This window comes from Marmoricola sp. Leaf446, assembly GCF_001424755.1.
Taxonomy (GTDB): Bacteria; Actinomycetota; Actinomycetes; order Propionibacteriales; family Nocardioidaceae; genus Marmoricola.
The window spans coordinates 1-56,587 of the sequence record NZ_LMRF01000006.1 but is presented as its reverse complement, the minus strand read 5'-3'; the positions used below and the strand labels follow the sequence as shown (position 1 = coordinate 56,587).

56 protein-coding genes and 1 riboswitch (1 of these 57 cut by a window edge) are annotated in these 56,587 nt (G+C 74.0%); of the genes, 43 read left to right on the top strand and 13 right to left on the bottom strand.

Annotated features, from left to right (window positions below):
• Positions 1–1,022, top strand: the 3' portion of a protein-coding gene (locus ASG49_RS14910; protein WP_056543277.1) for an RsmB/NOP family class I SAM-dependent RNA methyltransferase. 334 nt of this gene lie to the left of the window's left edge; 1,022 of the gene's 1,356 nt are visible here — the last part of the coding sequence; the start codon falls outside the window, past its left edge; its stop codon occupies positions 1,020–1,022.
• A 4-nt stretch (positions 1,023–1,026) separates the two neighbouring features.
• Here ASG49_RS14910 and ASG49_RS14905 read toward each other — a convergent pair whose 3' ends face one another.
• Complete coding sequence (locus ASG49_RS14905; RefSeq protein WP_056543275.1) at positions 1,027–2,289, bottom strand: YeeE/YedE family protein; 1,263 nt, start codon at positions 2,287–2,289, stop codon at positions 1,027–1,029.
• Positions 2,290–2,315: 26 nt separating this feature from the next.
• On the opposite strand from ASG49_RS14905, the gene rpe reads away from it, so the two are divergent.
• Positions 2,316–2,984 carry a ribulose-phosphate 3-epimerase gene (rpe, locus tag ASG49_RS14900; RefSeq protein WP_056543273.1) on the top strand — a complete coding sequence of 223 codons (669 nt, stop codon included), beginning with the start codon at positions 2,316–2,318 and terminating at the stop codon, positions 2,982–2,984.
• Between the two features lie 63 nt (positions 2,985–3,047).
• On the top strand, positions 3,048–4,511 hold the full coding sequence (locus tag ASG49_RS14895) for a S8 family serine peptidase (RefSeq protein WP_056543272.1): 1,464 nt from the start codon (positions 3,048–3,050) through the stop codon (positions 4,509–4,511).
• A 4-nt stretch (positions 4,512–4,515) separates the two neighbouring features.
• Here ASG49_RS14895 and ASG49_RS19420 read toward each other — a convergent pair whose 3' ends face one another.
• Complete coding sequence (locus tag ASG49_RS19420; protein WP_235562112.1) at positions 4,516–6,030, bottom strand: LLM class flavin-dependent oxidoreductase; 1,515 nt, start codon at positions 6,028–6,030, stop codon at positions 4,516–4,518.
• A 243-nt stretch (positions 6,031–6,273) separates the two neighbouring features.
• Positions 6,274–6,404, top strand: a riboswitch (FMN riboswitch).
• Positions 6,405–6,474: 70 nt separating this feature from the next.
• Here ASG49_RS19420 and ribD point away from each other — a divergent pair.
• From ribD to ASG49_RS14830, 12 genes are all read left to right on the top strand, one after another.
• Positions 6,475–7,542: a bifunctional diaminohydroxyphosphoribosylaminopyrimidine deaminase/5-amino-6-(5-phosphoribosylamino)uracil reductase RibD gene (gene ribD / locus ASG49_RS14885; RefSeq protein WP_369814235.1), complete on the top strand. Its 1,068-nt coding sequence runs from the start codon at positions 6,475–6,477 to the stop codon at positions 7,540–7,542.
• Complete coding sequence (locus ASG49_RS14880) at positions 7,543–8,130, top strand: riboflavin synthase (RefSeq protein WP_056543270.1); 588 nt, start codon at positions 7,543–7,545, stop codon at positions 8,128–8,130.
• Positions 8,131–8,141: 11 nt separating this feature from the next.
• A complete protein-coding gene (locus ASG49_RS14875) occupies positions 8,142–9,410 on the top strand; it encodes a bifunctional 3,4-dihydroxy-2-butanone-4-phosphate synthase/GTP cyclohydrolase II (RefSeq protein WP_056544824.1) in 1,269 nt (422 codons plus the stop codon).
• Positions 9,407–9,883 (top strand): 6,7-dimethyl-8-ribityllumazine synthase, encoded by a 477-nt coding sequence (gene ribH / locus ASG49_RS14870; protein ID WP_056543269.1) that lies wholly within the window; start codon positions 9,407–9,409, stop codon positions 9,881–9,883. Before ASG49_RS14875 ends, ribH begins: the two co-directional genes overlap by 4 nt.
• 94 nt (positions 9,884–9,977) lie before the next feature.
• Positions 9,978–10,349 (top strand): hypothetical protein, encoded by a 372-nt coding sequence (locus ASG49_RS14865; RefSeq protein ID WP_056543267.1) that lies wholly within the window; start codon positions 9,978–9,980, stop codon positions 10,347–10,349.
• 89 nt (positions 10,350–10,438) lie between these two features.
• Complete coding sequence (locus ASG49_RS14860; RefSeq protein WP_156384370.1) at positions 10,439–11,059, top strand: hypothetical protein; 621 nt, start codon at positions 10,439–10,441, stop codon at positions 11,057–11,059.
• Entirely contained in the window at positions 11,056–11,793 is a 738-nt protein-coding gene (locus ASG49_RS14855) for a hypothetical protein (RefSeq protein ID WP_056543263.1), read from the top strand. Before ASG49_RS14860 ends, ASG49_RS14855 begins: the two co-directional genes overlap by 4 nt.
• Positions 11,790–12,185, top strand: coding sequence for a hypothetical protein (locus ASG49_RS18705; protein ID WP_056543261.1), 396 nt, complete (start codon positions 11,790–11,792; stop codon positions 12,183–12,185). The genes ASG49_RS14855 and ASG49_RS18705 overlap by 4 nt, the downstream gene beginning before the upstream one ends.
• Before the next feature lie 48 nt (positions 12,186–12,233).
• Positions 12,234–12,497 carry a phosphoribosyl-ATP diphosphatase gene (locus tag ASG49_RS14845; RefSeq protein WP_056543260.1) on the top strand — a complete coding sequence of 88 codons (264 nt, stop codon included), beginning with the start codon at positions 12,234–12,236 and terminating at the stop codon, positions 12,495–12,497.
• Positions 12,494–13,381: an ATP phosphoribosyltransferase gene (hisG, locus tag ASG49_RS14840; RefSeq protein ID WP_255355141.1), complete on the top strand. Its 888-nt coding sequence runs from the start codon at positions 12,494–12,496 to the stop codon at positions 13,379–13,381. The genes ASG49_RS14845 and hisG overlap by 4 nt, the downstream gene beginning before the upstream one ends.
• Positions 13,365–13,823, top strand: a complete 459-nt coding sequence (locus ASG49_RS14835; RefSeq protein WP_056543259.1) for a PH domain-containing protein — start codon at positions 13,365–13,367, stop codon at positions 13,821–13,823. Before hisG ends, ASG49_RS14835 begins: the two co-directional genes overlap by 17 nt.
• Before the next feature lie 13 nt (positions 13,824–13,836).
• Positions 13,837–14,790 (top strand): GNAT family N-acetyltransferase, encoded by a 954-nt coding sequence (locus tag ASG49_RS14830; protein WP_056543258.1) that lies wholly within the window; start codon positions 13,837–13,839, stop codon positions 14,788–14,790.
• A 13-nt stretch (positions 14,791–14,803) separates the two neighbouring features.
• On the opposite strand, the gene ASG49_RS14825 is transcribed toward ASG49_RS14830, so the two are convergent.
• The 4 genes from ASG49_RS14825 to ASG49_RS14810 are packed head-to-tail and all read right to left on the bottom strand — an operon-like array spanning position 14,804 to position 17,946.
• Entirely contained in the window at positions 14,804–15,568 is a 765-nt protein-coding gene (locus ASG49_RS14825) for a GTPase domain-containing protein (protein WP_056543256.1), read from the bottom strand.
• The gene (locus ASG49_RS14820) at positions 15,561–16,160 is read right to left on the bottom strand and encodes a 4-amino-4-deoxy-L-arabinose transferase (protein ID WP_200936348.1); all 600 of its coding nucleotides are present in this window, start codon (positions 16,158–16,160) and stop codon (positions 15,561–15,563) included. The genes ASG49_RS14825 and ASG49_RS14820 overlap by 8 nt, the downstream gene beginning before the upstream one ends.
• Positions 16,157–17,410, bottom strand: a complete 1,254-nt coding sequence (locus tag ASG49_RS14815) for an alanine racemase (RefSeq protein ID WP_156384369.1) — start codon at positions 17,408–17,410, stop codon at positions 16,157–16,159. Before ASG49_RS14815 ends, ASG49_RS14820 begins: the two co-directional genes overlap by 4 nt.
• Before the next feature lie 2 nt (positions 17,411–17,412).
• Positions 17,413–17,946 (bottom strand): hypothetical protein, encoded by a 534-nt coding sequence (locus ASG49_RS14810; protein ID WP_082534181.1) that lies wholly within the window; start codon positions 17,944–17,946, stop codon positions 17,413–17,415.
• A gap of 47 nt (positions 17,947–17,993) precedes the next feature.
• Here ASG49_RS14810 and ASG49_RS14805 point away from each other — a divergent pair, with 47 nt between their 5' ends.
• From ASG49_RS14805 to ASG49_RS14750, 12 genes are all read left to right on the top strand, one after another.
• Entirely contained in the window at positions 17,994–18,497 is a 504-nt protein-coding gene (locus tag ASG49_RS14805; protein WP_056543254.1) for an SseB family protein, read from the top strand.
• Positions 18,498–18,800: 303 nt separating this feature from the next.
• Positions 18,801–19,478 carry a translation initiation factor IF-3 gene (gene infC, locus ASG49_RS14800; RefSeq protein ID WP_255355149.1) on the top strand — a complete coding sequence of 226 codons (678 nt, stop codon included), beginning with the start codon at positions 18,801–18,803 and terminating at the stop codon, positions 19,476–19,478.
• A gap of 57 nt (positions 19,479–19,535) precedes the next feature.
• Positions 19,536–19,730, top strand: a complete 195-nt coding sequence (rpmI, locus tag ASG49_RS14795; protein ID WP_056543250.1) for a 50S ribosomal protein L35 — start codon at positions 19,536–19,538, stop codon at positions 19,728–19,730.
• Between the two features lie 89 nt (positions 19,731–19,819).
• Positions 19,820–20,203, top strand: a complete 384-nt coding sequence (gene rplT / locus ASG49_RS14790; protein WP_056543248.1) for a 50S ribosomal protein L20 — start codon at positions 19,820–19,822, stop codon at positions 20,201–20,203.
• Positions 20,204–20,232: 29 nt separating this feature from the next.
• The gene (locus tag ASG49_RS14785) at positions 20,233–21,057 is read left to right on the top strand and encodes an RNA methyltransferase (RefSeq protein WP_056543247.1); all 825 of its coding nucleotides are present in this window, start codon (positions 20,233–20,235) and stop codon (positions 21,055–21,057) included.
• 120 nt (positions 21,058–21,177) lie between these two features.
• A complete protein-coding gene (locus ASG49_RS14780) occupies positions 21,178–21,870 on the top strand; it encodes a response regulator transcription factor (RefSeq protein WP_056543245.1) in 693 nt (230 codons plus the stop codon).
• Complete coding sequence (locus ASG49_RS14775) at positions 21,867–24,533, top strand: DUF4153 domain-containing protein (protein ID WP_056543243.1); 2,667 nt, start codon at positions 21,867–21,869, stop codon at positions 24,531–24,533. Before ASG49_RS14780 ends, ASG49_RS14775 begins: the two co-directional genes overlap by 4 nt.
• A gap of 10 nt (positions 24,534–24,543) precedes the next feature.
• Positions 24,544–25,569: a PAS domain-containing sensor histidine kinase gene (locus ASG49_RS14770; RefSeq protein ID WP_056543240.1), complete on the top strand. Its 1,026-nt coding sequence runs from the start codon at positions 24,544–24,546 to the stop codon at positions 25,567–25,569.
• A gap of 65 nt (positions 25,570–25,634) precedes the next feature.
• On the top strand, positions 25,635–26,738 hold the full coding sequence (pheS, locus tag ASG49_RS14765) for a phenylalanine--tRNA ligase subunit alpha (protein ID WP_056543238.1): 1,104 nt from the start codon (positions 25,635–25,637) through the stop codon (positions 26,736–26,738).
• Entirely contained in the window at positions 26,739–29,216 is a 2,478-nt protein-coding gene (pheT, locus tag ASG49_RS14760; RefSeq protein ID WP_056543235.1) for a phenylalanine--tRNA ligase subunit beta, read from the top strand. It begins immediately after the preceding gene.
• Between the two features lie 36 nt (positions 29,217–29,252).
• The gene (locus ASG49_RS14755) at positions 29,253–29,573 is read left to right on the top strand and encodes an antibiotic biosynthesis monooxygenase (RefSeq protein WP_056543233.1); all 321 of its coding nucleotides are present in this window, start codon (positions 29,253–29,255) and stop codon (positions 29,571–29,573) included.
• A 51-nt stretch (positions 29,574–29,624) separates the two neighbouring features.
• A complete protein-coding gene (locus ASG49_RS14750) occupies positions 29,625–30,062 on the top strand; it encodes a hypothetical protein (RefSeq protein WP_056543231.1) in 438 nt (145 codons plus the stop codon).
• A 13-nt stretch (positions 30,063–30,075) separates the two neighbouring features.
• Here ASG49_RS14750 and ASG49_RS14745 read toward each other — a convergent pair whose 3' ends face one another.
• From ASG49_RS14745 to ASG49_RS14735, 3 genes are all read right to left on the bottom strand, one after another.
• Positions 30,076–32,739, bottom strand: a complete 2,664-nt coding sequence (locus ASG49_RS14745) for an FAD-binding and (Fe-S)-binding domain-containing protein (protein WP_235562109.1) — start codon at positions 32,737–32,739, stop codon at positions 30,076–30,078.
• Positions 32,740–32,858: 119 nt separating this feature from the next.
• The gene (locus tag ASG49_RS14740) at positions 32,859–34,448 is read right to left on the bottom strand and encodes a GMC family oxidoreductase (RefSeq protein ID WP_056543227.1); all 1,590 of its coding nucleotides are present in this window, start codon (positions 34,446–34,448) and stop codon (positions 32,859–32,861) included.
• Positions 34,448–34,960, bottom strand: coding sequence for a gluconate 2-dehydrogenase subunit 3 family protein (locus tag ASG49_RS14735; protein ID WP_056543225.1), 513 nt, complete (start codon positions 34,958–34,960; stop codon positions 34,448–34,450). Before ASG49_RS14735 ends, ASG49_RS14740 begins: the two co-directional genes overlap by 1 nt.
• Positions 34,961–35,102: 142 nt before the next feature.
• On the opposite strand from ASG49_RS14735, the gene ASG49_RS14730 reads away from it, so the two are divergent.
• The gene (locus tag ASG49_RS14730; protein ID WP_056543223.1) at positions 35,103–36,125 is read left to right on the top strand and encodes a DUF1731 domain-containing protein; all 1,023 of its coding nucleotides are present in this window, start codon (positions 35,103–35,105) and stop codon (positions 36,123–36,125) included.
• On the opposite strand, the gene ASG49_RS14725 is transcribed toward ASG49_RS14730, so the two are convergent.
• Positions 36,122–36,964 (bottom strand): IclR family transcriptional regulator, encoded by an 843-nt coding sequence (locus ASG49_RS14725; protein WP_082534247.1) that lies wholly within the window; start codon positions 36,962–36,964, stop codon positions 36,122–36,124. The two genes, ASG49_RS14730 and ASG49_RS14725, sit on opposite strands and share 4 nt — an antisense overlap.
• A 126-nt stretch (positions 36,965–37,090) precedes the next feature.
• Here ASG49_RS14725 and ASG49_RS14720 point away from each other — a divergent pair, with 126 nt between their 5' ends.
• From ASG49_RS14720 to argG, 9 genes are all read left to right on the top strand, one after another.
• A complete protein-coding gene (locus ASG49_RS14720) occupies positions 37,091–37,411 on the top strand; it encodes a putative quinol monooxygenase (RefSeq protein WP_056543219.1) in 321 nt (106 codons plus the stop codon).
• A gap of 417 nt (positions 37,412–37,828) precedes the next feature.
• Positions 37,829–38,869 (top strand): N-acetyl-gamma-glutamyl-phosphate reductase, encoded by a 1,041-nt coding sequence (argC, locus tag ASG49_RS14715; protein ID WP_056544814.1) that lies wholly within the window; start codon positions 37,829–37,831, stop codon positions 38,867–38,869.
• The gene (locus ASG49_RS14710) at positions 38,866–39,345 is read left to right on the top strand and encodes an ACT domain-containing protein (protein ID WP_056543216.1); all 480 of its coding nucleotides are present in this window, start codon (positions 38,866–38,868) and stop codon (positions 39,343–39,345) included. Before argC ends, ASG49_RS14710 begins: the two co-directional genes overlap by 4 nt.
• Positions 39,342–40,505, top strand: a complete 1,164-nt coding sequence (gene argJ, locus ASG49_RS14705) for a bifunctional glutamate N-acetyltransferase/amino-acid acetyltransferase ArgJ (protein ID WP_056543214.1) — start codon at positions 39,342–39,344, stop codon at positions 40,503–40,505. Before ASG49_RS14710 ends, argJ begins: the two co-directional genes overlap by 4 nt.
• Positions 40,502–41,452: an acetylglutamate kinase gene (gene argB / locus ASG49_RS14700; RefSeq protein WP_056543212.1), complete on the top strand. Its 951-nt coding sequence runs from the start codon at positions 40,502–40,504 to the stop codon at positions 41,450–41,452. Before argJ ends, argB begins: the two co-directional genes overlap by 4 nt.
• Positions 41,449–42,642: an acetylornithine transaminase gene (locus tag ASG49_RS14695; protein WP_056543210.1), complete on the top strand. Its 1,194-nt coding sequence runs from the start codon at positions 41,449–41,451 to the stop codon at positions 42,640–42,642. Before argB ends, ASG49_RS14695 begins: the two co-directional genes overlap by 4 nt.
• Positions 42,639–43,574: an ornithine carbamoyltransferase gene (gene argF / locus ASG49_RS14690; protein ID WP_056543207.1), complete on the top strand. Its 936-nt coding sequence runs from the start codon at positions 42,639–42,641 to the stop codon at positions 43,572–43,574. Before ASG49_RS14695 ends, argF begins: the two co-directional genes overlap by 4 nt.
• Positions 43,571–44,140, top strand: coding sequence for an arginine repressor (locus ASG49_RS14685; RefSeq protein ID WP_056544812.1), 570 nt, complete (start codon positions 43,571–43,573; stop codon positions 44,138–44,140). Before argF ends, ASG49_RS14685 begins: the two co-directional genes overlap by 4 nt.
• The gene (gene argG, locus ASG49_RS14680) at positions 44,137–45,570 is read left to right on the top strand and encodes an argininosuccinate synthase (RefSeq protein WP_056543206.1); all 1,434 of its coding nucleotides are present in this window, start codon (positions 44,137–44,139) and stop codon (positions 45,568–45,570) included. Before ASG49_RS14685 ends, argG begins: the two co-directional genes overlap by 4 nt.
• Positions 45,571–45,701: 131 nt before the next feature.
• Here the strand turns inward: argG and glpK are convergent, their stop codons facing one another.
• Both glpK and ASG49_RS14670 read right to left on the bottom strand, forming a co-directional pair.
• Complete coding sequence (glpK, locus tag ASG49_RS14675; RefSeq protein ID WP_056543204.1) at positions 45,702–47,222, bottom strand: glycerol kinase GlpK; 1,521 nt, start codon at positions 47,220–47,222, stop codon at positions 45,702–45,704.
• A gap of 101 nt (positions 47,223–47,323) precedes the next feature.
• Entirely contained in the window at positions 47,324–48,040 is a 717-nt protein-coding gene (locus ASG49_RS14670; RefSeq protein WP_255355140.1) for an MIP/aquaporin family protein, read from the bottom strand.
• A 170-nt stretch (positions 48,041–48,210) separates the two neighbouring features.
• Here ASG49_RS14670 and ASG49_RS14665 point away from each other — a divergent pair, with 170 nt between their 5' ends.
• From ASG49_RS14665 to ASG49_RS14655, 3 genes are read left to right on the top strand one after another with little or no spacing between them, the layout of a single operon-like run.
• Complete coding sequence (locus tag ASG49_RS14665) at positions 48,211–49,932, top strand: glycerol-3-phosphate dehydrogenase/oxidase (RefSeq protein WP_056543201.1); 1,722 nt, start codon at positions 48,211–48,213, stop codon at positions 49,930–49,932.
• A gap of 22 nt (positions 49,933–49,954) precedes the next feature.
• Entirely contained in the window at positions 49,955–51,409 is a 1,455-nt protein-coding gene (gene argH, locus ASG49_RS14660; protein WP_200936347.1) for an argininosuccinate lyase, read from the top strand.
• The gene (locus ASG49_RS14655; protein WP_056543200.1) at positions 51,397–51,978 is read left to right on the top strand and encodes a DNA-3-methyladenine glycosylase; all 582 of its coding nucleotides are present in this window, start codon (positions 51,397–51,399) and stop codon (positions 51,976–51,978) included. Before argH ends, ASG49_RS14655 begins: the two co-directional genes overlap by 13 nt.
• Here the strand turns inward: ASG49_RS14655 and ASG49_RS14650 are convergent.
• Positions 51,964–53,022 carry a glycerophosphodiester phosphodiesterase family protein gene (locus ASG49_RS14650; RefSeq protein ID WP_056543198.1) on the bottom strand — a complete coding sequence of 353 codons (1,059 nt, stop codon included), beginning with the start codon at positions 53,020–53,022 and terminating at the stop codon, positions 51,964–51,966. The genes ASG49_RS14655 and ASG49_RS14650 overlap by 15 nt on opposite strands.
• Before the next feature lie 136 nt (positions 53,023–53,158).
• Here ASG49_RS14650 and ASG49_RS14645 point away from each other — a divergent pair, with 136 nt between their 5' ends.
• Genes ASG49_RS14645 through ASG49_RS14635 form a run of 3 tightly spaced genes read left to right on the top strand, consistent with a single transcriptional unit; the run spans position 53,159 to position 56,126 of the window.
• Complete coding sequence (locus ASG49_RS14645) at positions 53,159–53,731, top strand: TIGR03086 family metal-binding protein (protein ID WP_056543196.1); 573 nt, start codon at positions 53,159–53,161, stop codon at positions 53,729–53,731.
• A 52-nt stretch (positions 53,732–53,783) separates the two neighbouring features.
• Positions 53,784–55,046 carry a tyrosine--tRNA ligase gene (gene tyrS, locus ASG49_RS14640; RefSeq protein ID WP_056543194.1) on the top strand — a complete coding sequence of 421 codons (1,263 nt, stop codon included), beginning with the start codon at positions 53,784–53,786 and terminating at the stop codon, positions 55,044–55,046.
• 3 nt (positions 55,047–55,049) lie between these two features.
• Positions 55,050–56,126 (top strand): alpha-hydroxy acid oxidase, encoded by a 1,077-nt coding sequence (locus ASG49_RS14635; protein WP_056543193.1) that lies wholly within the window; start codon positions 55,050–55,052, stop codon positions 56,124–56,126.
• Positions 56,127–56,587: the final 461 nt, after the last annotated feature.

Below are 56,587 nucleotides of genomic sequence, written 5' to 3'. Positions count from 1 at the left end.
GCACCCGGGTCGGCCACAAGCCGGCCGGCTTCACCAACGCGGTGCTGCGGCGGCTCTCGACGCGCTCCCTGGAGGCGTGGCTCGACGAGCTCGACGCCCCGCTGGACGTGCGCACCTCCCACCCCTCGTGGATGGTCGTCGAGCTCTCCCGGTCGCTGGGCCGCCCCGAGGAGGTCGAGGCGCTGCTGGCCGCCGACAACGAGCGCCCCGCGGTGACGCTGGTGGCGCGTCCCGGTCTCACCTCCGTCGAGGAGCTGGTGCGGACGGTGGCGGGCGGCACCCCGCTCGCCACCTCGCCGCTCGCCGTCGCCATGGACGGCGGCGACCCCGGCGAGGTGCCGGCCGTGCGCGAGGGGCGCGCCGGCGTGCAGGACGCCGGCTCCCAGCTGGTCGGCCTCGCACTGGCCCGGGCCGAGGTCGAGGGCCGCGACGAGCGCTGGCTCGACCTCTGCGCCGGCCCCGGCGGCAAGGCCGCGCTGCTCGCGGCGCTCGCCGACCAGCGCGGCGCCCGGCTGCTGGCCCACGAGCGTCTCCCGCACCGCGCCGTCCTCGTGCGGCAGGCGCTGCGGGCCACGGCCGGCGACGTGGTCGTCGGCGACGGCACCCGGCCCGCGTGGGCCGACGGGTCGTTCGACCGGGTGCTCGTCGACGCGCCGTGCTCCGGGCTCGGGGCGCTGCGACGGCGCCCGGAGAGCCGGTGGCGTCGGCAGCGCTCCGACCTCGACGCCCTGGTGCCGCTCCAGCGGGCGCTGCTCGGTGCGGCGGTCGACTCGGTGCGTCCGGGCGGCGTGGTCGTCTACGCGACCTGCTCGCCCGTGGTCGAGGAGACGGCGGGGGTCGTCTCGCGGCTGCTGGCCGACCGGACCGACGTACGGCTGGAGGAGGCGGCGCCGCTGCTGCCCGAGGTCTCCGACGCCGTGAGCGCCCACCTGCCCGGCGCGGTCCAGCTCTGGCCCCACCGCCACGGCACCGACGCGATGTTCCTCGCGGTGCTGCGGCGGCAGGAGCCCGAGCCGACGTGAGCCGCTAGCAGACCGAGTCGGTCGGCTTGGGGTTGGCCAGCCCCAGCAGCGGACGCAGCCGCAGCCCGGCCACGGTGCCGAGCAGCGCCATCGCGCCCCACAGCCACCCGTGCAGGCTGAAGGAGGCGATGCCGCCGAAGTAGGCGCCGATGTTGCAGCCGAAGGCGATCCGGGCGCCGTACCCCATCATGATCCCGCCGACGACCGCGCCCAGCGCGAGCCTGCCGGGGATGCGGCGGTGCACCACGAAGGCACCGGCCAGGGCGGAGGCGACCAGGGCGCCCAGGATGATGCCGAGGTCCATCACGGAGGTCTTCTCGGCCAGGAAGCCGGCCTGGTACTTCGCGGCGTTGACCGGGTCCTGCCAGAACGTCCAGGAGGTCACGTCGACCCCGAGGGCGTCGAGCAGCTTGGAGCCCCAGAGGCTGAAGGCGAAGGTCACGCCCCACGCGCCGCCGGAGACCCACAGCGTCAGCGCGTTGAGGCCCGCGAGCAGCAGCGCGCCCACCCACAGCGGCCAGGAGCCGCGCACGGCCCGGGCCGCGCCGCGGGCGACGGGGGCGCGGTCGACCGGGGGCACCGGCCGGCCGGCCCGGCCGCGGGCCAGGGCGTAGGTCAGCCCGACGATCGCGCCGACGACGGCCATCGTGAGGACCCAGGCGCCGAGGTAGCCGAACGGCTGCACCGTGGTGAGCGAGACGGGTGGGTGGCTGGGCAGGTCGTTGGTCCAGAAGGGGAAGTGCAGCGCCCCCAGCGTGGAGCCGGCGACGAAGCCGCCCAGGGTGATCAGGATCGCGGTCTGCCCGCTGCCCACGGCGAACAGCGTGCCCGAGGCGCACGAGCCGCCGAGCTGCATGCCGACGCCGAACAGGAACGCGCCGACCACGACGCCGAAGCCGAGCGGGGCCAGCGTCGGTGCGGCCGGCGCGTCGTACCAGGCGACGCCGTTGGCCAGGACGGGGGCGAACAGCGTCGCCGCGACCGCGATCATCAGCATGTGGGCGCGCAGCCCGGCGCCCTGGCGCACCGAGACCAGCTGCCGCCAGGCCGAGGTGAAGCCGAAGCGGCTGTGGAACAGCACGAAGCCGAGCGCGGTGCCGATCGCGAAGAGCACGGCCGGCACCTGGCCCGAGCGCTGCCAGATCAGGGTGCCGAGGGCGAGCGCCCCGACGAGGCCGGCCAGCGCGATGCCGAGCTGGGGCGGGTTCGCGGTGGGTGCCTGGGACGCAGGACGGACCTGCGGCGTGCGGTCGAGGAGGGAGGCCACCCCTGCAGCCTAGGATCGGCCGCACCATGGGCATCCAGATCACCCCGAGCGTCCTGAACGCCGACCTGTCCCGGCTCGCCGACGAGGTGGCGCGCATCCCGAGCGCCGACTGGGTGCACGTGGACGTGATGGACAACCACTTCGTGCCCAACCTGACCCTCGGGCTACCGGTCGTCGAGGCGCTGGCGCGGCACAGCACGCTGCCGATCGACGTGCACCTGATGATCGAGGACCCCGACCGCTGGGCGCCGGCGTACGCCGAGGCGGGCGTCGGCTCGGTCACCTTCCACCTCGAGGCGGCCGCGGCCCCGGTGCGGCTGGCCCGCGAGCTGCGGGCCCAGGGCGCGCGTGCCTCGATGGCGCTCAAGCCCGCCACCCCGCTGGAGGCCGCCGAGGGGATGCTCGGCGAGCTCGACATGCTGCTGCTGATGACCGTCGAGCCCGGCTTCGGCGGCCAGAAGTTCCTCGACCTGGTGCTGCCCAAGATCCGACGTGCCCGCGAGCTGGTCTCCGCCGCGGGGCTGGAGCTGTGGCTGCAGGTCGACGGCGGGGTGTCCGCCGAGACCGTCGAGCGCGCGGCCGAGGCCGGGGCGGACGTCTTCGTGGCGGGGTCGGCCGTCTACTCCGCCGAGGACCCCGACACGGTCGTGCGCGAGCTGCGTGACCTGGCGCACGCTGCCTCGTTGGTGGAGTAAGCCACCCGGGCCTCCGACCGTTCGGGGATCGAGCTCGACGGTGGCCGACCCGAGGGAGAAACCGTGCGTCGTCGTTCCACCACGACTCTCGCCGGTGCCGCAGCAGCGGTGCTCGCGTTCGGCCTGTCCGCCCCCACCGCCGCCTCGGCGGACGACCCCGCGTCGCCGGCCGACGTCTCGCCGTACCTCGCGAAGACGCTGCCGGGCCTGACCGGCGCGAGCACGGTCCTCGTGCACGGCACCGACCTCGCCGCCGCCCGGTCCGCGGTCGCCGACGCCGGCCTGCGCCGCGTCGGCTCGTTCGACACGATCGGCGTCGTCGCCGCGCGCGGCAGCAAGGCCCAGATCGAGGACGTCCGCAGCCAGCCCGGCGTCGAGTACGTCGAGGCCGGCGAGCAGCCGATCGAGTTCTTCAACGAGACCTCCCACACCGCCACCCGTGGCATCGAGGCGCAGTCGACCCTCACCGGCGCCGACGGCACCCCGCTCACCGGCAAGGGCGTCTCGGTCGGCGTCATCGACTCCGGTGTCGACCCCAACCACCCCTACTTCGAGGAGGCCGACGGCTCCAGCGCCGTCGTGGCCAACCTCAAGACGCTCTGCGACCCGACCGAGTCGCTGTGCACCGTCCAGCGCGTGCCCGGCATCGTCGACACCGACACCCTCTCGGTCGGCGGCCACGGCACCCACGTCAACGGCATCGTCGCCGGTCGTCCCACAACCCTGTCCTCGGGCGAGAAGCTCCAGGGCGCGGCCAAGGACGCCAAGCTGGTCTCGATCTCGACCGGCGCGGCCCTGGTCATCCTCGGGGCCGACGCGGCTCTCAACTGGGTGCTGGAGAACCACGAGGCGCCCTGCGGTGCCGGTGTCTCCGCGGCGACCTGCCCGCCCATCAAGGTCACCAACAACTCCTACGGCCCCACCGGCGGCGGCGAGTTCGACCCGCAGTCGGCGACCGTGAAGCTGCAGCGCGCGCTCGCGGCCGAGGGCGTCCTCACCGTGTGGGCCAACGGCAACGACGGTGGCGACGGCTCGGCGAACCTCTCCAACCCGCCCGGCCAGGACCCGACCCCCGGCGTCCTCTCGGTCGCGTCGTACTTCGACCTCGACAACGGCACCCGCGACGGCAAGGTCTCGGAGTACTCCTCGCGCGGGCGCTCCGGTGACCAGGCGACCTACCCCGACATCTCCGCCCCCGGCGAGAACATCACCTCCTCGTGCCGCCCCTACCTGCCGATCTGCTCCACGGGTCTGGACTTCAAGAACGGCCCGGGCGTGACCGACATCGGCACCTTCAACACGATCAGCGGCACCTCGATGGCCGCCCCGCACATCGCCGGCATCGTGGCCCAGCTGTTCCAGGCCAACCCGCAGGCCACGCCGGCCCAGGTCGAGGAGGCGCTCAAGACCACGGCGTACAAGTACACCGACGGCGCCCCCTACGAGAACGGTGCGCTCGGCACCACGAGCGTCGACAAGGGCTACGGCCTGGTCGACGTCGTCGCCGCCGCGCAGGCGGTGGGCTAGGGAGTCACCGCAGTCCGGCGAGCCGGGAGGCCACCTGCTCCAAGGTGGCCTCCCGGCCTGCGTACGGCGCCTCGGCCCGCGGCCAGTGCGTGATCACGTCGGTGAACCCGAGCTCGGCCGCGCGCCCGGTCATCTCCTCGAACAGGTCCGCGCTCTCCAGCGAGAACCGGGGTGAGGAGTCGAGGTTGAGGTAGCGCGGGTACGCCGACCCGTCACCTGCGTCCCGGCCCACCCGTTCCAGCTCGGCCTCGAGCGTCGTGCGGGCTTGCGCCAGCCCCGCGAACCACTCGTCCAGCGTCTCGGCGCGACCCCCGGTCGTGATCCAGCCGTCGCCGGTGCGGGCGGCGTACCGCAGCGACCGGGGACCGTTGGCCGCCACCAGGAGCGGCACGTCACGCAGCGGGGGCAGCGTGCGGGCATCCCGCGCGCTGAACCAGCGCCCGTCGGCGTCGACGTGGTCCTCGGTGCGCAGCCGCACCAGCAGGTCGGTGAACTCCTGGAACCGGTCGACCCGCTCCTTCACGCTCAGGTCCTCGGCCCCCAGGATCCGGGAGTCCAGGTCGCCCCCGGTGCCCACGCCCAGTAGGAAGCGCCCGCCCGACACGTCGTCGAGCGACTGCACGTCGCGGTGCAGCGCCACCGGGTGCCGGAAGTTGGGCGAGGCCACGAACGTCCCCAACCGGATCCGGCTGGTCACCAGCGCGGCAGCGGTCAGTGTGGGGGTGGTCCCGAACCACGGCGACTCCGGCAGCCCGCCCCACACCAGGTGGTCGTAGGTCCAGGCGTGGTCGAACCCCAGCTCCTCGGCCGCCCGCCACCGCGGCGCGGCCTCGGCCCAGGGGAGGTCCGGCAGGATCGTCAGCCCGAATCGCATGACCCCGAGCCTAGGAGTCCACGAAGTACGGCGACACCCGGCGCGGCCGGGCACGTAGGGGAACGCCCAGTCCTCCCGGGCCACCCACGGTCGACCCGGCTCGACGACCGACCCGGTCAGCTCGCCGAGGCGGTCGGCCAGGCACGCCTGCGCCTCGTCGGTGATGAGCGTGCTGCCGGGCAGGCACAGCGAGACGCGCAGCCCGTCGACCAGCGCCTCCACCGCGGCCAGCGCACCCCCCGGCACCCGGTGGTCGAGCGACCGCGCGAGCACCGCGAGCTGCTGCCGCCGCGGACGCTGCAACCAGCTCCCGATGGAGGGATCGGTGCGGCCCACCTCCAGCCATCCCAGCCAGGTGCGGGTGGCGGGCAGGTCGTGGTGGTCGCGGGGGAGCACGGCCAGCGGTCCGTGCTCGATGACCGCGGCCGTCAGCGCCGTCGTGCGTGCCGTGGCCGAGACGTGCGCGCAGACCCGGAGCAGGCGCTGGTGGTCCTGCAGGTGGTGCCGCATCGACGACGTGCTGATCTCACTGACCCGCGAGATCGCCCGCCACGTGAGCCCGGCCGGGCCCTGCTGCTCCAGGATGCGGTCGCACGCCGCGGCGAGGACGGCAGCGCGCGCATGGCCGTCGATGTGGTGAGGCATGCCCCGCACCCTGGCACGCGGTACCGACACCACCGTCGCGGTAGGAGGACGAGAGGGGCGTCCCGGACGGTCGATCCCGTTGGTGACTCGATCGGATCACCAAGACGCCTTGCTGACTCGATCGAGTCACCAACGAGATCGCTGCCCCGGGAGCGGCCGACGGCCGCCCGACGACCGGGGTGGTGAGCCTCACGACGACGCGTGGCGGGCCCTGTGGCAGGCTGGTGACCGAGCGATCAACGCTCGCGTGCTCTGGGGGCGGTGAAAATCCGCACCGGCGGTGAAAGTCCGCGACCCGGCCGCCTCCAGCGGCCGGTTGACCAGGTGGAACTCCTGGACCGACGGTCACAGTCCGGATGAGAAGCAGCACGCGGCGCCGTCCCCTCGGGGTCCGGTGCCGGGTTCCCCACGGCCGCGGGCACGACCCCCGGAGGACCGTCCGCCGTGCGACCCGACCAGCAGGCCAGCGCCGAGCAGCGCGCGATGCGTCGCGCGCTCGACCTCGCGCAGTCGCCGGGCGTCCCGCTCGGGCCGAACCCGCGCGTGGGGTGCGTGCTGCTCGACGACGAGGGCCGGGTCGTGGCCGAGGGGCACCACCGTGGCGCGGGCACCCCGCACGCAGAGGCCGCGGCGCTCACCGAGGCCGGCGTCGACGCGGCCGGGACGACCGCGGTCGTGACGCTGGAGCCGTGCAACCACACCGGCCGGACGGGGCCCTGCACCGAGGCGCTGATCGCGGCCGGGGTGCGTCGGGTGGTCTTTGCGCAGCCCGACCCCAACCCCGTCGCGGCCGGCGGGGAGCGGCGGCTGCGCGAGGCGGGGATCGAGGTCGACCTGGGCCTGATGGAGCGGGAGGCGCGCACGGTCAACCGGGCGTGGACCTTCGCGCTCGAGCACCACCGGCCCTTCGTGACCTGGAAGCTGGCCAGCACGCTCGACGGCCGGAGCGCCGCGACCGACGGCACCTCGCGGTGGATCACCTCGACCGCGTCGCGGGTGGACACGCACCGGTTGCGTGCCCGCTGCGACGTGGTGCTGGTCGGGACGAGCACGGTCGAGGTGGACGACCCTCGGCTGACCGTCCGCGACGAGTACGACGAACCGTTGGCCCACCAGCCGCTGCGTGCCGTGATGGGCCTGCGCGAGGTCGCGACCGATGCGAGGGTGCTCGACGACGCGGCCGAGACCGTGCTGCTGCGCACCCGCGACCCGCTCGAGGCGCTGACGGAGCTCTACGCCCGCGACCGGCGGCACGTCTTCCTCGAGGGCGGGCCGACCCTGGCGGCGGCGTTCCTGGCCGCGGGCCTGGTGGACGAGGTCGTGGCCTACGTCGCGCCGAGCTTCCTGGGCGCCGGCCGCAGCGCGGTGGGCGACCTGGGCATCACCACGATCGCCGATGCGTTGCACCTGCGGGTCGAGGACGTCGCCGTCCTCGGCTCGGGGGAGCAGACCGACGTGCGGCTCACCCTGACCCCCGCCCACCGAGGCGGACCAACGGAGAAGAGGGACTAGATGTTCACCGGCATCGTCGAGGAGCTCGGCTCCGTCGTGGCCCTGGAGGACCAGGGCGACGCCGTGCGCCTGACCGTCCGCGGACCTGTCGTCACCGGCGACGCGGGGCTGGGGGACTCCATCTCCGTCAACGGCTGCTGCCTGACGGTGGTGAGCAACGAGGACGGCGCCTTCACCGCCGACGTGATGCGCGAGACGCTCGACAAGACCTCGCTCGGGGCGTTGGAGCCCGGCGCGCGCGTCAACCTCGAGCGCGCGGTCACGCCGGCCACGCGGCTCGGCGGGCACATCGTGCAGGGCCACGTCGACGGCACCGGCACCGTCATGTCCCGCACGCCCAGCGAGCACTGGGAGGTCGTCGAGGTCTCGCTGCCGGCCGACCTCGAGCGCTACCTCGTGCCCAAGGGGTCGATCACCGTCGACGGCATCTCGCTGACCGTGGTCGAGGTGCGTGCGGAGTCGTTCACCGTCAGCCTGATCCCCGAGACCCTGGCCCGCACCACCCTCGGTGCGCGGCAGCCCGGCGAGACCGTCAACCTCGAGGTCGACGTCATCGCGAAGTACGTCGAGAAGATGGTGAGGCAGTGACCGAGAAGGCCGTGGGCAACACGATCAGGCTCGACAGAGTCGAGGAGGCGGTCGCCGACATCGCCGCCGGCAAGGCGGTCGTGGTCGTCGACGACGAGGACCGCGAGAACGAGGGCGACATCATCTTCGCGGCGTCCAAGGCGACGCCCGAGCTGATGGCCTTCACCATCCGCCACTCCAGCGGCGTGATCTGCGTGCCGATGCCGGCCGAGATGCTCGACCGGCTGGAGATCCCGCTGATGACGCCGCACAACAAGGACAAGCTCCGCACGGCGTACACGATCAGCGTGGACGCCCGCGACGGCGTCTCGACCGGCATCTCCGCGGCCGACCGGGCGCACACGGCCCGGGTGCTGGCCGACTCCGCGACCGAGCCGTGGGAGCTGACCCGACCGGGGCACGTCTTCCCGCTGCGCTACCGCGAGGGAGGCGTGCTCAACCGGCGCGGCCACACCGAGGCGGCCGTCGACCTGGCACGGATGGCCGGGCTGACGCCGGCCGGCGTGCTGGTGGAGGTGGTCAACGACGACGGCACCATGAAGCGCGGGCCGGAGCTGCGGGCCTTCGCCGACGAGCACGGCCTGAAGATGATCTCCATCGACCAGATGGTCCACCACCGCCGGCGCACCGAGTCCCACGTCGTGCGCGAAGCGGTCACCCGGCTGCCCACCAGTCACGGCGACTTCACCGCGTTCGGCTACCGCATCACCGTCGACGGCAGCGAGCACGTCGCCCTGGTGCACGGCGACCCCGCGAACCTCGCGGACGGGCCGGTGCTGACCCGGGTGCACAGCGAGTGCCTCACCGGCGACGTCTTCGGCTCCGAGCGCTGCGACTGCGGGCCCCAGCTGGCCGAGGCGATGGACCTCATCGTCGCCGAGGGGCGGGGCGTCGTGGTCTACCTGCGCGGCCACGAGGGCCGGGGGATCGGTCTGCTGGCCAAGCTGCAGGCCTACCAGCTCCAGGACGGCGGCCGCGACACGGTGGACGCCAACCTCGACCTCGGGCTGCCCGCCGACGCCCGTCACTACGGCGCGGCGACGCAGATCCTGCGCGACCTCGGGGTCCGCGAGGTGCGGCTGCTGACGAACAACCCCGACAAGACCTCGGGCCTGGAGTCCTACGGGGTCCACGTCGCCGAGCGGGTGGCGCTGACGCCCCACCCCAACGACCACAACCTGGCCTACCTGATGACCAAGCGCGACCGGATGGGCCACCAGCTCGACGGCCTCGACCTCGGTCCGGCCCCCCTCCCCGCCGACGAAGGAGCCCACCTGTGAGCGGACACGGCAGCCCCACCGACCAGCCCGTCGACTGCAGCGACCTCCGGGTCGCGGTGGTCGCGAGCAGCTGGCACGACCAGGTCATGGGCGGCCTCGTCGCCGGCGCCGAGCGCGCGCTGGCGGCGTACTCGGTCACCGACCACCGCCTCGTCCACGTGCCCGGCTCCTTCGAGCTCCCGGTGGTCGCCCAGGCCCTCGCGAGCAGCGGGTACGACGCCGTCGTCGCGCTCGGCGTGGTGATCCGCGGCGGCACCCCCCACTTCGACTTCGTGTGCACCGCCGCGACCGACGGTCTCAACCGCGTGGCGCTGGACACCGGCGTCCCGGTCGGCTTCGGCCTGCTGACCTGCGACACCGAGCAGCAGGCGCTGGACCGTGCCGGGCTCGAGGGCAGCGTGGAGGACAAGGGCTACGAGGCCACCGCCGCCGCCCTGCACACCGCCCGCACGCTCGGCTCGCTCCGGGGCTGACCGAGGCCGGCGTACCCGCCTCACGCGCTCGCGTCCGCGGCTATCCTCCGGGCAGCAGCGCGTGCCGGGCCCGCTGCGACACGGGAGGTGCGCGATGAGCCAGATCGACGACGACGAAGCCCGGCGCAGCGCCGCGCGCGTCTCAGCGGGGGTCGAGCGCTACTTCCTCATCTTCCGCGCGGGCCCGCTGGTGGTCTTCCCCATCGGCGGCAGCGTGCTGTTCGTCGCGATCGCCCTGATGCTGCAGACCTGGTGGCTGCTGTGGGGGATCCCGGTGATGCTCGCGGGTCTGTTCTGCTTCGGTCTCGCCTTCCGCACCAGGCTGCCCGCCACACGCCAGGTGCTCGACGAGGGAGCCACGGACAGCGGCCACGGCCGGAGCTACGTGGTGTGGGGATGGCTGCTCTCGCTCGGAGGGTTCGTCGGGCCCATCATCGGCGGACCGTCGGTCTTCGGCCTGTTCTGAGCCCGTCGGCTTCCCGCCGTCGTCGTCGAAAACGCCCACGCCGCACGTGCGCGGTCCCTACCCTCGTGCCATCGACACGGGGGGTGGAGATGGGTGACTCGCTCGAGGTCCATCACGGTGGGCTGACCCAGGCGCAGGAGGCGCTGGACGGACAGTCCGACGAGGCACAGGTGGTCCTGGACCACGTCCGGAGCGTCTGCGCGGACAACGGTGCCTTCGGGCGGGGTTTCCTCGCCCTGTTCCAGGGCACGTACGCCGACGCGTTCGCCGACATGACCGACACCATCGCCACCGGCGTCGAGGGCGCCCGGGCCCGTGCCGGCGCCATGGCCGCCACGCTGCAGGCCTACGTCGAGAACGACGACGCGGTCCGGGCCGTCTTCGGGACCCTCGAGCCCTCCGTCGGCCCCGCCGGCCCGCTGGCGGGCGACGGCCCTCCCAACCTGCCCGGGGAGGTGAAGCTGCCCGGCCGGGCGGCCGACCTCGGCTTCCGCGTCCCCGACCTCGTCACGGACCCCATGAACACGCCTGACCGCATCCTGCGGGGCTTCGGCGACCAGTTCACCGTGCCGGGCCACGGGACCCCGCTGTCCCCGCTGGACCTCGTCGACCAGGGCCTGACCACCCACGAGCGGCTCGACGGCGTCGGCGAGGCACGCGACGACATCGCCGACATGTCCGACTTCGTCGACGAGGGGGAGGACAGGTGACCGCCATGACGGGCGAGTTCGCCTACAGCCCGGTCGCGCCCACCCTGGCCAGCGCCCAGGGCGGGGGAGGCGACGCCTACGGGGCGATGATCGACGGGGTCCGCGACGACTGCGGGCTCGTCGTCGGGGCGATCGACTGGGTGCTGCGCAAGGTCGGGTTCGACCTGATCGGCGCGATCATGGACCCCATCGCCGGCGACTTCAACGGTGTCTCCGACATCCGCTCGGGGTGGGCCAACGCCTCCGGGGCCCTGACCGACATCTCGGGCAACTACGCCGCCATGGAGGCGGCCCTGCCCGGGGTCTGGCTCGGCGACGCGGCCGAGGCGTGCCGGGCCGACCTCACGAGGGTCGCCGAGGCCTACGGACGTCAGGGCGAGGCGGCGGCCCTGATCGCCACGGCCATCGAGAACATGCTCGACGCCACGGAGACCACGGTGCAGCTGGTCGCGGAGTGCCTGAGCTTCATCGACGAGATCGTCATCTCGCTGACCCCGGCCAAGGTCCTCAAGGAGATCGCGACGGGGGGTGGCGGGATCCGCAAGTGCATCAGCCTCGCGGAGAAGGCCATCGACTACATCCGCAAGCTGGACAAGCTCATCCCGGCGCTGCTGCAGGCGGTGGCCGCGATGAGCAGCGTCATGAAGGGGATCAACGTGGCTCTCGCGTTCGCCGAGATCGGGACCCAGGCGGGGGCCGGCGGCATGGCCGACGACGTGGCGGGGTCGGCATGAGCGCGGCCGACGACGCGCTGGCCGAGCTGCGGAGCGTGGTCGCGCGGCAGCAGGAGTCGCTGCGGCAGCTCAAGGACCAGGCCGCCGCGGCGCGCGAGCAGGTGGCCGTCGAGCGCGAGGCGTTCCGACGTGAGACGCGCGGGCAGCGCGAGGAGGCCGCCGAGGAGGACCGCAACGGCTCGAACGGCAGGGCACGTCAGGAGCTGCAACGCCGCATCGACGCGGGCCAGACCTCGATGCACCAGGTGATGCGCGGCGTCGACACCCACTGGAGCGCGGTCCAGGTCCGGGCCGAGGTCGAGCAGGGCGTCGACGCGAAGGTCGCCCGGTTGCGCGCGGAGGACCCGCGGCTGGCCGCCGAGATGGACCAGCGTGCCGCGCGGCGGCCCTGAGCGGCCCTGAGGCGCGGCGGCCCCCGCCACCTCGTAGGCTGGAGGGCGATGAAGACGTTCGAGGAGCTCTGGACCGAGCTCAGTGACAAGGCAGCCCAGCGACCCGAGGGGTCCGGCACCGTCGCCGCCCTCGACGCCGGCGTCCACACCATCGGCAAGAAGCTGGTGGAGGAGGCGGCGGAGTCGTGGATGGCGGCCGAGCACGAGGGCCCGGAGCGGACGGCCGAGGAGCTGAGCCAGCTGCTCTACCACGCCCAGGTGCTGATGCTCGCGAGCGGGATCACCCTCGACGACGTCTACGCCCACCTGTGAGCGCCCCCGTGGTCACCCCCGTGAGCGGCACGCCGCCCCTGCGGATCGCCATCCCCAACAAGGGCTCGCTGTCGCAGTCGGCGACCGAGATGCTGCGCGAGGCCGGCTACCGCCAGCGCAGCGACACCAAGCAGCTCACCGTCCTCGACGCCGAGAACAACGTCGAGTTCTTCTACCTCCGGCCGCGCGACATCGCGCTCTACGTCGGCGAGGGCACCCTCGACGTGGGCATCACCGGCCGGGACCTGCTCCTGGACTCCGGCGCCGACGCCGACCAGGTGCGCGAGCTCGGCTTCGGACGCTCGCGGTTCCGGTTCGCGGCCCGGCCCGGGACGCTCACCTCGGTCCAGGACCTCGGCGGGAAGCGCATCGCCACGTCGTACGTCGGGGTGGTGCGCCGCCACCTCGAGGCCCACGGGCTCGAGGCCGAGGTGATCCGCCTCGACGGCGCGGTGGAGACCAGCATCCAGCTCGGCGTCGCCGACGTCATCGCCGACGTCGTGGAGACCGGCAGCACCCTGCGCGCCGCCGGGCTCGAGGTGTTCGGCGAGGTCATCCTGGAGTCCGAGGCGGTGATGATCACCCAGGCCGGCAAGCCGTCGCTCCCGGTCGGCTTCGAGGTGTTCACCCGCCGCCTCGACGGCGTCCTCGTGGCGCGCGGCTACGTGATGATGGACTACGACATCGACCGCGAGCACCTCGACGACGCGGTCGCGCTCACCCCGGGGCTCGAGGGGCCGACCATCTCCCCGCTGCACCGCGAGGACTGGGTCGCGGTGCGCGCCATGGTCCCGCGCGACGGGGCGCAGCTGCTGATGGACGAGCTCTGGGCGCTGGGCGCCCGGGCGATCCTGCTGACCGACATCCATGCCTGCCGGCTCTAGGGCCCCGGCCCTCCCGCACACCTGGCGCCCGCTCGGCGCGCGGGTGGCGGTCTACGTCTTCGGCGGCCTGCTGCTCGTCGTGCTCGCCGTGACCTGGTTCGCGCTGGGCGAGGAGGTCCGGTCCACCTTCTCGGTGCTGCAGCGCATCACCCTGGTCGTCCTGGGCCTGATGCTGTTCGCCTGCTACCACGCGCTGATCCGCTCGCGCGTCGTCGCGACCGACGTCGGCCTGACCGTGGTCAACGGTTACCGCACCCGGCGCTACGAGTGGTCGCAGATCCTGGCCGTCCAGCTCGGCCGAGGCGCCCCGTGGGGCACGCTCGACCTCTCCGACGGCGAGACCGTGTCGATGATCGGCGTGCAGGGCAGCGACGGCGACCGCGCCCGTCGGGCGGTGCGGGAGATCCGCGCCTGCGTCGACGAGCACACGCCTGCCGCCTGAGTAGGGTCGCCGGATGGGCGACCTGACGACCCGACCGGTCACCGCCGACGACGCCGTCGCGGTGCAGCGCCTGCTGGTGGCGCTCGAGGCCGCGGACCGGACCGAGGAGCACTACTCGGTCGAGGACGTCCTGGAGGAGCTCGCGAACCCGATGACCGGGCCGCAGGACTGGCTCCTGGTCGAGCGGGAGGGCGAGCCGGTGGCGACGTCCCGGCTGCTGCCGCGGGCACCGGCGGGCTACGAGCTGCTGGTCTCGATCGACGGCGGTGTCCACCCCGACCACCGGCGGCAGGGCATCGGCGGTCGGCTGTTCCCGCTGCTCGTACGACGCGCCGAGGACCACGTCGCCGAGCGCGGCTCCTTCGAGCCCGTGCTGAGCGCGACCGCGCCCTCGGACCAGCCCGGGTTCGGCGCGCTGGTGGGCGCCTCGGGGTTCGTGCCCGACCGCTACGAGTTCCTGATGCGCGCCGACCTGGCCGTCGAACCGGCCGCGCCCGTGCTCCCGCCGGGCTACACCGTCTCGACCTGGGAGGGCGTCGACCCCGAGGAGCTGCGCGCCGCCCACAACGTCGCCTTCGTCGGCCACCCCGCGTGGTCGCCGTGGAGCGCCCCGATGTGGGCGCAGTGGGTCAGCGGGAGCCGGTCGCACCGGCCGGACCTCAGCGTGCTGGTCCGCGACGCGTCCGGCGAGGTCGCGGCGTACCTCCAGACCAACGAGTGGGACGCCGTGGCCGAGCGCACCGGTCGACGGGAGACCTACGTCGCCAAGGTCGGCACGCTGCCCGGCCACCGCCGCCGGGGACTGGCCGCGGCGATGCTGCTCACCGCCCTGCGCCGCCACCGCGCGGACGGCGTGGCGACTGTCGGGCTCGACGTCGACAGCCAGAACCCCACGGGGGCGCTGGGCGTCTACGAGGCGGTCGGGTTCGAGGTACGCCGGCGCTGGACCACCTACCGGCGGCCCTGACCCGCGCGGCGGCTCAGACGTGCCCGGAGAGCTGCGCCATCCGCGCCTCGAGGGTGCGCAGGTAGGTGTCGCGCTGCTTGGCCGAGACCGGTGACCCCTTCTCGAGGTGGCTGCACACCGGGAGCACGTCGATCGAGAGCTTGGCGGCGCCGGCCAGGGCCCGCAGCTCGTCGAGCCGGTCGCCGAACGGGGAGCCGCTGCCCGGCGAGTAGGACCGCACCACCTCCTCGACGTCGTCGTGGAACAGGTCGACCTTGGTCACCACGACCACCAGCCAGGTCGGCCGGTCGCGGCGCACCGCCATCGAGGCGATCCGGTGCGCGGTGACGGTCCAGTCCTCGAGCTCGCGCGCGAGTTGCTCGTCGCGGCGGACCGTCGCGGCGCCGGTCGTCCCGGCCGTGCGCCGGCCGGTGGCGTGGCCGTGGGCCACCACGTGCAGCACGCCGTCGACCGGCTCGTCGTGGAAGACCTCGTCGAGGGCGCCGAGCCGGGTGGCGGCGTTCTCGCCCGGGACGACGCGGAACCGGAACCCGGTGAGCCGGCGACCGCGGCGCACCCGGTGCTCCATCACCGCCGAGCCCGACTCGGCCAGCGCCTCGGGCGTGCGCGGCCCGGAGTGACCGGTCAGGGTGTCGACCAGCTCGGTCTTGCCGACGCCGGTCATGCCGGTGACCGCGACGGTGGGGAAGCGGCGCTTGAGCACGCCCGTGACCCGCTCGCGGCCGCGGGAGAGGGCGTGGGGGAGGGCGCGCACGCCGCGGGGTCGTCGCTCAGCCATCGGGCCAGCCTAGGGAGTCGGCCGGCACCCTGCCGTCCCGCCCGTCGACCCGGAGGTCGGCCCGCTCGCGCGTGCGGTCCCGGGCGAAGAGCGCAGCCTCCTGGCGGGCCCAGCGCTCCCAGTGCGGCGCGAAGGCGTCGCCGTCGCGCTCCAGGCCCCGGCGCAGCCGCAGGTCGTACGGCGCCCCGACCCACACCAGCAGCGTCACCAGGTCGGCACAGCGCGGGGTGCCGCTGCCGACGCCCTCGACGACCAGCAGCGGCGACGGCGGCACCTCGACGGTCTCCGCCCAGCGGTCGGCGTGCCAGTCCCAGCGCCGGTGGCGGCCCGGCCCGCCACCGGCCATCGGGCGCAGCAGCGTCTCGAGGTGGTCGGCGACGCGGGCCAGCCCGTCCCAGCCCTCCAGGAGGTCGTCGAGGTGCACGACCGTCGCGCCCGGGGTCGCCCCCGCCACAGCGGCCGCCAGCGTGGTCTTGCCCGACCCGGCGGGCCCGTCGACGCACAGCAGCCGGCCGGAGCCCAGCGTGGGGGCGCGGGCGGTCAGGGCGGCCAGGACCTGCCCGACGGCGTCGCCCGGCTCGGCGGGGCTCACCAGGCCAGCCCGAGCCCGCGGTAGGACGGCGCCGAGTCCTCGACCACCTCGCCGCGCACCAGGTGGACGAGGTCGGTGTGCTCCATCAGCTCCCCGGACTTGGCGTGGCGGAACCACACCCGGTCGCCGATCCGCAGGGCGTCGGCACCGGGCCCGGTCAGCGGGGTCTGGACCTCGCCGGCGCCCTCGGTCGCGGTGAGCGCCAGCCCGGGCGGCGCCCAGGGCAGGGGGGCGCGGTCGCGTCCGGTGGCCCCGCTGGCCACGAAGCCGCCGCCGGCGACGGTCACGGTCCCGGCGGCCGGGCGGCGTACGACGGGGACGGCGAAGAACGCCGCGGGGCGCGGGTCGAAGGACCGGTAGTGGTCGAACAGGGCCGGCACCAGCAGCCCCGACCCGGCGGCCACCTCGGTCACGACGGGGTCGGCGGCCGCCTCGGCCACGTCGCCGGAGCCGCCCGCGTTCCACAGCTCCAGCGGCCCGCCGACCACCTCGCGCAGCGCCTCGGCGAGGGCGGCGCGGCGGGTGGCGAGCTGGGCCAGCGAGACCCACTTGACCCGGCGTACGACCGCCGAGCGGAGCCGTGCGCCGGGCACGTCGTCGGGCAGTCCCGCGACCTGGCCCTCGTAGGTCATCGCCCCGACGACGACGAGCCCGCGCCCGACCGCCTCGCGGGCCAGCGCGACCACGTCGGCGACCTCGCGCAGCGGCGAGCGGCGCGGACCCAGGTGCACGGGGTGCACCCGGTCCAGCCGCGGCGGGTGGTACGCCGCGTCGACGTCGAGCGCGACCCGGACCGGCCGCTCGCGGCCGGCGCCGGCTGCGGCCAGCAGGTCGAGGTGGGCGACGTCGTCGACGACCAGGGTGACGGCCGCGCGGGCCCGGTCATCAGCCACCAGCCGGGTCAGGGCGACCCGGTCCACGGTGGGGTAGGCGAGCAGCACGTCGTCGGTGACGTCCTCGCGGACCAGCCACAGCGCCTCGCGCAGCGTGTAGGCCATCACGCCGGCGAAGCCCGGCCGGGCCAGCACGCGGGTCAGGAGCGCGGGCACGCGGACGCTCTTGGAGGCCACCCGCACCGGCGTGCCGGCGGCACGGCGCACCAGGTCGTCGGCGTTGGCCTCGAGGGCGTCGAGGTCGACGACCACGAGCGGGGAGCGCGGGTCGTCGAGCCCGTCGACCGCCCGGTCGAGCCGCCGGGCCAGCCGGGTCCGTGCCCCGTCGGTGGTGCGGGCCGCGTCGGCCGGGGCCACGCTCAGATGCCGTGCTTCTTCAGGATCGCCTCGATGTCGTCCATGTCGTCGAGGTCGCTCTCGTGCCGAGCCGTGCCGCGCTTCGAGGCCTTTGCGGGCTTCGGGGCCCTCGCGGTCCCGGCGGGTGCGGCCGCCCCGGGGGTCACCGCGGTCGGCGCCGGCTCCGTCGCCGCGGCGGCCCGGCGGCCGCGGGGCGCCCCCACGCGGTCGCGGGTCCCGACAGCGCGCGAGCGCATCGCACCGGAGACCACGAACAGCAGCACGGCGACGCCCGCCACGACGATGCCCGCCCACACGGTGGGGGAGAGCACGAGGCGCGTGGCCCACCGGACGACGTCCTCGACGATCGCCACGGCCAGCCGCAGCGTCCCGGTCAGCCACGCGGCCACGGGGAGCAGCGTCCACGCGAGGCCGCGCAGCCCGGCGGCGGCGCCCCGCCGGCGGAAGGCGACCCACGACAGCACCGCGCCGACGACGGTCAGGGTCAGCGCCAGGGCGGTCCAGGTCGTGGAGTCGAGGGTGCCGGCGGGGTCCATGCGGCCCAGCCTACGAGCCGGTCCGGGCCGGCTGGGAGGATCGGGGCGTGCGAGAGATCCCCGATCCCGGCTTCGCGGGCGACGACGGCGCGGTCGACGTCGCGGTGGCGGCGGCCCTGACGTCGTACGACGCGGCGCCGGGCGACCGCGCCCGGGCGCTGACAGCGACGGCCGCACTCCAGGACTCCCGGGTGCTGGTGCCCGTCGTGGCGGTGCTGGGCGAGGTCGAGCACGACGAGCAGGGCCTGGCGCACGACAAGAGCAGCGACATGGCCGCGGTGCTGATGACCGGACGCGACGGCCGCACCGCCCTGCTGGCCTTCACCGGCAGCGCCCCGATGGCCCGCTGGGACCCCACCGCGCGTCCGGTCCCGGTGAGCCTGGCCGACGCCGCGGCGTCGGCCGTCCAGGACGGTGCCTCGGCCCTGCTGGTCGACGTGGCCGGTCCGGTGCTGTTCGCCGTCGAGGGCGACGACCTCGCGCGCCTGGCCGCCGGGGAGCGGCTGCTGCGGCTCGCCGATGGCGGATGGGGCTGGGCCGGCACGGCCTGATGTGCATCTGCGGCGCGGGGACGGTATCCTCGTGCCCGACCGACCACGCCTGCCTGTCGTGAGGGGTGGTCCGACAAGCGGAGGCCTCCTCCCACCCGCACCGACCGTGCACCACCCAGTTCCACCAGGTCGTCGGGTCCCGGTCACGAGCAGGACCGATCCGTCGCCGACGGCACGGCTCCTGGGCGTTCCCGATCGAGGCTTCCGCGTGTCACGCGGGAGCCTCTCGTCGTCCCGGGCAGATTTCGCCCGGCCAGCGCGTTCTCCTCAGGTCACACCACCAGACCGTCCCCAGGAGGACCTATCAGCACCGAGCTGCGCATCAACGACCGGATCCGCGTACCCGAGGTCCGGCTCGTGGGACCCAACGGCGAGACCGTGGGCATCGTCTCCACCGGCGACGCCCTGCGACTGGCCCAGGAGGCCGACCTCGACCTGGTCGAGATCGCGCCGATGGGCCGTCCCCCGGTCTGCAAGCTCATGGACTACGGCAAGTTCAAGTACGAGAACGCGCAGAAGGCCCGTGAAGCCCGCCGCAACCAGACCAACACCGTGATCAAGGAGATGAAGCTCCGGCCGAAGATCGACTCGCACGACTACGAGACCAAGAAGGGTCACGTCGTGCGGTTCCTCCGCCAGGGCGACAAGGTCAAGATCACGATCATGTTCCGCGGTCGCGAGCAGCACCGCCCCGAGCTCGGGTTCCGGCTGCTGCAGAAGCTGGCCGAGGACGTCACCGACCTCGGGTTCGTGGAGTCCTCGCCCAAGCAGGACGGCCGCAACATGACCATGGTCATCGGGCCCCACAAGAAGAAGTCCGAGGCCAAGGCCGAGGTCAAGGCCGAGAAGGAGACCCGCGCCGCCGAGCGCGAGGCCGAGCGCGCCGAGGAGCACGCGGAGCGCAGCGCCGGGCGCGCGGCCCCCGGGCCCAAGAAGGCCCGCGGTCGCTCCGAGAACCTCGACCCCGAGATCGAGGCCTGAGCCTCCGTCCGGGCCGCTCGGCCCCACCGAACCACCGCCACCACAGAAGGAAGAGACATGCCGAAGAACAAGACGCACTCCGGTGCCTCCAAGCGCTTCCGCGTCACCGGGACGGGCAAGATCCGCCGCGAGAAGGCGGGCCTGCGCCACAACCTGGAGAAGAAGGCCTCCAAGAAGACCCGCCGTCTGTCGGGCACCACCGAGGTGGCCAAGGCCGACGTCAAGACGGCCAAGAAGCTGCTCGGTCTCTGACCCGTCCGACCATCCCCGGGTGACGGTCCCACCGCCGCACCCACGCGTCGTACGCCGGCGCACCACGATCCACCGAAGGAGCAACACACATGGCACGCGTCAAGCGGGCGGTCAACGCCCAGAAGAAGCGTCGGGTCACTCTCGAGCGGGCCTCGGGCTACCGCGGACAGCGCTCGCGCCTCTACCGCAAGGCCAAGGAGCAGGTCACCCACTCCCTGGTCTACAGCTACAACGACCGCCGCAAGAAGAAGGGCGACTTCCGCAAGCTGTGGATCCAGCGGATCAACGCCGCGGCGCGCGCCAACGGCATGACCTACAACCGCTTCATCCAGGGCCTCAAGGCCGCTGAGGTCGAGGTGGACCGCAAGATCCTGGCCGACCTGGCCGTCAACGACGCGCCGGCGTTCGCCGCCCTCGTCGCGACCGCCAAGGCCGCCCTCCCCGAGGACGTCAACGCCCCGGCCTCGGCCTGAGCGTCCCCGCCTCACCGCAGCACCCCGACGTGGCGAGCTTCCAGCCCGACCGTCCACTCGCCCGCAGCAGTGGACGCGTCAAGACGGCCCGGAAGCTCGCCCGTCGTGCGTCCCGGCTCGAGCACGGGCTCTTCCTCGCCGAGGGCCAGAAGGCGCTGACCGAGGCGCTGCAGCGTGACCCCGCGGGTCCGGGCGGGGTGGTCGAGGTCTTCGCCACGGCGGCCGCCACCGAGGCTCTGGTCGGCCCGCGAGCCGAGGCCGACGCCGCCGGGGTGCGCTGGCTGGTCGCCGACGACGACGCCGTCGCCTCGCTGAGCGGCGCCGTGAGCCCCCAGGGCGTGGTGGCGGTGTGCCGTGTCCTCGACGTGGGCCTCGACGAGGTCGTCGCGACCACGGGCACCCTCGTGCTCTGCGCCGACGTGCGCGACCCCGGCAACGCCGGCACCGTGGTCCGCACCGCCGACGCCGCGGGCGCCACGGGCGTGGTGCTCGCGGGCTCGAGCGTCGACCCCTACAACGACAAGACCGTGCGGGCCACGGTCGGCTCGCTGTGGCACCTGCCGCTGGCGCTCGAGCCCGACCCGGCGACCGCCGTGGCCCACGCCCGGGCCTCGGGGCGGCTGGTGCTGGCCGCCGACGGCGGCGGCGAGACCGACCTCTTCGACGCCGAGGACGCCGGGCTGCTCGACCGGCCCGTCGCCTGGCTGCTCGGCAACGAGGCGTGGGGGCTGCCCGACGAGCTGGCCGCGCTGGCCGACCACCGGGTCTCGATCCCGATCCTGGGCCGCGCCGAGAGCCTCAACCTCGCCACCGCCGCCGCCGTGTGCCTCTACGCCAGCGCCCGTCGCGCCTGAGCCTCCGGACGCGCCGCCGGACGCGCCCCTGGACGCGCCCTCGGGCCCGGCCCGACGTCTGCACAGGACCTGCACACCAGCCACACCCGATCCGCGGCGCAGCGCTCCTACGCTCGCTCCATGAGCAGCCGCCCCGCCACCGTCCTCGTCGTCGAGGACGAGCCGCTCATCAACGAGTCGGTGTGCCAGCGGCTGCGGGCCGAGGGACACCGCGTCGTCACGGCGTACGACGGGCCGGGTGCCGTCGCCGCGCACGCCGAGCACCGTCCCGACCTGGTCGTGCTCGACGTGATGCTGCCCGGCTTCGACGGGCTGGAGGTGTGCCGGCGGATCCAGGCCACCACCCCGGTCCCGGTGCTCATGCTGACCGCCCGCGACGACGAGGCCGACGTGCTGGTCGGCCTCGGGGTCGGCGCCGACGACTACCTGACCAAGCCGTTCCGGATGCGCGAGCTCGTCGCCCGGGTGGCGGCGCTGCTGCGTCGGGTGGAGCGCGCCGCCGAGCTCGCCGCCGCGCCGACCGAGGCCCTGGTCGTGGGCGGGCTGCGGCTCGACCCGGCGTCGCGGCGCGTGCAGGTCGACGGCGACGAGGTCCACCTGACCCCGACCGAGTTCGACCTCCTCCAGGCGCTCGCCGCGGCCCCCGGGCACGTGCTGACCCGGGAGCGGCTGCTCGCCGGGGTCTGGGGGTGGGAGGGCGGTGCCGGTGCCACCCGCACCGTCGACAGCCACGTCCGCTCGCTGCGGGCCAAGGTCGGCGCCGAGCGGGTGCGGACGGTCCACGGCGTCGGCTACGCCCTGGAGCCCCGGTGACCCGCGGGGGCTCGATCAAGCTCAAGCTCGGCCTGGTCGTCGTCGGCAGCGTCCTGGTGGCGGCCGTGCTGGCCACCCTGGGGGCGGGCTCGGTGCCGGCCTGGCTCTCGATCCCGGTGACCGTGGCGCTCGCGCTCGGCGTCAGCCAGCTGCTGGCCGCCGGGATGACCTCGCCGCTGCGGACGATGACCGAGGCCGCCGGCCGGATGGCCGCCGGCGACTACACCACCCGGGTCGGGTCCACGGCCACCGACGAGGTCGGTCGGCTGGCCCGCGCCTTCGACGCGATGGCCGGCGACCTCGCCACCCTGGACCGCCAGCGCCGCGACCTGGTCGCCAGCGTGTCCCACGAGCTGCGCACCCCGCTGACGGCGCTGGTCGCGGTGCTGGAGAACCTCGCCGACGGGGTCGTCGAGCCCGACCCCGCCACGGTGCGGAGCGCGCTGCGGCAGGCCGAGCGGCTCTCCGACCTCGTCACCGACCTGCTCGACCTCTCGCGGGTCGACGGCGGCGTCGCCCCGCTGCGCCGCGAGACGCTGCCGTGGCGGACCCTGCTCGACGAGGCGGTCGCCGGCGCGGGCACGGCCTCCCTGGCGGCCTCCCGCGGCGTCCGGTTCGACGTGGTCGTCGAGCCCCCCGACCTCACCGCCGACGTGGACCCGCGCCGGCTGCACCAGCTGCTGACCAACCTGCTCGACAACGCCGCCCGGCACTCGCCGGCCGGGGGAGAGGTGCGGGTGCACGCGACGGCACGGCCGGGCGGCACCCGGCTCGAGGTGTCCGACCAAGGACCCGGCATCGCCGCGCACGACCGCGACCGGGTCTTCGAGCGCTTCGGCACCGTCGCGGGCGACGACACCGGCGGCACCGGGCTCGGGCTCGCCATTGCCCGCTGGGTCACCGACCTCCACGGCGGCCGGATCGCCGTCGTCGACCCCGCCGTCCCCGCCAGCCCGGCCGGACCGACCGGCCCGGCCGGACCGACCGGCCCGACCGGCCCGACCGGCGCCCGCTTCCGCGTCGACCTGCCCACCGCGCCACGCCTGCCCCACCGCCCCCTCGAGAGGACGCCCGTCATGCCCGCACCCACCCCGTCGGCCCCCACCCCGCCCGTGCCGCACCCCGCCGGCGCGCGCGCCCCGATCCCGGTCCCGGGCGCACCCGGCGCACCGGGCGCACCGGGCGGCGGCTCGGTCGCCGACGAGGTGTTCGGCGAGCTGTGGCGCGACCGCGGCGTCCCGGGCCGCGCCGGCGTCCTCCTCGCCGGGCTCGGGGTCGGGGTGCTCGCCGCGGTCGCGATGCCGTTCGCCGCGGTCGGGATCGGCGCCACGCTGGTGCTGCTCGCCTCCGGCGTGCTCGTGCTCCGGGTGTCGCCGCCCGGCCGCGACGCCTTCCGGTGGGGCTGCGTGCTGCTCTGCGTCGGCTTCGCGCTCGTGCTGGTGGTCCGGGACGCGCTGTGGGTCGGCACGCTGGGGCTGCTGGTCTCGGTGGTGCTGGTGACGGCCGCCTGCGTCGAGGCCCGCACCGTGCGGGGCCTGCTGCTCGGCGTGGTGGCCTGGCCGCTCGCCGGGCTGCGCGGGCTGCCGTGGTTGGGCCGGTGCGTGAGGACGCTCTCCGGGGAGGGCCAGGGGCTGGCGCTGGCCCGCACCGCGGTGCTCTCGCTCGCGGGCGTGCTGGTCTTCGGGCTGCTGTTCGCGAGCGCCGACGCGGTGTTCTCGTCGTGGTTCGACGCGGTGGTGCCCGACCTGGGGAGCACGCTGGTGCTGCGCATCTTCACCGGCGTGGCCGTCGCCGGCATCGTGCTCGCCGCGGCGTACCTCGGCCTGAACCCGCCGCGCGTCGAGCCCGTCGGCCCGTTCCACCGTCGGCCCGTGGCGCGGCGCTGGGAGTGGCTGGCGCCGGTGCTGCTGGTCGACGCCGTCTTCGTCGCCTTCCTGGCCGCCCAGGCCGCGGCCGTCCTCGGCGGCCACGACTTCGTGCAGCGCACCACCGGCCTGACCTACGCGGAGTACGTCCACCAGGGCTTCGCCCAGCTCACCGTGGCCACCGCGCTGACCCTCGTGGTGGTGGCGCTCGCCGCCCGCAAGGCGCCGCTGCTCGCGCGCGCCGACCGGACCTGGCTGCGGGCCTCGACCGGCGCGCTGTGCGTGCTCACCCTGGTCGTGGTGGCCAGCGCGCTGCAGCGGATGTCGCTCTACACCGACGCCTACGGCCTGACCCGGCTGCGGCTGGTCGTCGTGATGTTCGAGGTGTGGCTGGGCCTGGTCGTCCTCGGCGTGCTGGTCGCCGGGCTGCGGCTGCGGGGCGCGTGGTTGCCCCGGGCCGCGGTGCTCACCGGCGCCGTGCTGCTGCTCGGGCTGGCCGTGGCCGACCCCGACGCGGTGGTGGCGCGGACCAACCTCGACCGGCTCGAGGCGACCGGCAAGGTCGACGACCGCTACCTGCTGGGCCTGAGCGACGACGCCGTGCCGGTGCTGCTCGACCGGCGGCCCGAGCTGCTGCGCTGCGACGCGTCGGTCGGCGCACGCTGGGACGACGACGCCGCCGACGAGGCCGTCTGGTCGGCCTGGAACCTCGGCCGCGCCCGGGCCGACACCGCCCGGCTCGAGCTCGACAGCCGCGGGGTGGGCGCGTGCCCGGTGGTGGGCGCCTCGATCCCCTAGGGTCGCAGGCGTGCCCGACGCGCTGCTCGACCTTCTCCCTGACGGGGTGGTCGTCGCCGACGCGACCGGCACGGTCACGGTCGTCAACGCGGCGGCCCGGAAGCTGCTCGGCCCCACCGCGGTCGTGGGCCTGCACCTGCGCGAGGTGATGGCGCTCCAGGACCAGGACAGCGTCGACTGGTGGACGAGCACCACGCCGTACGCCGGCCTCGGCAGCCGGGTGGGCCTGACCGAGCAGAGCTGGCTGACCCGCGACGGCACCGAGGTGCTCGTCACCGGCAGGATGACCCGCCCGGTGAGGTTCGGGCCCGTGGAGCACGTGGCGCTGGTGGTCCGCTCGGGACGTGGCCGGGCCCGGCTCGACCGCGACCGCTCCGACCTCGTCGCCACGGTCGCCCACGAGCTGCGCTCGCCGCTGACGGGCGTCAAGGGCTTCGTCACCACGCTGCTGGACAAGTGGGACCGGCTCAACGACGACCAGAAGCGGCTGATGCTCACCACCGTGCACGCGGACGCCGAGCGGCTCTCCCGGCTGATCACCGAGCTCCTCGACGTGGCCCGCATCGACACCGGCCGGCTGCCGCTCTACCCCCGCGAGGTCGACGTGCGCGCCGCGGTGGACCGGTGCGTGCGCTCGGCGGCGCAGGGCACCCACCGCACGGTCGTGGCGTCGTACGCCGCGGAGCTGCCGCCCGTCTTCGCCGACCCCGACAAGCTCACCCAGGTGCTGACCAACCTCGTCGACAACGGCGTGCGGCACGGCGAGGGCACGGTGCGCGTCAGCGTCGAGCCGCTGGCGACGCCGTTCGCCGGGGTGCTGCTGCGCGTGGAGGACGACGGCGAGGGGATCGAGGAGGCCATCCGGTCGCGCGTGTTCACCAAGTTCTGGAAGCACGGCGTCCGCGGCGGCACCGGCCTGGGGATGTACATCGTCGGCGGCCTGGTGCGGGTCCACGGCGGCGAGGTCGAGATCGGCGACAGCGCCGCCGGCGGTGCCCGCGTCGACGTCCGCTGGCCCTCCACCGACCGCCGCTGAGCCGCACCTAGACTGGCCCGCGCACCTGCGCGCCCGTCCCGGCGCGCGCTCGACGAAAGGCACCCATGTCCGGCCCCAACTCCGAGTACGACCCGGTGCAGGTGACCCCCCTCGACGAGGAGCACGTCGAGGCGATGCGCGTCGCCGCCCTCGAGGCGGTGCAGGGCGCCACCGACCTGGCCGACCTCAAGCGGGTCCGCACCGAGCACGCGGGCGACCGCTCGCCGCTGGCCCTGGCCAACCGCGAGATCGGCGCGCTGCCGCCGCAGGCCCGCAAGGACGCCGGCCGCCGCGTCGGCCAGGCCCGCGGCGCCGTCACCCAGGCGCTCGCCGCCCGGCAGGCCGAGCTCGAGGTCGAGGCCGAGGCCCGGATGCTGGCCGAGGAGACCGTGGACGTCACGTTGCCGTGGGACCGACGCCCGACCGGCGCCCGCCACCCGATCACGATGCTGTCCGAGCGCATCGCCGACGTCTTCGTCGCGATGGGCTGGGAGGTGGCCGAGGGGCCGCTGGTCGAGGCCGAGTGGCTCAACTTCGACGCCCTCAACCTGGGGCCCGACCACCCGGCGCGGACCATGCAGGACACCTTCTGGACCGAGCCGGCCGAGCACCACCTCGTGCTGCGCACCCAGACCAGCCCGGTGCAGGCACGCGCGATGCTGACGCGCACGCCCCCGATCTACGTCGTCTCGCCCGGCCGGGTGTTCCGCACCGACGAGTACGACGCGACGCACAGCCCGATGTTCCACCAGGTGGAGGGCCTCGTCATCGACTCCGGGATCACCATGGCCCACCTGCGCGGCTCGCTGGACCACATGCTCGGCGTGCTCTTCGGCGAGGGCATCCGGACGCGGTTCCGGCCGTCGTACTTCCCCTTCACCGAGCCCTCGGCCGAGATGGACATGGTCTGCTTCGTCTGCCGCGGGCTCGCCCCGGCGATCGAGGACTGCCGCACCTGCAAGGGCGAGGGCTGGATCGAGCTCGGCGGCTGCGGCGTGGTCAACCCCCGGGTGCTGGTCGCCTGCGGCGTCGACCCCGACCGCTACACCGGCTTCGCGTTCGGCTTCGGCATCGACCGGATGCTGATGTTCCGCCACGGCGTCTCGGACATGCGCGACATGTTCGAGGGCGACGTCCGCTTCTCCACCGCGTTCGGAAGTGACCTGTAGATGAAGGCCCCCCTGTCCTGGATCCGCGAGTACGCCGCCCTGCCGGACGACGTCACCGCCGACGACCTGGCGGCCCGGCTGACCGCGCTCGGGCTCAAGCTCGAGGCGATCGAGCGTCCCGGCCACGACCTCACCGGCCCGCTCGTGGTCGGCCGCGTGCTGACGATGGAGCCCGAGCCGCAGAAGAACGGCAAGACCATCAACTGGTGCACCGTCGACGTGGGTGACGCCAACGGCACCGGCGAGCCGCAGGGCATCGTGTGCGGCGCCCACAACTTCGGCGTCGGTGACCTCGTGGTCGTCGTGCTGCCGGGCGGCGTGCTGCCCGGCGGGTTCGAGATCGCGGCCCGCAAGACCTACGGCCACGTCTCGGCCGGGATGATCTGCTCCACCCGGGAGCTCGGCCTGGGCGACGACCACGACGGCATCCTGGTGCTGCCCGCCGACGCGGGGCAGCCCGGCGACGACGTGCTGGAGCTGCTCGACCTGCGCGACGAGGTGCTCGAGCTCGAGGTCAACCCCGACCGCGCCTACGCGCTGTCGCTGCGCGGCGTCGCCCGCGAGGCGGCGCTCGGCCTCGGCGTCGCCTTCCACGACCCCGCCGAGCGCGACGTGCCGCCGGCCGACGGCGCCGGTCCTGCCGTGGCCATCGAGGACCCCGAGGGCTGCCCGGTCTTCGTGGCCCGCACCGTCTCCGGCTTCGACCCCACCGCCCCCACGCCGGACTGGATGGCGCGCCGGCTGGCCCTGGTCGGCCAGCGGTCGATCTCGCTGGCCGTCGACGTCACCAACTACGTGATGTTCGAGCTCGGCCGGCCGATCCACGGCTACGACGCCGACAAGCTCACCGGCACCGTCGGGGTGCGTCGCGCCCGTGCGGGCGAGCGGCTGACGACGCTCGACGGCACCGACCGGGCGCTCTCGCCCGAGGACCTCGTCGTCACCGACGACAGCGGCATCATCGGCCTCGGCGGCGTCATGGGTGGGCAGACCACCGAGATGTCCGCGACCACCACCCGCGTGCTCGTCGAGTCGGCCCACTGGGACGGCCCGTCGATGTTCCGCACCGGCCGTCGGCACAAGCTCACCTCCGAGGCCGGGCGCCGCAACGAGCGCGGCGTCGACCCCGAGGTCTGCGAGGCCGCCGCCGACCGGGTGGTCACGCTGCTGGCCGAGCTGGGCGGCGGCACCGTGGAGCCGGGCGTGACCGTGGTCGGCGCCCCGCCGGCGCGGCGTACGGTCACGATCCCGCTGGACCTGCCCGCCCGCGTCACCGGCATGGACATCGCCTCGCACACCGTGCTCGCCCACCTCGAGGCGGTCGGCTGCCGGGTCGAGACAGGTCCCGACACGCTGACCGCGGAGCTGCCGAGCTGGCGCCCCGACCTCGCCGACCCCTTCGACCTGGTCGAGGAGGTCGCGCGCATCGTCGGCTACGAGCACGTCCCGAGCGTGCTCCCGCCCGCACCGTCGGGCCGCGGGCTCACCCCCGCGCAGACGATGCGTCGTCGGGTCGGGCGCACGATGGCCGGCGAGGGCTACGTCGAGGTGCTCACCTTCCCGTTCGTCGGCGAGGCCGACCTCGACCGGCTCGGGCTGGCGACCGACGACCCCCGTCGTACGACGCTGCGGCTGGCCAACCCGCTCAGCGCCGAGGAACCCCTGATGACCACGACGCTGCTCCCGGGGCTGCTGGCCACCGTGGCCCGCAACGTCGGTCGCGGCGCTGGCGACCTGGCACTGTTCGAGGTCGCCCCGGTGACCCGGCCCCGCGGGGACGGCGCACCGATCCTGGGCGTCGACCGTCGGCCCGACGCGGCCGAGTGGGAGGCGCTCAACGCCGCCGTGCCCGAGCAGCCGCTGCACCTCGCGCTGGCGGTGGCCGGCGAGCGCGACCGGTCCGGATGGTGGGGCGAGGGTCGCACCGCCATCTGGGCCGACGCCGTCGAGACCGCGCGCGTGGTGGCCAGGGCACTCGGGCTCGAGCTCACCGTGCGCAGCGCGGCGCTGGCGCCCTGGCACCCCGGCCGCTGTGCCGAGCTGCTGGTCGACGGGGTGTCGGTGGGCCACGCGGGCGAGCTGCACCCCCGGGTGTGCCGCGACCTCGGCGTCCCTGCCCGCACGGCCCTCGCCGAGCTCGACCTCGACGCGCTGCTGTCCCGTGCGGTCCCGGCCCGGGCCCCGGAGTTCTCCACCTTCCCGGTGGCCAAGGAGGACGTCGCGCTCGTCGTCGACGCCGACCTGCCCGCCGCCGAGCTGGCCGCCACGCTGCGCGAGGGGGCGGGGCCGCTGCTGGAGGGCCTGCGGCTCTTCGACGTGTGGACCGGTCCGCCCGTGCCCGAGGGGCGGAAGTCGCTGGCCTTCGCGCTGCGGTTCCGGGCGCCCGACCGCACCCTGACCGAGCAGGACACCGCGGCCGCTCGTGAGGCGGCGGTGGCCCTGGCGGCACAGCGACACGGGGCCGAGCAGCGCGCCTGACCCGGTCCGGGCGGCGACGCGGCTAGGTTGCGCGGCATGTACGTCTCCGTCTCCCGGCTCCGGGTGCCCGAGGACCGCAGCGAGGAGCTCGTCGCCGCGTTCCGCGACCGAGCCGGCCTCGTCGACTCGGTCGAGGGCTTCGTCGACCTCGAGGTGTGGCGCTCGGACAAGCGCAGCGAGGACGGCCAGGAGATCTGGATGGTCTCCCGGTGGGACACCAAGGAGCACTTCACCGCCTACATGAGGTCCCCGGCCCACCGCGTCTCCCACGACCGGGTCGACCCCGACCTGCACCGCGCCATCCGGCTGGACCGGCTCGAGCAGCTGCACGACACCTACGAGGTCGTCGCCCGATGAGGTCCCGGTGAGGTCCCGGTGAGGTCCCGGTGATGTCCCGGTGATGTCCCGGTGACCCAGCGCCCCGACCGTCGCTCGCCGCCGCCGTCGGGCATGGCGGCGCCCCGCTACGCCCCCGGACCCGACGGCCGCGCCCTGGACCTCGTCGACCTCGCCGGCCGGGTGTGCGGGCGCTACTACGAGGACTTCCCCGACGAGGACGCGCGCTACGGCGAGGTCGGCCGTGCGTGGTGCCAGCACGACAACCAGCACCTGCTCAACTGGACGGCCCTGGCCGCCGAGGGGCTGGTCGACCTCGACCACGAGGTGGCGTGGCTGGCACGCGTGCTGGACCGCCGTGACTTCCCCCTCGACCGGCTGGCCCGCAACCTCGAGCTCGGCAGCGAGGTCGTCCGCGACGAGGTGCCCGACTCGGCCACCCTGTCCGCGGCGCTCGACCAGGCCTGCGCGATGGTGCGTGCCCGGTCGTTCCCGCCCGAGCACGCCTGAGGTCGCCCGCGCGTCACCGGGGCCGGGTGGCCTCCTCCAGCACCTCGAGCACGTGGCGGTAGGTCGCCCCGGTGGCCCGCGACATGCCGATCTCGCAGGTGCGGTTGCCCGAGACGTACGCCGCTCCGGCCGGCAGGTCCATGGTCGCGACCTCGGCCGACTCCGGTGCCGTCGCCGAGGCGGTCAGCTCGGGGTGCAGCAGCCCCCGGTCGCCCGCAAACGCACAGCATCCCCAGGCGCCGGGCACCCGGACGTCGCCGCCCTCGCCCGCGCAGGCCCGGGCCAGCGCGACGAGGTCGTCGGTGACGCCCAGCGCGGTGCTCGAGCAGGTCGGGTGGACCACGACCGCCGGCAGCGGCGTGGTGACGCGGAGCCGGGGCAGCAGGTGCTCACGAACGAAGCTGGTGGCGTCGAGGACGGTCGTGCCCTCCAGCACCTCGGTCAGGCCCTCGGTGCACGAGCTCGCGTCGACCACGACCGGGAGCCGGCCGCCGTCGGTGGCCCGGTGCAGCGACGCGCGCACCGTCGCGGCCATCCGCTGGTGGCCCTCGCGGTGCCCCTTGGACTTCCAGGGCGTGCCGCAGCACAGCGAGGCCAGGTCGTCCGGTGTCCGCAGGCGTACGCCGGCCCGCTCGGCCAGCGTGCGCAGCGCGGCGTCGACACCGCCGCCGAACATCGTGCCGACGCAGGCGCTGAACAGCACCGCCTCGGCCGCGGGATCGGCCAGGGTGCGGCGGACCTCGCCACCGGACCCGAGCGCGGGGTCGTAGAGCGGGACCGCGTCGGCGCCCGCCACGCGACGTCCGGCCCGGGACAGCGCGACCGGCACCGGGCCGGGCAGCCGGTCGGCCACCGACAGCGCCGCCGAGGCGGCCCGCGTCGCGGTGCCCCAGTGGCCGGCGGCCGTCGTCCAGGCCCGCTCGGCCGTGCGCGAGGAGCCCTCGGCCCGCAGCCGCTTGACCAGGTCGCCGGTGTTGATCAGCACCGGGCAGGCGGTGGCGCACATGCCGTCGGCGGCGCAGGTCTCCAGGCCGTCGTAGTCGTAGTCCTCGTCGAGCGAGGCGACCAGCGCGTGGTCGCCGCGGGCCAGCGCGGACTCGCGCTCGCGCCGCAGCACGATGCGCTGCCGCGGCGTCAGCGTCAGCGAGCGCGACGGGCAGACCGGCTCGCAGAAGCCGCACTCCACGCAGCGGTCGACCTCCTCCTCCACGACCGGCGCGGTCTTGAGGTCGCGCAGCCACAGCCCGGGGTCGTCGGTGAGCACCGAGCCGGGGTTGAGCGTGCCGTGGGGGTCGGCGAGCTGCTTGAGCTCGCGCATCACGCCGGTCAGCTCCGCGCCGTACTGACGCTCGACGAAGGGCGCCATGATCCGGCCGGTGCCGTGCTCGGCCTTGAGGGTGCCGCCGAGGTCGAGCACCAGGTCGATCATGTCGGTGGTGAAGTCCTCGTAGCGGCGCAGCAGGGCGGCGTCGTCGAAGCGCTCGTTGAGCAGGAAGTGCAGGTTGCCGTCGCGGGCGTGGCCGAAGATCACCGGCGCCTCGTAGGCGTGGGTGTCGAACAGCCCGGTCAGGCCGCGGCAGATCTCGCCGAGCCGGTCGACGGGCACGGCCACGTCCTCGAGGAGCGCGTTGGAGCCCTGCGGCCGGGCCGCGGCGACGGCGCTGTAGAGGCCCTTGCGGGTGCGCCACAGCGAGGCCCGCTCGGCCGCGTCCGAGGTCAGCTCGGCCAGCGAGGTGAGCCGCAGCCTCTCCAGCCCGGGCTCGGCGTCGCTGCGCAGACCGGCGAGCGCGTCGGCGGAGTCGGCCTGGAGCTCGACGAGCAGCGCCGCGTGGCGGCGTACGTCGAGCCGCCGGATCTGCGACGGGCAGCCCGGGTCGGCCTGGGCGACCCGCAGCGACTCGGCGTCGAGCAGCTCGGCGGTGGCCACCCCGGTCGCCAGCACGTCGGGCACCGACGACGACGCCGTTGCCAGGTCGTCGAAGACGAGCAGGCCGGTGGCGGCATGGGGGAGGACCTCGACGGTGCGGAAGACCGCGGAGGCGATGAACCCGAGCGTGCCCTCGCTGCCCACCATCAGGTGGACCAGCACGTCGAGCGGGTCGTCGTGGTCGAGCAGGCTGTTCAGGCCGTAGCCCATGGTGTTCTTGAGCGCGAACAGCCGCTCCAGCGTCGCGACCGAGGCCGGGTCGTCGCGCACGCGCCGCTGCAGCCGGAGCAGCCCGGCGTGCAGCTCCGGCTCCTGCTCGGCGAGCCGGCGGGAGGCGCCGGGGGCGGCGGAGTCGACGACGGTGCCGCTGGGCAGGACCAGCACCATCGACTCGACGGTGTTGTAGCTGTTGAGCTCGGTGCCGCACTGCATGCCCGAGGAGTTGTTGGCCAGAACGCCGCCGACGGTGCAGGCGACCTCGCTGGCCGGGTCCGGGCCGAGCTTGCGGCCGAACGGGGCCAGCCGGGTGTTCACGGCGCGGATGGTGGCTCCGGGCTGGACGCGCACCCGGTGGCCGCCGTCGAGCACCTCGACGCCGGTGAAGCCGGTGCGGGTGTCGACCAGCACCGAGTCGCTCAGGGCCTGGCCCGAGAGCGAGGTGCCGCCGCTGCGGAAGGTCATCGGCACGCCGAGGCGGGTGCAGGCCCGCATCACCTCGGAGACCGCGGCGGTGTCCCGCGCGGTCACCACGGTCTCGGGGTGCAGCAGGTAGTGCGACGCGTCGTGGGCCCGGGCGAGCAGGTCCGGGGGTCGGTCGGAGACGGTGCACCCGTCCCCGACCGACCCGCGGAGCCGGTGGGCGAGGGTGCTCAGGACGCTCCCTTGCCCAGCTGCGAGGCGATGTGCTCGGCCTGGCGGATCGCCAGCGCCACGATGGTCAGCGTCGGGTTGGCCGCGGCGCCGGTGGTCATCACCGAGCCGTCGCTGACGTAGAGGCCCGGCACGTCGTGGGCCTGCCCGAACGCGTCGACGACGCCGTCCTCCGGCCGCTCACTCATCCGGCAGGTGCCCAGGTTGTGGGTGGCCGGGTAGGGCGGCGTGTGGTGGGTGCCGTTGGCACCGACGGCTTCGTAGAGCATGTCCGCGCGACCGTAGCCGTGCTCGCGCATCGCCACGTCGTTGGGGTGGTCCTCGAAGTGGACGTCGGGGGCGGGCAGGCCCCACTGGTCCTGCAGGGCCGGGCTGAGGGTGACCCGGTTGGTCTCCTGCGGCATGTCCTCGCCCACCACCCACATGCCGGCGGTGTTCTGGTAGGCGTCGAGGATCTCGGTGAACTCCGGGCCCCAGGAGCCGGGCTCGGCGAACGCGGCGAGGAAGGCCGGACCGAGCGAGAGGGTCTCCATGTAGTAGCCGCCCGCGAACCCGCGCGAGGTGTCCAGGCGCGCCTCGTCGGCGATGATGCCGGCCATGGTCTCGCCGCGGTACATGTGCACCGGCTGGTCGAAGCGGGCGTAGACCGAGCCCGTGGTGTGGCGCATGTAGTTGCGGCCCACCTGGCCCGAGGAGTTGGCCAGCCCGTCGGGGTGCAGCGCGCTGGCGCTCATCAGCAGCAGCCGCGGCGACTCGATCGAGTTGCCCGCCACGCAGACGACCTTGGCCGCCTGCCGGTGCAGGTTGCCCTCGGAGTCGAGGTAGAGCACCGCGTCGGCGCGCCCGGAGGCGTCGTGGGTGACCTGGACGGCCTGGCTGGAGGGGCGCACCTCGCACTTGCCGGTCGCGATCGCCCGCGGGATCTCGCGGACGGCGGTGCTCCACTTGGCGGTGGACTTGTCGCCCTGGAAGTTGAACCCGTCCTGGATCGAGGCCGGGCGGCCGTCGTACGGCTCGGCGTTGGTGCCGTAGGGGCCGGTCGCGTAGAACTTGTAGCCGACCTTCTCGGCGCCGTTGGCGAGCACCTTGTAGTTGTTGTTGGCGGGCAGCGCCGGCCGGCCGTGGCGGTGGGTGGAGCCGATCGCCTTCTCGGCGCGGTCGTAGAACGGCGCGAGGTCGGCCAGCGTGATCGGCCAGTCGAGCAGGTTGGCGCCCTCGACCCGGCCGTAGTGGCTGCGGGTCTTGAACTCGTACTCGCGGAACCGCGGCGTCGCTCCGGACCAGTGGGTCGTGGTGCCGCCGACGGCCTTGACGATCCAGGCCGGGAGGTTGGGGAAGTCGGTGGCGACGCGGTAGGGACCGGACGCGGTGCGGTTGTCCAGCCACGCCATCTGGTTGAAGGCGGCCCACTCGTCGTTCTCGTAGTCCTCGGGCAGCAGCCAGGGGCCGGCCTCGAGCACCACGCAGGGGATGCCCTTCTGGGTCAGCTCGTAGGCCACCGTGCCGCCGCCGGCGCCGGACCCGACGATGACCACGACCTCCTCGTCGTGCGGGATCGGGTTGCCCAGGTGCGGGGTGTTCTCGGCCATCAGTGCGTCCCTCCGGTGGTGGTGAGCTGGTCGTCGGGGGCCACCTCGACGATCTGCTCGGGTCCGTCGTACTCCTCGACGCGGGGGTTGGGCAGCCAGTCGAGGTCGTCGAAGCCGCGGTGCAGGTAGCCGCCCTTGGAGTAGGACTCGCCCTCGTAGCCGAGCAGGTCCCAGACCTCGTGGTCGTTGTAGAGCGTCACCACGGTGACGCCGCGGACGAAGGCGAAGAACTGGGCGTCCTCGATGCCGCGCAGCAGGGCGAGCGCCTGCTCGTCGTCGAGCTCGGCGAAGCCGGTGCCCCGGCTGTGCTGCGCCGCCGCGTCGAGGGACTCCAGGCCCTGCACCAGCGCCAGCCGGTGCCACAGCGACTCGCCGACCTGGTCGATGATCGTGTCGGCGGTCCGCTCGTAGGGGCCGTCGGGGAACCGCGGGTGGGGGTAGGCCGCCCGGAGCAGCCGCACCAGGTTGGTGCGGGCCGCTGGGCTGACGGTGTCGGCGGTGCTGTCGACCATGGAGGCTCCCGGCTCCGGCCCGGCAGACGTGCCGGACCTCAGGTGTGGTGGGGGTGTGATGGCCGCCACGTTAGGCGTCGGGTGTGACAGCGGCCACAGCGCTTATCGCCCCCTGAGAACCCGGCCGGTCTAGGTTTGGCGCATGAGGATCGTGCTGCCCGGCGGGTCGGGCCAGGTCGGGCGCCTGCTGCAGCGCTCGCTCGTCGACGGGGGCCACGACGTGGTGGTGCTGGGCCGCGGCGCCCCGGGCAACGTGCCGGGCGCCCGCCACGTGCCGTGGGACGGGCGTACGCCGGGACCGTGGGTCGCCGAGCTCGACGGGGCCGACGCCGTGCTCAACCTGGCCGGGCGCTCGGTCAGCTGCCGCTACACCGACCAACACCTGCGCCAGATGATGGACAGCCGCGTCGACTCCACCCGCGCGGTCGGCCGGGCCGTCGCCGCAGCCGCCCGTCCGCCCGCGGTGTGGCTCCAGATGAGCACGGCCACCATCTACGCCGACCGCAGCGACGAGCCGGGCAACCCCGCCAACGACGAGGCGACCGGCGTGATCGGCGGCGAGGAGCGGCACGTCCCGCTCTACTGGGAGTACAGCGTGCGCATCGCGCGCCGCTGGGAGGGCGCCCAGGCCGAGCTCGACCTGCCCGGCACCCGCCGGGTCGCGCTGCGCGCCGCGATGGTGATGACGCCCGACCAGGGCGGGATCTTCGACGTGCTCTCCGTCCTGGCTCGGGCCGGTGCCGGCGGGGCGGTCGCCGGGGGGCAGCAGTACGTCTCGTGGATCCACGGTGACGACGTCGTCCGCGCGGTCGACCTGCTGCTCGCCCGCGACGACCTCGACGGTCCGGTCAACCTGGCCGCGCCGGGGCCGGTGCCCCAGGCCGAGCTGATGCGCGACCTCCGGCACGCCTGGGGCACCCGGGTGGGCCTGCCCGCCACGCGGGGGATGGCGGGCCTCGGCGCCTGGGCGATGCGGACCGACCCCGAGCTGCTGCTCAAGAGCCGCCGCGTGGTGCCGGGTCGCCTGCTCGAGGCAGGGTTCGAGTTCGCGCACCCGGCGTGGCCCGGGGCGGCCCGCGACCTCGTGCGGCGTACGACCCAGCGGCCCGAGGGCACCAACCCGGTGGCCACGCTGCGCGCGATGGCGCGCGGCACCGGGGGCTAGCGCTGCTGGGTGCGCCCGGAGCGGTAGAACCGGCTCACCCGCGAGGCGGTCGCCCGGAGGGCGGCCTCCACGGAGGCCGGGTCCTGGGCCATCCGCTCGTCGGTGCCGGAGACGGCGACCGAGCCGAGCAGCACCCCGTTGCCGGCGCGCACCGCGGCGGCCACGCAGGTGGCCCCGGCCTGGAACTCGCCGTACTCCCACGCCAGGCCGCGGTCGGCGACGACGTCGAGCTGCCGGGCGAGCTCGTCGTGACCGGTGATGGTGCCGGGCCCGAAGCGCGGCATCGGCTCGGGGTCGAGGTGCAGCGTGCGCTGCTCGGGCTCCATGTTGGCCAGCAGGATCTTGCCCAGCGCGGTGGCGTGCGCGGCCTCGTGGAAGCCGAAGTCGATGGGCCGCAGCCGCGGGCAGGTGGGGGAGTCGGCCGTCGCGACGACGGCGATCTGGGAGCCGCGGTGCACCGCGAAGTAGGCGGCCAGGTCGAGCTGCTCGTGGAGCGCGACCACCTCCTGGCGCACCGCCCGCGGCACGCCAATCTGCTGGTGCAGCGAGACGCCGAGCTGGTGCAGCTTGTAGCCGAGCTCGAAGCGCTTCTCCTCGCGGATGTGCACCAGGTAGTCGCTGTCCAGCAGCTCGCGGGCGAGGCGGTAGACGGTCGGCAGCGGCAGGCCGGTGGCGTCGGAGATGTCCTTGGCCGAGGCGCCGCCCTGGGCCGCGACGACCTCGAGGATCTCCAGGGTGCGGTGCACCGACCCGGCGCGCGGTGCGGTCTCGGGCGTCGCTGCCGGCGTCGGCGCGGCCGCGGCGCCGGGAGAGTCGTGCAGCGGCGTACCCGTGACCATGACCACAGGGTAGGAGGTCGGCCAACCGTTCTCAGCCGACGACAAGGGTGGTGGTGGGCCGTCGGTGGCACCTGGCAGGCTCACCCGTCGTACGCCGTGACCCCACTCCCGAAGGAGACTGCGCCCATGATCTTCATCTGCGTCAAGTGGAAGGTGAAGCCCGAGCACGCCGACGCGTGGCCCGAGCTGGCCAAGGACTTCACCGAGGCCACCCGCGCCGAGGAGGGCAACATCTTCTTCGAGTGGTCGCGCAGCGTCGAGGACCCGAACCAGTACGTCCTCATCGAGGCCTTCCGCGACGACGCCGCCGAGGCCCACGTCGGCAGCGACCACTTCAAGCAGGCGCAGGCCGACCTGCCGCAGTACGTCCAGGAGACGCCGCTGGTGCGCAACGTCCTCATGGAGGGCGACCACTGGGACCGCCTCGGCGAGTTCGAGATCGACTGATCGGCGCCACCGCCTGACGCCGCGCGCCGGGCGGCTGGCTGGCGTCCGCCGGGCATGCGAATGTCGCGCCTGTGGCGGTTGCGCACCTCGGGTGTCCCGCCGGCCACATTCGCAGGTCGACGGTGGGCGAGTGCCACACCTGTGTCGTCGTTGCGGTGCCCTGAGAACGCTGGTGTGGCACTCGGCCACCTGACGTCGTACGTCCGCCGTCCGCGAATGTCGCGCCCGTGACGGCTGCGCACCTCGGGCGTCCCGCCGGCCACATTCGCAGGTCGACGGTGGGCGAGTGCCACACCTGCGTCCTCGTTGCGGCGCCCTGAGAACGCTGGTGTGGCACTCGGCCACCCGACGTCGTACCCCGCCCGCCCGGCCGCGCCGACACCCAGCTCGCGAATACATGCACGACTGTGTATGGTCATGCACATGTCGAACGTGCGGGTGGCCGTGGCCGGAGCGAGCGGGTACGCCGGGGGAGAGGTCCTCCGGCTGCTGCTGGCGCACCCCGACGTCGAGATCGGGGCGCTGACGGGGGGCTCCAACGCGGGCCAGCCGCTCGGTGCGCTGCAGCCGCACCTGGTGCCGCTGGCCGACCGGGTGCTCGAGGAGACGACCCCGGAGACGCTGGCCGGCCACGACGTGGTCTTCCTGGCGCTCCCGCACGGCCAGTCCGGCCCGGTCGCCGCGCAGCTGGGCGAGGACACCGTGGTCGTCGACTGCGGCGCCGACTTCCGGCTGACCGACGCCGCGCTGTGGGAGAAGTTCTACGGCTCCGAGCACGCGGGGTCCTGGCCCTACGGCCTGCCCGAGCTGCCCGGCCAGCGCGAGGTGCTCGCCGGTGCCCGCCGGATCGCCGTCCCGGGCTGCTACCCGACCGTGTCCACCCTCGCCCTGGCCCCCGCGGTCGCCGCCGGGGTCGTGGCCGCCGACGACCTCGTCGTGGTCGCGGCCAGCGGCACCAGCGGTGCCGGCAAGGCGGCCAAGCCGCACCTGCTCGGCAGCGAGGTGATGGGCTCCGCCTCGGCGTACGGCGTGGGCGGGACGCACCGCCACACCCCCGAGATCCTGCAGAACCTCGGCGGGCTGACCCAGGAGACCGTCCGGCTCTCCTTCACCCCCGTGCTGGTGCCGATGCCGCGGGGCATCCTCGCCACGGCGAGCGCCTCGGTGCGCGAGGGGGTCGGTGCCGACGACCTGCGTGCGGTCTACGAGAAGGCCTACGCCGACGAGCCGTTCGTCCACCTGCTGCCCGAGGGCCAGTGGCCCACGACCAAGGCGGTGCTCGGCTCCAACAGCGTCCACCTCCAGGTCGCCCTCGACGAGGACGCCGGACGCGCGGTCGTCGTCGGCGCCGTCGACAACCTGGCCAAGGGCACGGGCGGCGCGGCCGTGCAGTGCATGAACCTCGCCCTCGGGCTCCCCGAGGCCACCGGCCTCACCACCGTCGGGCTGGCGCCGTGAGCACCCCCACCGACCCGTCCACCCCGGTCGAGCCCGTCGAGACCTTCACCCTCGAGCGCTTCCCCGAGAAGCTCGCCGTCGTCCGGCTCGGCGCCGGCGCCGAGATCCCGGCGTGGGCGGAGTCGTCCTCGCTGTTCTCGGTCACGGCCACCGCCACGGAGACCAGCGTCGTGTGCGCCACCCGCAGCGTCCCCCGCAAGGCGCGGTCGCAGGGGCCGTTCACCGCCTTCGCGGTGCAGGGCGAGCTCGACTTCGCCCTGACCGGCGTCCTGGTCGCGCTGCTCACCCCGCTGGCCGAGGCGCACATCAGCGTGTTCACCGTCTCGACGTACGACACCGACTGGGTGCTGGTGCCCAAGGACGACGCCGACCGGGCCGCGCAGGAGTGGGAGCGACGAGGGCACACCGTCGTCACCGCCGTGCCCGTCACCCCGTCCAAGCAGCCCTCGTCGAAGCAGCCCCAGGAGAAGAAGTGAGCGTCACCCACCCCGCCGGCTTCACCGCCGCCGGCATCGCGGCCGGCATCAAGTCCCCCCGCGAGGACGGTCCCCCCAAGGACCTCGCCCTGGTGGTCAACGCCGGGCCGCGCTTCGACTCCGCGTCGGTCTTCACCGCCAACCGGTGCAAGGCCAACCCGGTGCTGTGGAGCCAGGAGGTCGTCAAGGACGGCACCGTCAAGGCGGTCGTGCTGAACTCCGGCGGCGCCAACTGCTACACCGGGGCCGACGGCTTCCAGACGACCCACGCGGTGGCCGAGCGCGTCGCGGAGCGCGTGGGCGTCGGCGCGGTCGACGTCGTGGTGTGCTCCACCGGACTGATCGGCCTGACCAACGACCGCGACGTGCTGCTGGCCGGCGTCGACACCGTGGCGCAGGCGCTCGCCGACGACGGGGGCGACGACGCGGCCACCGCGATCATGACCACCGACTCGGTGAGCAAGCAGGTCGTCGTCGACGGCGGCGGCTGGACCATCGGCGGCATGGCCAAGGGCGCGGGCATGCTCGCCCCCCAGCTGGCCACGATGCTCGTCGTGCTCACCACCGACGCCGTCGTGCCCGCCGCCGACCTCGACGCTGCCCTGCGCGCCGCCACCGCGGCCAGCTTCGACCGGCTCGACTCCGACGGCTGCATGTCGACCAACGACACCGTCACCGTGATGGCCAGCGGGGCCAGCGGCGTCACCCCGTCGCTGCCCGACTTCACCGAGGCGCTCACCCAGGCCTGCACCGACCTGGCGATGCAGCTTCTCAAGGACGCCGAGGGTGCCGACCACGAGATCGCGATCACGGTGCTGCACGCCGCGTCCGAGGCCGACGCGGTCGAGGTGGGTCGCAGCATCGCCCGCAGCAACCTGTTCAAGGCGGCCGTGTTCGGCCGCGACCCCAACTGGGGCCGCGTGCTGGCCAGCATCGGCACCACCCGGGCCGCCTTCGACCCGGCCGACCTCGACGTCGCGATGAACGGCGTCTGGGTCTGCCGCACGTCGACCCCCGCGGAGGACCCCGCCGGCGTCGACCTGTCCGGGCGGGAGGTGAGCGTGACCGTCGACCTCAAGTCCGGCGACGCACGCGCCACCGTCTGGACCAACGACCTGACCCATGCCTACGTCCACGAGAACAGCGCGTACTCCTCATGAACAAGCCCCCCTACTCGACCCGTCCCGCCCAGGTCCTCGCCGGCGCCCTCCCGTGGCTGATGAAGTACCACGGCCAGGTCGTCGTGGTGAAGTACGGCGGCAACGCGATGACCGACGACACCCTCAAGGTGGCCTTCGCCGAGGACATCGCCTTCCTGCGGTACGCCGGCTTCAAGCCGGTCGTCGTCCACGGCGGCGGCCCGCAGATCTCCCGCATGCTGGACAAGCTCGGCATCGAGTCGGAGTTCCGCGGCGGCCTGCGCGTCACCACGCCCGAGGCGATGGACGTCGTCCGGATGGTGCTGGTGGGCCAGGTGCAGCGCGAGCTGGTCGGGCTGATCAACCACCACGGCCACATCGCGGTCGGACTCTCCGGCGAGGACGCCGGCCTGTTCACCGCCGAGGCGACCAACACCGTCGTCGACGGCGAGGAGGTCGACCTGGGCCTGGTCGGCGAGGTCGCCCGGGTCCGCCCCGAGGCGGTGCTCGACCTGATCGAGGCCGGCCGCGTCCCGGTGATCAGCAGCGTCGCGCCCGACGAGGACGGCGTGGTCCACAACGTCAACGCCGACACCGCGGCTGCCGCGCTCGCGGTGGCGCTGGGCGCCCAGAAGATGCTGGTGCTCACCGACGTCGAGGGCCTCTACCGCGACTGGCCCGACAGCGACGACGTGATCCAGGAGATCGGGCCCGACGCGCTGGCCGAGCTGATGCCCAGCCTCGACAGCGGCATGGTGCCCAAGATGAAGGCCTGCCACGTCGCCGTCACCGGCGGCGTGCCCCGCGCGACCGTGGTCGACGGCCGGGTGCCGCACTCGGTGCTGCTCGAGCTGTTCACCGACGAGGGCGTCGGCACCCAGGTGCTGCCGGGAGTGGAGACCAAGCTGCGCAAGGCCTACTCCTACGAGGAGCCCGAGACCGCCGACGAGCAGGAGGAGGACGCGTGAGCGAGCTGCTGGAGCGCTACGGCGCGTCGCTGATGAACGCCTTCGGCCCGCCCAAGCTGGCGCTGGTCCGGGGCGAGGGCGCCCACGTGTGGGACGACCAGGGCAAGGAGTACGTCGACTTCCTCGGCGGCATCGCCGTGAACACGCTGGGCCACGCCCACCCCGCGCTCGTCGAGGCGCTGAGCACCCAGGTGCGGACCCTGGGTCACGTCTCCAACTTCTTCACCAGCCCGCAGCAGGTCACGCTGGCCGAGCGGCTGGTCGCGCTGATGACGCCGGCCGACGTCGAGGCCCGGGTGTTCTTCTCCAACTCCGGCGCGGAGGCCAACGAGGCCGCGCTGAAGCTGACGCGGCTGACCGGCCGCAGCCACGTGGTGGCGATGCAGGACGCGTTCCACGGCCGCACCATGGGCAGCCTCGCGCTGACCTCCAAGGCCGCCTACCGCGAGCCGTTCGAGCCGCTGCCCGGGCACGTCACCTGGGTGCCGTTCGGCGACGTCGACGCGCTCGACGCGGCCGTCACCGACGAGACGGCGGCCGTCGTGATCGAGCCGCTCCAGGGTGAGGCGGGCGTCAACGAGGCGCCGGCGGCCTACCTCGCCGCGGCCCGCGCGACCACCGAGCGCCACGGCGCGCTGCTGTGGTTCGACGAGGTGCAGAGCGGCATGGGCCGCACCGGCACCTGGCTGGCCAGCCAGGCCTCGGGCGTCGTGCCCGACCTGGTCACCCTGGCCAAGGGCCTCGGCGGCGGCATGCCCATCGGCGCCACCCTCGGCCTGGGCCGGGCGGCGACGCTGTTCGAGCCCGGCAACCACGGCACCACCTTCGGCGGCAACCCGCTGTCGTGCGCCACCGCGCTGGCGGTCCTCGACACCATCGAGCGCGACGGGTTGCTGGCCCGCGCCGTCGAGGTAGGGGAGCGGCTGCGCTCGGGCCTCTCGCAGGACCCGCGCGTCACCGACGTCCGCGGCCTGGGGGTGCTCGTGGGGCTGACCCTGGCCGAGGAGAAGGCCCCGGCCGTGGTCGCCGCGGCCCAGGAGGCCGGCTGGATCATCAACGCCACCGGACCCGACCGGGTGCGCCTCGCGCCGCCGCTGGTGGTCACCGACGACGACGTCGCGGGCTTCCTCGCGGCCTGGCCGGGGCTGCTCGACGCCGCGGGCCTGGCGGACGGGGTGGCCTCGCCGTGAGGCACTTCCTCCGCGACGACGACCTCACCCCCGACCAGCAGCGCCACGTCCTCGACCTCGCCGTCCACCTCAAGGCGGCGCCGTACGACGCGCGCCCGCTCGCCGGCCCGCAGACCGTCGCCGTGCTCTTCGACAAGCCGACGCTGCGCACCCAGGCGTCCTTCGCCTCGGGCATCGCCGAGCTCGGCGGCTTCCCCATGATCATCGACGGATCGCTGGCCCAGGTGGGCGTGCGCGAGTCGGTGCCCGACGTGGCCCGGGTGCTGGGGCGCCAGGCCGCGATGGTGGTCTGGCGCACGCACGACCAGTCCCGCCTCGAGGACATGGCGGCGTACTCCGGGGTGCCCGTCGTCAACGCGCTGACCGACCAGTTCCACCCCTGCCAGGTGCTGGCCGACCTGCTGACGCTGCGCGAGCACCACGGCGCGCTCGCCGGGCAGGTGCTGGCCTTCGTCGGCGACGCCGCCTGCAACATGGGCCACAGCTACCTCCTGGGCGGCGCCACCGCAGGCATGCACGTGCGGGTCAGCGGCCCCGAGGGCTTCGAGCCCGACGCCGAGGTGCTGCTGCAGGCCCAGGTCGTCGCCCAGGCGACCGGCGGCTCGGTGGCGTTCGTCGCCGACCCCGTCGAGGCGGTCACCGGTGCGGACGCGGTCGCGACCGACACCTGGGTCTCGATGGGCCGCGAGGCCGAGGCCGAGGCGCGCGCCGCGGCCTTCGCCCCCTGGTCGCTCGACGAGGAGCTGCTCTCCCACGCCGACGACGAGGCCGTGGTGCTGCACTGCCTGCCGGCCTACCGCGGCAAGGAGATCAGTGCGGATGTCCTCGACGGCCCCCGCAGCGTGGTGTGGGACGAGGCCGAGAACCGCCGGCACGCCCAGAAGGCCGTGATGGCGTGGCTGCTGGAGTCCCGGTCGGGGGAGTGCTCGTGAGCGAGCACGGCCACATCCCCGACACCAAGGGCGCCCGGCAGCAGCGGATCGTCGACATCCTCTCCACCGGCCACGTGCGCTCGCAGACCGAGCTCGCCGACCGGCTGCACGCCGACGGCATCGCGGTCACCCAGGCCACCCTGTCGCGCGACCTCGTCGAGCTCGACGCCGTCAAGGTCCGCAGCTCCTCCGGCGCCCTGGTGTACGCCGTGCCGGGGGAGGGCGGTGACCGGACCCCGGTCGCCAACCGCGACAGCGCCGCCAGCCAGGCGCGGCTCTCAAGGTTGTGCGCCGAGCTGCTCGTATCCACCGAGTCCTCGGCCAACCTGGTCGTGCTGCGCACCCCGCCCGGTGCCGCCAACTTCCTGGCCTCGGCCATGGACAAGTCCGAGCTCTCCGACGTGCTCGGCACCATCGCCGGCGACGACACCGTGCTGGTGATCGCGCGTGACCCGGCCGGCGGCGAGGCGCTCGAGCGGCGCTTCCTCGGCCTGGCCAACGGTGCCCAGCGCCCCTCCGGCACCGCCCCCGACGACACCCCGACCCCCCCGAAGGGACACCCATGAGCAAGGTCCTCACCTCCCTGCCCGCCGGCGAGCGCGTCGGCATCGCCTTCTCCGGCGGCCTCGACACCTCCGTCGCCGTCGCCTGGATGCGCGACAAGGGCGCGGTGCCCTGCACCTACACCGCCGACATCGGGCAGTACGACGAGCCCGACATCTCCGGCGTGCCCGACCGCGCCCTGGCGTACGGCGCCGAGATCGCCCGCGCCGTCGACTGCCGCCCCCAGCTGGTCGAGGAGGGCCTGGCCGCGATCGCCTGCGGCGCCTTCCACATCCGCTCCGGCGGCCGCACCTACTTCAACACCACGCCGCTCGGCCGGGCCGTCACCGGCACCATGCTGGTCCGCGCGATGCACGAGGACGGCGTCGACATCTGGGGCGACGGCTCGACCTTCAAGGGCAACGACATCGAGCGGTTCTACCGCTACGGCCTGATGGCCAACCCCGAGCTGCGGATCTACAAGCCCTGGCTCGACGCCGACTTCGTCACCGAGCTCGGCGGTCGTGCGGAGATGAGCCAGTGGCTGGTCGAGCACGACCTGCCCTACCGCGACAGCAAGGAGAAGGCGTACTCCACCGACGCCAACATCTGGGGCGCGACCCACGAGGCCAAGACCCTCGAGCACCTCGACGTCTCCCTGGAGACCGTGGAGCCGATCATGGGCGTGAAGTTCTGGGACCCCGAGGTCCAGATCGAGACCGAGGACGTCACCGTCCGCTTCGAGCAGGGGCGCCCCGTCGCGATCGACGGCGTCCGCTTCGACGACGCCGTGGCGCTCGTGATGGAGGCCAACGCCGTCGGCGGCCGCCACGGGCTCGGTATGAGCGACCAGATCGAGAACCGGATCATCGAGGCCAAGTCGCGCGGCATCTACGAGGCGCCCGGCATGGCGCTGCTGTGGATCGCCTACGAGCGGCTGCTCAACGCCATCCACAACGAGGACACCATCGCGCAGCTGCACAACGAGGGCCGCAAGCTCGGTCGGCTGCTCTACGAGGGCCGCTGGCTCGACCCCCAGGCGCTGATGATCCGCGAGTCGATCCAGCGCTGGATCGCCTCGCTGGTGACCGGCGAGGTCACGCTGCGGCTGCGGCGCGGCGAGGACTACACCGTGCTCGCCACCTCGGGGGAGAACTTCTCCTACCACCCCGACAAGCTCTCGATGGAGCGCACCGAGAACGCCGCCTTCGGCCCGGTCGACCGGATCGGCCAGCTGACGATGCGCAACCTCGACATCGCCGACTCCCGCGACAAGCTCGAGCAGTACGCCGCCCAGCCCCTCGACCAGGGCCAGGTCCTCGTCGAGAACGGCACCCTCTACGGCGCCATCGAGCCCGGCGGCTACGACCGCATCACCCGCAACCCCACCGCCGAGGGCGACGACTCCGACCGCGTCCTCGACGACGTCGCCATGGAGGTCGGGACCGACTGATCCACCGGTCGGCAACCTGCCTGACCTCGCACAGCAGACTGCCTCCTCACACACCACGCACGGTGTGTGAGGAGGCAGTTCGGGTTCATCACCTGGGAAACCGGACGGCCGACGCCCCAGAGCCGGGTCGGTCAGTCGACGTCGTCGTCGACCCAGTCGAGGGTCTTGGTGACGGCCTTCTTCCAGTTGCGGTAGAGGCGCTCGCGCTCGGCCTCGTCCATCTGCGGCGACCAGCGCTTGTCCTCGCCCCAGTTCTCGGTGATCTCGTCGGTGCTCGACCAGTAGCCGACGGCCAGGCCCGCGGCGTACGCCGCCCCGAGCGCGGTCGTCTCGGCGACCTTCGGCCGCACCACGTCCACGCCGAGGATGTCGGCCTGGAACTGCATCAGGGTCTCGTTGACGACCATGCCGCCGTCGACGCGCAGCTCGGTCAGCGGCACGCCCGAGTCGGCGTTCATCGCGTCGAGGACCTCGCGGGTCTGGAACGCCGTGGACTCCAGCACCGCCCGGGCGATGTGGTGGCGGTTGACGAACCGCGTCAGGCCGACCAGCGCGCCGCGCGCGTCGGGACGCCAGTGCGGGGCGAACAGGCCGGAGAAGGCCGGCACGAAGTAAGCGCCGCCGTTGTCGTCGACCTTCTTGGCCGACTCCTCGATCTCGGGCGCCGAGGAGATCATGCCCAGGTTGTCGCGGACCCACTGCACCAGCGAGCCGGTGACCGCGATCGAGCCCTCGAGGGCGTACACGGTGGGCTCGTCGCCCAGCTTGTAGCAGGTGGTCGTCAGCAGGCCGTTCTCGCTCGGGACCTGCTCGGTGCCGGTGTTGAGGAGCATGAAGTTGCCGGTGCCGTAGGTGTTCTTGGCGGTGCCCTTCTCCAGGCACGCCTGACCGAAGGTGGCGGCCTGCTGGTCGCCGAGGATGCCGGCGATGGGGGTGCCGTTGAGGACGCCGGGCTTGCACTCGCCGTACACCTCGGAGCAGGAGCGGATCTCCGGCAGCATCGAGACCGGGATCCCCATGTCGGCGGCGATGGACTCGTCCCAGGTCAGGTCGGCGAGGTTCATCAGCATGGTGCGGCTGGCGTTGGTGACGTCGGTGACGTGCACGCCCTCGTTCTCCGCACCACCGGTGAGGTTCCACAGCAGCCAGGTGTCGGTGTTGCCGAACAGCAGCTCGCCCGCCTCGGCCTTCTCCCGCGCGCCGTCGACGTTGTCGAGGATCCACTTCACCTTCGGTCCGGAGAAGTACGTCGCCAGCGGCAGCCCGCAGACGTCCTTGTAGCGCTCGACGCCCTCGTCGCCGGCCAGCTCGTCGACGATCTTCTGGGTGCGGGTGTCCTGCCACACGATGGCGTTGTAGACCGGCTTGCCGGTGGCCTTCTCCCACACCACCGCGGTCTCGCGCTGGTTGGTGATGCCGACCGCCTCGATGCTCCGGCTGTTGAGGTTGGCCTTGCCGAGCGCCCCGCCGATCACCTCGCGGGTGTTGTTCCAGATCTCCTCGGGGTCGTGCTCGACCCAGCCGGCCCGCGGGAAGATCTGCTCGTGCTCGATCTGGTCGACGGCCACCACCGAGCCGGAGTGGTCGAAGACCATCGCGCGGGTGCTGGTGGTGCCCTGGTCGATGGACAGGATGTAGGTGTTCTTCGCCATGTGGAGATCCTTGCCTGGTTGCGGGTCGGACGGGTGGGGGGGAGCCGGGGGAGTCGGGGGAGTCGGGGGAGTCGGGGGAGTCGGGGGAGTCGGTCGGTCGCTCAGACGAAGCCGACGGCGTTGCCGGCGAGGCCGCCCAGGACGCCGCCGATGATCGGGGCGACGACGGGGACCCAGGCGTAGTGCCAGCCGCTGGAGCCCTTGCGCGGGATCGGCAGCAGCGCGTGCATGATGCGCGGTCCGAGGTCACGGGCCGGGTTGATCGCGTAGCCGGTCGGGCCGCCGAGGCTGGCACCGATCGCGACGACGAGCAGGGCCACGGCGAGCGGGCCGACCTCGGTGGGGGTCTTGCCGAAGGCCAGGATCACGAAGATCAGCACGAAGGTGCCGATCACCTCGGTCACGACGTTCCAGATCGGTGCGTGGATCGTCGGCATGGTGCTGAAGACGCCGAGCTTGGAGCCCTCGTCGGCCTCGGGGTCGTCGAAGTGCTTCTTGTACGCCGCCCACGCCAGCGTCGCGCCCAGCATCGCGCCCAGCACCTGGGCCACGATGTAGACCACGACGTCGACGAACGACAGCCCCGAGTCGCCGGCCGCCACGAGGCCGAGGGTCACGGCCGGGTTGAGGTGGGCCCCGGACTTGTAGGCGACGTAGACGCCGGCGTACACGCCGAGGCCCCAGCCGAAGTTGATGAGCAGGGTGCCGCCGCCGAAGCCACCGGTCTTGGGGAGGACGACGTTGGCCACCACCCCGCAGCCCAGCAGGATCAGGATGGCGGTGCCCATGACCTCGGGCAGGAAGATGTCGGTGAACACGCACGGTCCTCTCGTCGTACGGCGGAGCCGGAGCTCCCGAGACACACTGTGACGCGCGACACAGCGGCCGGCGCCCGAGCATGGTTGCACACCCGGGCCCCTGGTGGCCCGTCCCTAGAGTGGGGGTGGGGGACGACCCCCGCACCGCAGCACACGACGGAGGAGAGCAGATGCTCGCACCGGCCAGGTTGGGACCCGACGAGCGCGCCGAGGCGTGGCGCGCTCTCCAGGACGACGCCGACATCGACGTGCTGGTCGTGGGCGGTGGCGTGACCGGGGCGGGCGTGGCGCTCGACGCTGCCACGCGCGGCCTCAAGGTCGTGCTCGTCGAGCAGCGCGACTTCGGCTCCGGCACGTCCTCGCGCAGCTCCAAGCTGTTCCACGGCGGCCTGCGCTACCTCGAGCAGCTGAACTTCTCGCTCGTCCGCGAGGCGCTGCGCGAGCGCGAGCTGATGCTGACCCTGCTGGCACCGCACCTGGTCAAGCCGGTCTCGTTCCTCTACCCGCTCAAGCACCGGTTCTGGGAGCGTCCCTACGTCACGGCCGGCCTGACGCTCTACGACACGATGGGCGGCAAGAGCTCGCTGCCGCGCCACCAGCAGCTGAGCCGCCGCAAGGCGCTGCGGATGGCGCCGGGGCTGCGCAAGGACGCGCTGGCCGGCGCGCTGCGCTACTACGACGCCCAGGCCGACGACGCCCGCCACACGATGATGCTGGCGCGCACCGCCGCGACGTACGGCGCCTCGGTGATCGCCTCGGCCAAGGTGACCGGCTTCGTCCACGCCGGCGAGCGCGTCGTCGGCGCGACGGTCGAGGACGTCGAGACCGGCGAGTCCGCCACGCTCTCGGCCAAGGTCGTCATCAACTGCACCGGCGTGTGGACCGACGACATCCAGAAGCTCGCCGGCGGCCGTGGGCAGTTCAACGTCCGCGCCTCCAAGGGCGTGCACATCGTGGTGCCCCGCGACCGGCTCAACTCCGAGACCGGCATGATCCTGCGCACCGAGAAGTCCGTGCTGTTCGTGATCCCGTGGGGCACCCACTGGATCATCGGCACCACCGACACCGAGTGGGACCTCGACCGGGCGCACCCGGCCGCCAGCCGCGCCGACATCGACTACATCCTCGAGCACATCAACACCGTGCTGACCACGCCGCTGACCCACGACGACATCGAGGGCGTGTACGCCGGCCTCCGCCCGCTGCTCGCCGGCGAGAGCGAGGCCACCTCCAACCTGTCCCGCGAGCACGCCGTCGCGCGGCCCCAGCCCGGCCTGATCTCGATCGCGGGCGGGAAGTACACCACCTACCGGGTGATGGCCGCCGACGCGGTCGACGCCGCCCGGGCGGACCTGTCGGCCCACGTGCCCGACAGCGTCACCGACCACATCCCGCTGGTCGGCGCCGAGGGCTACCAGGCGCTGACCAACCAGGTCGAGCTGATCGCCCGCAACCGCGACCTGCCGCCGTGGCGGATCACCCACCTGCTCGACCGCTACGGCGCGCTGCTGCAGGAGGTGCTCGCCCTCGCCGACGACGACCCCTCGCTGCTCGAGCCGCTGCCCGGCGCCGAGGAGTACCTCAAGGTCGAGATCGTGTACGCCGCGTCGCACGAGGGCGCGCTGCACCTCGACGACCTCCTCTCGCGCCGCACCCGCATCTCCATCGAGGCCCACGACCGGGGCGTGGAGTGCGCCGACGACGCCGCCGCGCTCGTCGCGCCGGTGCTGGGCTGGGACGAGCGCCGGGTCGAGGACGAGGTCGCCGCCTACCGCGCCCGTGTCGCCGCCGAGCGGGAGTCGCAGGCCGAGGGCGACGACCTCGCCGCCAACGCCGACCGGCTCGCCGCGCCCGACATCCGGGCCCGAGCGGTCGGGCGCGCCCTGGACTGAGCGGGCTGCCAGACTGGCGCGCGTGGACGACCCCAGCAGTGACCAGGAGCAGCAGGCCGGGAGCGGCACGACCAACGAGGGCAGCCTGTGGGGCGGCCGGTTCGCCGGCGGCCCCAGCCCCGAGCTCGAGGCGCTCTCGCGCAGCACCCACTTCGACTGGCGGCTGGCGCCTTACGACCTCGACGGGTCGCGGGCCCACGCCCGGGTGCTGCACGGCGCCGGCCTGCTGAGCGACTCCGAGCGCGACGGGCTGCTGGCCGGGCTCGACGAGCTCGGCCGGCGCGTCGCCTCCGGCGAGCTGCGCCCGCGGCCGCAGGACGAGGACGTCCACGGCGCGCTCGAGGGGGCGCTGCTCGAGGTCGTCGGTCCCGAGCTGGGCGGTCGGCTGCGGGCCGGCCGCAGCCGCAACGACCAGATCGCCACCCTGTTCAAGGTGTTCCTGCGCGACCACGCGCGCGTCGTCGCCGGGCTGCTGCTCGACCTCGTCGAGGCCGACGCCGACCAGGCCGAGCGTCACCTCGGCGCGATCATGCCGGGACGCACCCACCTCCAGCACGCCCAGCCGGTGCTGCTGAGCCACCACCTGCTGGCGCACGCCTGGCCGCTGCTCCGCGACGTGGACCGGCTGCGCGACTGGGACGCGCGGGTGGCCGCCGAGTCGCCGTACGGCTCGGGTGCGCTGGCCGGGTCCAGCCTGGGGCTGGACCCCGAGGCGGTGGCGCACGACCTCGGCTTCACGGGGTCGGTCGCCAACTCCATCGACGGCACCGCGGCGCGCGACTTCGTGGCCGAGCTGGCCTTCGTGCTGGCCATGGTCGGCGTCGACGTGAGCCGCCAGGCCGAGGAGGTCATCCTCTGGGCCACCCGGGAGTTCGGGTTCGTCACGCTCGACGACGGCTACTCCACCGGGTCGAGCATCATGCCGCAGAAGAAGAACCCCGACGTCGCCGAGCTGGCGAGAGGCAAGTCGGGGCGGCTGGTCGGCAACCTGGCCGGCCTGCTGGCCACGCTCAAGGCGCTGCCCCTGGCCTACAACCGCGACCTCCAGGAGGACAAGGAGCCGGTCTTCGACTCCGTGGACACCCTCGAGGTGCTGCTGCCGGCCTTCACCGGACAGGTCGCCACGTTGCGCTTCCACACCGACCGGATGGCCGAGCTCGCGCCCCAGGGCTTCAGCCTGGCCACCGACGTCGCCGAGTGGCTGGTGCGCGAGGGGGTGCCGTTCCGCGAGGCGCACGAGGTCTCCGGGGCGTGCGTGCGCCGCTGCGAGGAGCTCGGCGTCGACCTCCCCGACCTGAGCGACGCGCAGTTCGCCGAGCTGGACCCACGCCTGACCCCCGGGGTCCGCGAGGTGCTCACCGTCGAGGGCTCGGTGGCCTCCCGCGACTCCCGCGGTGGCACCGCCCCGGCCCGCGTGGCCGAGCAGCTGGCCGAGCTGCGCGCGGTGGTGGCGGGGCACCGGGCATGGCTGGGCTGAGCCTGGCCGAGGTGCTGGAGCTGCCGGTGCTCGAGGCCGCGCCGCTGCTGCTCGGCGCCCACCTGACCATGGGTGGCGTCACGCTGCGCCTCACCGAGGTCGAGGCGTACTCCGGTGCCGACGACCCGGGCTCCCACGCCCACCGGGGCCGCACGCCCCGCACGGCCACGATGTTCGGCCCGGCGGGCCGTCTCTACGTCTACTTCACCTACGGCATGCACCACTGCGCCAACCTGGTCTGCGGGCCGGAGGGCGAGGCGGCGGCGGTGCTGCTGCGTGCCGGCGAGGTGGTCGACGGGCTCGAGGTCGCGCGCGCCCGCCGACCCGGGGTGCGCGACCGCGACCTGGCCCGCGGCCCGGCCCGGCTGTGCCGCACCCTCGACCTGGACCGGTCCCACGACGGTCTGGACGTGCGCGACGCCGTGCGGCTCGGGCGAGGAGTCCCGCACGTCACCGGCCCGCGGGTGGGGCTGCGCCTCGCGGGCGACCGGCCGTGGCGCTTCTGGGTCGAGGGCGACCCGACCGTCAGCCGCTACGTCCCGGCGCGGCCGGTCTCACGACGCCGCTGAGAACATCCGCCGCGCGGCCGCCGGGATGTCGGTCACGATCCCGTCGACCCGCATCGCCCGGAGCGCTCGCAGCTGTTCCTCCGTGACCGCCGTCCACGGCCAGACCCGCATCCCGGCGCGCTGGTACTCCGCGACCCGGGCAGCGGTGAGCCCGGTCAGGTTCACGGCCATGACGGTGGCGCCGAGGTCCCGGGGCACCGACACCGGGGTCGAGCCGGGGCCGAGGAAGACCCGGCGCACGGCCGGGTCGACCGCGGCGAGCGAGCGCAGCGTGGCGGCGTCGAACGACTGGGCGTAGGTGCGGCCGACGAGACCGTGGGCCCGCAGCGTGGCCACGAAGGCCGACAGGTCCTCGGGCGTGGCCTCCCGCCTCAGCTCCGGCGACAGCGAGAGCGACGTGGTCGCGACGAACGCCGCGACCTCCTCGAAGGTCGGCACCGGCTCGCCCGAGACGGTGCACCGTGCGGTCAGGTCGGCGTGGGTCCACGCCGAGACCGGGCCGGTGCAGTTCGTGGTGCGGTCCAGCGTGGTGTCGTGCATCAGCACCAGCACGTGGTCGGAGGTGGCCCTCAGGTCGAGCTCGAGGACGTCGGCGACCTCCGCCCCGGCCACCATCGCCGCCAGGGTGTTCTCCGGCGCGGTCCGGCCCCCGTCGCCCCGGTGCCCGACGATCACCGGCACGGGCGGGAGGGGGGCAGCGGGCTTGGGCGCGACCGCCCGCGCGATCGCGTCCCAGGTGCGCCGGTCGACGCGCCCGGTGACCCGCAGTCGCTCCTGTCGCTGGAACGACCGCACCGCCCGGACCGTCGCGAGGCGGTAGACGCGGTCCACCCGGGCACGTCGCAGCAGGCCGAGCGTGGCCAGGCGGCCCTCCACCGTGCGTACGGCGGCGCCGCGGCTGCCCTGGCGCAGGTCGAGCGCCGCCTCGGCCGGGGTGACCCAGGCCAGCGGCACCAACAGTGCCAGCAGGAGCAGCAGGACCGGCCGGGCGAGCGGCCGGGCGAGCGGCCGGGTGCGTCGCGCTCGGGTGTCGGTCAGGGTCACGGTGCGGTCCGTCGTGGGTCGCAGGGGAGGGTACTGCGGACACCGTAGGTGGTCGGTGCGTCTCGCGGGGGAGAACCCCGCCGCCGTCTCGGCGCAGGGTGTATACACCGACGTACACCCCACCCGAGGAGCCCCCATGAGCACCCGCGAGCACCTGCACGGCCTCGTCGCCAGCCTCCAGCCGGTCGTCCAGGGGGTGCCGACCGCGGCCCTCGACGCGAAGACCCCCTGCGAGGGGTGGGACGTGCGAGGGCTGACCTCGCACCTGCTCGGCACCACCGAGGCGATGCGGCGCGTAGGTGCCGGGGAGCCGCTGGACCGTGACGACCCCTGGGGGACGAGCGGCCAGGAGCTGGGGGAGGCCTGGCGCGACCAGCTGTCCGGCCGGCTGATCGCCGTGGCCGACGCGTGGGCCCAGCCGGAGGCGTGGGAGGGCGAGGCGCTCGACGGGGCGATGTCGCGCGAGGACGTCGGCGACATGGCCTTCCTCGAGGTGCTGCTCCACGGCTGGGACCTCGCCCGCGCGACCGGCCAGGAGCTCGAGGTCGACGACGACGTCGCCGAGCAGGCGCAGCAGCTGCTCGACAAGCACGGCGAGACCGGCCGCTCGATGGGCGCCTTCGGCGCCGAGGCCGACGCCGGGGAGGACCCGTCGGCGCTCGACCGGGCGCTCGCCGCGTCGGGCCGCGACCCGGGCTGGGGCCGCTGACCCCCCGTGGGAGGCTGGTCGCCCACCGTCCGCGCACGAGGAGACACGCACGTTGACCACCGACCCGCACCTGCTCGACGACCTGGAGTGGCGGGGTCTGGTCGCGCACGCGACCGACCGTGACGCCCTCCGCGAGGCACTCACGGCGGACAGCGTCCGGTTCTACGTCGGCTTCGACCCGACCGCGCCGAGCCTGCACATGGGCAACCTGGTGCAGCTGCTGACGGCGCGGCGGCTGCAGCAAGCCGGCCACACGCCGTACGCCCTGGTCGGGGGCGCCACGGGCATGATCGGCGACCCCCGTGACTCCGGCGAGCGCACCCTCAACAGCCGTGACACCGTCAAGGAGTGGGTGGGCCGCGTCCGCTCCCAGATCGAGCCGTTCCTGGAGTTCGACGGCCCCACCGGGGCGACCATGGTCGACAACTACGACTGGACCGCCAGCCTGTCGACCATCGACTTCCTGCGCGACATCGGCAAGCACTTCCCGGTCAACCGGATGCTGGCGCGCGACGTCGTGCGCAGCCGGCTAGAGGCGGGCATCAGCTACACCGAGTTCAGCTACGTGCTGCTGCAGTCGATGGACTTCCTCAACCTTCACCGCGACCACGGGGTGACGCTGCAGTTCGGCGGCAGCGACCAGTGGGGCAACCTCACCGGCGGCGTGGAGCTGATCCGTCGGGCCGAGGGCGGCCACGCCCACGCCTTCGCGACGCCGCTGGTGACCAAGGCCGACGGCACCAAGTACGGCAAGACCGAAGGCGGGGCGCTGTGGCTCGACCCGCAGATGCTCTCGCCGTACGCCTTCCACCAGTTCTGGCTCAACGTCGAGGACGAGAAGGTCGGGGAGCTCTTGCGGATCTTCACCTTCCTGTCCCGCGAGGAGATCGAGGAGCTCGACGTCGCCACGGCCGAGCAGCCCTTCCGGAGGGCCGCGCAGAAGCGCCTGGCCGACGAGGTGACGACGCTGGTGCACGGGGCTGCGGAGACCGAGCAGGCCAAGGCCGCGGCCGCTGCCCTGTTCGGCGGGGGCGAGCTGCGCGACCTCGACCCCGGCACGCTGGCCGCCGCGCTGCGGGAGGCCGGCGCGGCCACCGCGACCGTTGGGACGCCCACGGTCGACCTGCTGGTGGCCTCGGGGCTGGTGAAGAGCAAGGGCGAGGCGCGGCGGACCATCACCGAGGGCGGCGCCTACCTCAACAACGAGCGGGTCACCGACGTCGACCACGTGCCCGGGCTCGAGGACCTGCTGGGCGGGTCGTGGCTGGTGCTGCGCCGGGGCAAGAAGAACCTCGCCGGCGTCGAGGTCGGCTGAGCCATGGGCGGGAGCGGCAGGGACGGCACGGTCGGACCGGGGTGGCTGGTCGACCTCGAGGATCGCGCCCGGGCCGTGCTGCCCGAGCCGGTGCTGCGCTACATCGGCGAGGGAGCCCGCGACGAGGTGACGCTGGGTGAGGCCACGGCGGCCTGGCGTGAGGTCCGGCTGCTCCCGCGGGTGTTGCGCGACGTGCGCGAGGTGCGGCTCGGTGGTGAGCTGCTGGGCGCGCCGACCCGCTCGCCGTTCGGCGTCGCGCCGATGACCCTGCAACGCGCCGCGCACCCCCGCGGCGAGGTGGCGATGGCGGAGGCCGCCGGCGAGGCGGGCGTCCCGCTGGTGCTCTCCAGCAACGCCGGGAGCACGTTCGCCGAAATCGGGGCCACGGGCGCGACGTGGTGGCTGCAGCTCTACATGACGCCCGAGCGGGAGGTCGCCGCGCGCCTGCTCGACGAGGCGGTGCGTCACGGTGCCGGCGCCGTCGCGCTGACGGTCGACACCCCCGTCGTCGGGACGCGCTACCCCTCCCCGGCGGGGGGACGGGTGTGGGACGTCGCCGACCCGGCGTGGCTGGGGGCCAACCTCCCGGAGGAGGGCCGCACGCCCGACCCCGCGCACCGCGCCAAGGCGATGGATCTCGCACCGGCCGACCTGGCGTGGTTGCGTGAGCGCTCCGGGGTGCCCGTGGTGGTCAAGGGGGTGCTCCGGGGGGACGATGCCGCCGACGCGGTGGAGGCGGGCGCCGACGGCGTGTGGGTGTCCAACCACGGGGGACGCCAGCTGGACCAGGCGCAGGCGACCGCGCGCTGCGTCGCGCGCGTCCGTGAGGCCGTGGGCGACCGCGCGACGGTCCTGGTCGACGGGGGAGTGCGCAGCGGGCTGCACGCCGCGGTCGGCCTGGCCCTGGGGGCGGACGCCGTGCTGCTGGGGCGGCCCCTGTTCATGGCCCTCGCCGCCGATGGCCCGGACGGCGTACGCCGGGCACTGGCACTGCTCCACGACGAGCTGGAGGAGACGATGCGACTGGCGGGGTGCGCCGACGTGGGCGCCCTGCGGGGGGTCGTCGACACCGGGCGGTGACCGCGCTCGTGGGCCCGCCCGTGCAGGGGGTCCTTCGGGTCGGTCCGACCCCTCCAGCAGGCCCCGGACCCGGCCTGACCAGCGTTACGACGGCGTGTGACCGGGGCCACGACGGCTCGATTTGACCCTGCCCCACGGGGGTCCTAATGTTTCACCTCGTTGCCCCGGAGAGAGCGGGACGCGGGTCCGGATCAGGACCTCGCGGCCGGACCGGGACAGCCACCCCCACCAAGCACCTCAGCCGAGGTCTTCGAGTGCGCGCCACGGCGGCCTCGAGGTCCCTCATGGCGGAGCTCCCAAGTGGGGAGGACGGATCAGGGCGGGTTTGACTCGCCCAGGTGCGTCCGGTAAGTTTGACCGTCGCCCCGCGATACGGCCGAGAGGCTCGTTATCAGGTGCGCGCTTGATTCTTGAGAACTCAACAGTGTGTCAAAAGTCGACGAATTAATTTACCTGTCGGC

Bases quoted from the DNA above. Each gene is read 5' to 3' on its own strand.
- rpe (WP_056543273.1), top strand. From the start codon at position 2,316: ATGGGCATCCAGATCACCCCGAGCGTCCTGAACGCCGACCTGTCCCGG.
- ASG49_RS19420 (WP_235562112.1), bottom strand. From the start codon at position 6,030: ATGCCTCACCACATCGACGGCCATGCGCGCGCTGCCGTCCTCGCCGCG.
- ASG49_RS14880 (WP_056543270.1), top strand. From the start codon at position 7,543: ATGTTCACCGGCATCGTCGAGGAGCTCGGCTCCGTCGTGGCCCTGGAG.
- ASG49_RS14865 (WP_056543267.1), top strand. From the start codon at position 9,978: ATGAGCCAGATCGACGACGACGAAGCCCGGCGCAGCGCCGCGCGCGTC.
- ASG49_RS14860 (WP_156384370.1), top strand. From the start codon at position 10,439: ATGGGTGACTCGCTCGAGGTCCATCACGGTGGGCTGACCCAGGCGCAG.
- ASG49_RS18705 (WP_056543261.1), top strand. From the start codon at position 11,790: ATGAGCGCGGCCGACGACGCGCTGGCCGAGCTGCGGAGCGTGGTCGCG.
- ASG49_RS14845 (WP_056543260.1), top strand. From the start codon at position 12,234: ATGAAGACGTTCGAGGAGCTCTGGACCGAGCTCAGTGACAAGGCAGCC.
- ASG49_RS14835 (WP_056543259.1), top strand. From the start codon at position 13,365: ATGCCTGCCGGCTCTAGGGCCCCGGCCCTCCCGCACACCTGGCGCCCG.
- ASG49_RS14830 (WP_056543258.1), top strand. From the start codon at position 13,837: ATGGGCGACCTGACGACCCGACCGGTCACCGCCGACGACGCCGTCGCG.
- ASG49_RS14825 (WP_056543256.1), bottom strand. From the start codon at position 15,568: ATGGCTGAGCGACGACCCCGCGGCGTGCGCGCCCTCCCCCACGCCCTC.
- ASG49_RS14810 (WP_082534181.1), bottom strand. From the start codon at position 17,946: ATGGACCCCGCCGGCACCCTCGACTCCACGACCTGGACCGCCCTGGCG.
- rpmI (WP_056543250.1), top strand. From the start codon at position 19,536: ATGCCGAAGAACAAGACGCACTCCGGTGCCTCCAAGCGCTTCCGCGTC.
- rplT (WP_056543248.1), top strand. From the start codon at position 19,820: ATGGCACGCGTCAAGCGGGCGGTCAACGCCCAGAAGAAGCGTCGGGTC.
- ASG49_RS14780 (WP_056543245.1), top strand. From the start codon at position 21,178: ATGAGCAGCCGCCCCGCCACCGTCCTCGTCGTCGAGGACGAGCCGCTC.
- pheS (WP_056543238.1), top strand. From the start codon at position 25,635: ATGTCCGGCCCCAACTCCGAGTACGACCCGGTGCAGGTGACCCCCCTC.
- pheT (WP_056543235.1), top strand. From the start codon at position 26,739: ATGAAGGCCCCCCTGTCCTGGATCCGCGAGTACGCCGCCCTGCCGGAC.
- ASG49_RS14755 (WP_056543233.1), top strand. From the start codon at position 29,253: ATGTACGTCTCCGTCTCCCGGCTCCGGGTGCCCGAGGACCGCAGCGAG.
- ASG49_RS14740 (WP_056543227.1), bottom strand. From the start codon at position 34,448: ATGGCCGAGAACACCCCGCACCTGGGCAACCCGATCCCGCACGACGAG.
- ASG49_RS14735 (WP_056543225.1), bottom strand. From the start codon at position 34,960: ATGGTCGACAGCACCGCCGACACCGTCAGCCCAGCGGCCCGCACCAAC.
- ASG49_RS14730 (WP_056543223.1), top strand. From the start codon at position 35,103: ATGAGGATCGTGCTGCCCGGCGGGTCGGGCCAGGTCGGGCGCCTGCTG.
- ASG49_RS14725 (WP_082534247.1), bottom strand. From the start codon at position 36,964: ATGGTCACGGGTACGCCGCTGCACGACTCTCCCGGCGCCGCGGCCGCG.
- ASG49_RS14720 (WP_056543219.1), top strand. From the start codon at position 37,091: ATGATCTTCATCTGCGTCAAGTGGAAGGTGAAGCCCGAGCACGCCGAC.
- argC (WP_056544814.1), top strand. From the start codon at position 37,829: ATGCACATGTCGAACGTGCGGGTGGCCGTGGCCGGAGCGAGCGGGTAC.
- argB (WP_056543212.1), top strand. From the start codon at position 40,502: ATGAACAAGCCCCCCTACTCGACCCGTCCCGCCCAGGTCCTCGCCGGC.
- argG (WP_056543206.1), top strand. From the start codon at position 44,137: ATGAGCAAGGTCCTCACCTCCCTGCCCGCCGGCGAGCGCGTCGGCATC.
- glpK (WP_056543204.1), bottom strand. From the start codon at position 47,222: ATGGCGAAGAACACCTACATCCTGTCCATCGACCAGGGCACCACCAGC.
- ASG49_RS14665 (WP_056543201.1), top strand. From the start codon at position 48,211: ATGCTCGCACCGGCCAGGTTGGGACCCGACGAGCGCGCCGAGGCGTGG.
- ASG49_RS14655 (WP_056543200.1), top strand. From the start codon at position 51,397: ATGGCTGGGCTGAGCCTGGCCGAGGTGCTGGAGCTGCCGGTGCTCGAG.
- ASG49_RS14645 (WP_056543196.1), top strand. From the start codon at position 53,159: ATGAGCACCCGCGAGCACCTGCACGGCCTCGTCGCCAGCCTCCAGCCG.
- ASG49_RS14635 (WP_056543193.1), top strand. From the start codon at position 55,050: ATGGGCGGGAGCGGCAGGGACGGCACGGTCGGACCGGGGTGGCTGGTC.